This window comes from Pseudomonas sp. UMAB-40 (assembly GCF_900095275.1).
Classification (GTDB): Bacteria; Pseudomonadota; Gammaproteobacteria; order Pseudomonadales; family Pseudomonadaceae; genus Aquipseudomonas; species Aquipseudomonas mandelii_B.
In genome coordinates this window covers 158,266-204,811 of record NZ_LT607557.1, presented here as the reverse complement: position 1 = coordinate 204,811, position 46,546 = coordinate 158,266, and the positions used below count along the sequence as shown (strand labels likewise).

The 46,546-nt window shown below is 58.7% G+C and carries 49 protein-coding genes, 1 tRNA gene and 1 riboswitch (1 of these 51 cut by a window edge); of the genes, 28 read left to right on the top strand and 22 right to left on the bottom strand.

All coding sequences use genetic code 11. The features are described 5' to 3' along the window. The 6 genes from K0F88_RS32350 to K0F88_RS12180 all read right to left on the bottom strand — a co-directional run. Positions 1-1,486, bottom strand: a 1,486-nt coding sequence (locus tag K0F88_RS32350) for a biotin carboxylase N-terminal domain-containing protein (protein ID WP_374039714.1), incomplete at its 3' end; no start/stop codon positions are given. 280 nt (positions 1,487-1,766) lie between these two features. Then, complete coding sequence (locus K0F88_RS12200; RefSeq protein ID WP_219095217.1) at positions 1,767-2,408, bottom strand: urea amidolyase associated protein UAAP2; 642 nt, start codon at positions 2,406-2,408, stop codon at positions 1,767-1,769. 11 nt (positions 2,409-2,419) lie between these two features. After that, on the bottom strand, positions 2,420-3,145 hold the full coding sequence (locus K0F88_RS12195) for an urea amidolyase associated protein UAAP1 (protein WP_219095216.1): 726 nt from the start codon (positions 3,143-3,145) through the stop codon (positions 2,420-2,422). A gap of 12 nt (positions 3,146-3,157) precedes the next feature. Continuing rightward, a complete protein-coding gene (locus K0F88_RS12190; protein WP_219095215.1) occupies positions 3,158-3,946 on the bottom strand; it encodes an ABC transporter ATP-binding protein in 789 nt (262 codons plus the stop codon). Next, on the bottom strand, positions 3,943-4,758 hold the full coding sequence (locus K0F88_RS12185; protein ID WP_077749608.1) for an ABC transporter permease: 816 nt from the start codon (positions 4,756-4,758) through the stop codon (positions 3,943-3,945). Before K0F88_RS12185 ends, K0F88_RS12190 begins: the two co-directional genes overlap by 4 nt. A gap of 15 nt (positions 4,759-4,773) precedes the next feature. After that, the gene (locus K0F88_RS12180) at positions 4,774-5,841 is read right to left on the bottom strand and encodes a putative urea ABC transporter substrate-binding protein (RefSeq protein WP_219095214.1); all 1,068 of its coding nucleotides are present in this window, start codon (positions 5,839-5,841) and stop codon (positions 4,774-4,776) included. A gap of 62 nt (positions 5,842-5,903) precedes the next feature. Next, positions 5,904-6,004: riboswitch (guanidine-I (ykkC/yxkD leader) on the bottom strand. 277 nt (positions 6,005-6,281) lie between these two features. On the opposite strand from K0F88_RS12180, the gene K0F88_RS12175 reads away from it, so the two are divergent. Then, entirely contained in the window at positions 6,282-6,524 is a 243-nt protein-coding gene (locus K0F88_RS12175; RefSeq protein ID WP_094468691.1) for a hypothetical protein, read from the top strand. A 167-nt stretch (positions 6,525-6,691) separates the two neighbouring features. Then, positions 6,692-7,132, top strand: a complete 441-nt coding sequence (locus K0F88_RS12170; RefSeq protein WP_094468690.1) for a hypothetical protein — start codon at positions 6,692-6,694, stop codon at positions 7,130-7,132. Positions 7,133-7,248: 116 nt separating this feature from the next. Here the strand turns inward: K0F88_RS12170 and K0F88_RS12165 are convergent, their stop codons facing one another. Further along, on the bottom strand, positions 7,249-8,361 hold the full coding sequence (locus tag K0F88_RS12165) for an enoyl-CoA hydratase/isomerase family protein (RefSeq protein WP_219095213.1): 1,113 nt from the start codon (positions 8,359-8,361) through the stop codon (positions 7,249-7,251). 132 nt (positions 8,362-8,493) lie between these two features. On the opposite strand from K0F88_RS12165, the gene ung reads away from it, so the two are divergent. After that, entirely contained in the window at positions 8,494-9,186 is a 693-nt protein-coding gene (gene ung, locus K0F88_RS12160; RefSeq protein WP_090453656.1) for a uracil-DNA glycosylase, read from the top strand. 84 nt (positions 9,187-9,270) lie between these two features. On the opposite strand, the gene K0F88_RS12155 is transcribed toward ung, so the two are convergent. The 4 genes from K0F88_RS12155 to K0F88_RS12140 are packed head-to-tail and all read right to left on the bottom strand — an operon-like array spanning position 9,271 to position 13,317. Continuing rightward, complete coding sequence (locus K0F88_RS12155; protein ID WP_219095212.1) at positions 9,271-10,314, bottom strand: AbrB family transcriptional regulator; 1,044 nt, start codon at positions 10,312-10,314, stop codon at positions 9,271-9,273. Continuing rightward, positions 10,307-11,821 carry a tripartite tricarboxylate transporter permease gene (locus K0F88_RS12150; protein WP_219095211.1) on the bottom strand — a complete coding sequence of 505 codons (1,515 nt, stop codon included), beginning with the start codon at positions 11,819-11,821 and terminating at the stop codon, positions 10,307-10,309. Before K0F88_RS12150 ends, K0F88_RS12155 begins: the two co-directional genes overlap by 8 nt. 1 nt (position 11,822) lies before the next feature. Beyond that, positions 11,823-12,281, bottom strand: a complete 459-nt coding sequence (locus tag K0F88_RS12145; protein ID WP_219095210.1) for a tripartite tricarboxylate transporter TctB family protein — start codon at positions 12,279-12,281, stop codon at positions 11,823-11,825. Positions 12,282-12,339: 58 nt separating this feature from the next. Next, positions 12,340-13,317: a tripartite tricarboxylate transporter substrate binding protein gene (locus tag K0F88_RS12140; RefSeq protein WP_219095209.1), complete on the bottom strand. Its 978-nt coding sequence runs from the start codon at positions 13,315-13,317 to the stop codon at positions 12,340-12,342. Positions 13,318-13,708: 391 nt separating this feature from the next. Here K0F88_RS12140 and K0F88_RS12135 point away from each other — a divergent pair, with 391 nt between their 5' ends. Both K0F88_RS12135 and K0F88_RS12130 read left to right on the top strand, forming a co-directional pair. Next, positions 13,709-14,380 carry a response regulator gene (locus tag K0F88_RS12135; RefSeq protein ID WP_007941432.1) on the top strand — a complete coding sequence of 224 codons (672 nt, stop codon included), beginning with the start codon at positions 13,709-13,711 and terminating at the stop codon, positions 14,378-14,380. Continuing rightward, a complete protein-coding gene (locus tag K0F88_RS12130) occupies positions 14,373-15,761 on the top strand; it encodes a sensor histidine kinase (RefSeq protein ID WP_219095208.1) in 1,389 nt (462 codons plus the stop codon). Before K0F88_RS12135 ends, K0F88_RS12130 begins: the two co-directional genes overlap by 8 nt. A gap of 45 nt (positions 15,762-15,806) precedes the next feature. Here K0F88_RS12130 and K0F88_RS12125 read toward each other — a convergent pair whose 3' ends face one another. Together K0F88_RS12125 and K0F88_RS12120 are read right to left on the bottom strand one after the other, a co-directional pair. After that, positions 15,807-16,628: an HDOD domain-containing protein gene (locus tag K0F88_RS12125; protein ID WP_219095207.1), complete on the bottom strand. Its 822-nt coding sequence runs from the start codon at positions 16,626-16,628 to the stop codon at positions 15,807-15,809. Between the two features lie 35 nt (positions 16,629-16,663). Then, positions 16,664-17,605 carry a folate-binding protein YgfZ gene (locus tag K0F88_RS12120; RefSeq protein WP_219095206.1) on the bottom strand — a complete coding sequence of 314 codons (942 nt, stop codon included), beginning with the start codon at positions 17,603-17,605 and terminating at the stop codon, positions 16,664-16,666. Between the two features lie 149 nt (positions 17,606-17,754). On the opposite strand from K0F88_RS12120, the gene K0F88_RS12115 reads away from it, so the two are divergent. Both K0F88_RS12115 and K0F88_RS12110 read left to right on the top strand, forming a co-directional pair. After that, positions 17,755-18,009, top strand: coding sequence for a succinate dehydrogenase assembly factor 2 (locus tag K0F88_RS12115; protein ID WP_007944081.1), 255 nt, complete (start codon positions 17,755-17,757; stop codon positions 18,007-18,009). Further along, positions 17,993-18,445: a protein YgfX gene (locus tag K0F88_RS12110; protein ID WP_219095205.1), complete on the top strand. Its 453-nt coding sequence runs from the start codon at positions 17,993-17,995 to the stop codon at positions 18,443-18,445. Before K0F88_RS12115 ends, K0F88_RS12110 begins: the two co-directional genes overlap by 17 nt. On the opposite strand, the gene nadB is transcribed toward K0F88_RS12110, so the two are convergent. Further along, the gene (nadB, locus tag K0F88_RS12105; protein ID WP_219095204.1) at positions 18,414-20,030 is read right to left on the bottom strand and encodes an L-aspartate oxidase; all 1,617 of its coding nucleotides are present in this window, start codon (positions 20,028-20,030) and stop codon (positions 18,414-18,416) included. The genes K0F88_RS12110 and nadB overlap by 32 nt on opposite strands. A gap of 557 nt (positions 20,031-20,587) precedes the next feature. Here nadB and rpoE point away from each other — a divergent pair. The 4 genes from rpoE to K0F88_RS12085 all read left to right on the top strand — a co-directional run bounded on the left by rpoE (position 20,588) and on the right by K0F88_RS12085 (position 24,359). Next, on the top strand, positions 20,588-21,169 hold the full coding sequence (gene rpoE / locus K0F88_RS12100; RefSeq protein ID WP_007944079.1) for an RNA polymerase sigma factor RpoE: 582 nt from the start codon (positions 20,588-20,590) through the stop codon (positions 21,167-21,169). 30 nt (positions 21,170-21,199) lie between these two features. Further along, entirely contained in the window at positions 21,200-21,787 is a 588-nt protein-coding gene (locus K0F88_RS12095; RefSeq protein ID WP_077749615.1) for a sigma-E factor negative regulatory protein, read from the top strand. 8 nt (positions 21,788-21,795) lie between these two features. Beyond that, positions 21,796-22,752: a MucB/RseB C-terminal domain-containing protein gene (locus K0F88_RS12090; RefSeq protein ID WP_094468671.1), complete on the top strand. Its 957-nt coding sequence runs from the start codon at positions 21,796-21,798 to the stop codon at positions 22,750-22,752. A 182-nt stretch (positions 22,753-22,934) separates the two neighbouring features. Beyond that, positions 22,935-24,359 (top strand): DegQ family serine endoprotease, encoded by a 1,425-nt coding sequence (locus tag K0F88_RS12085; protein WP_219095203.1) that lies wholly within the window; start codon positions 22,935-22,937, stop codon positions 24,357-24,359. A 75-nt stretch (positions 24,360-24,434) separates the two neighbouring features. On the opposite strand, the gene K0F88_RS12080 is transcribed toward K0F88_RS12085, so the two are convergent. Next, positions 24,435-25,868, bottom strand: coding sequence for a M48 family metalloprotease (locus tag K0F88_RS12080; RefSeq protein ID WP_219095202.1), 1,434 nt, complete (start codon positions 25,866-25,868; stop codon positions 24,435-24,437). A gap of 98 nt (positions 25,869-25,966) precedes the next feature. Between K0F88_RS12080 and K0F88_RS12075 the strand changes: the two genes are divergently transcribed. Next, entirely contained in the window at positions 25,967-26,206 is a 240-nt protein-coding gene (locus K0F88_RS12075; RefSeq protein WP_020300476.1) for a sulfurtransferase TusA family protein, read from the top strand. A 31-nt stretch (positions 26,207-26,237) separates the two neighbouring features. Further along, positions 26,238-27,308, top strand: coding sequence for an AI-2E family transporter (locus K0F88_RS12070; RefSeq protein WP_010462259.1), 1,071 nt, complete (start codon positions 26,238-26,240; stop codon positions 27,306-27,308). A 126-nt stretch (positions 27,309-27,434) separates the two neighbouring features. On the opposite strand, the gene K0F88_RS12065 is transcribed toward K0F88_RS12070, so the two are convergent. Beyond that, a complete protein-coding gene (locus tag K0F88_RS12065; protein ID WP_010462257.1) occupies positions 27,435-27,908 on the bottom strand; it encodes a peroxiredoxin in 474 nt (157 codons plus the stop codon). A 10-nt stretch (positions 27,909-27,918) separates the two neighbouring features. Continuing rightward, positions 27,919-28,479 carry a glycine cleavage system protein R gene (locus K0F88_RS12060; protein WP_109628402.1) on the bottom strand — a complete coding sequence of 187 codons (561 nt, stop codon included), beginning with the start codon at positions 28,477-28,479 and terminating at the stop codon, positions 27,919-27,921. Between the two features lie 328 nt (positions 28,480-28,807). Between K0F88_RS12060 and dapA the strand changes: the two genes are divergently transcribed. The 6 genes from dapA (at position 28,808) to K0F88_RS12030 (ending at position 33,849) form a co-directional block, all read left to right on the top strand. Then, entirely contained in the window at positions 28,808-29,686 is an 879-nt protein-coding gene (dapA, locus tag K0F88_RS12055; RefSeq protein WP_010462253.1) for a 4-hydroxy-tetrahydrodipicolinate synthase, read from the top strand. 17 nt (positions 29,687-29,703) lie between these two features. After that, complete coding sequence (gene bamC / locus K0F88_RS12050; RefSeq protein ID WP_219095201.1) at positions 29,704-30,819, top strand: outer membrane protein assembly factor BamC; 1,116 nt, start codon at positions 29,704-29,706, stop codon at positions 30,817-30,819. 4 nt (positions 30,820-30,823) lie between these two features. Continuing rightward, the gene (locus tag K0F88_RS12045) at positions 30,824-31,582 is read left to right on the top strand and encodes an MBL fold metallo-hydrolase (RefSeq protein WP_054046697.1); all 759 of its coding nucleotides are present in this window, start codon (positions 30,824-30,826) and stop codon (positions 31,580-31,582) included. Between the two features lie 28 nt (positions 31,583-31,610). Beyond that, positions 31,611-32,324, top strand: coding sequence for a phosphoribosylaminoimidazolesuccinocarboxamide synthase (gene purC, locus K0F88_RS12040; RefSeq protein ID WP_007898671.1), 714 nt, complete (start codon positions 31,611-31,613; stop codon positions 32,322-32,324). A gap of 83 nt (positions 32,325-32,407) precedes the next feature. Further along, positions 32,408-32,497 (top strand) — tRNA-Ser (locus tag K0F88_RS12035). Positions 32,498-32,709: 212 nt separating this feature from the next. After that, positions 32,710-33,849: a hypothetical protein gene (locus K0F88_RS12030; RefSeq protein ID WP_219095200.1), complete on the top strand. Its 1,140-nt coding sequence runs from the start codon at positions 32,710-32,712 to the stop codon at positions 33,847-33,849. A 134-nt stretch (positions 33,850-33,983) separates the two neighbouring features. On the opposite strand, the gene K0F88_RS12025 is transcribed toward K0F88_RS12030, so the two are convergent. The 3 genes from K0F88_RS12025 to K0F88_RS12015 all read right to left on the bottom strand — a co-directional run bounded on the left by K0F88_RS12025 (position 33,984) and on the right by K0F88_RS12015 (position 35,206). Next, the gene (locus tag K0F88_RS12025; RefSeq protein WP_219095199.1) at positions 33,984-34,397 is read right to left on the bottom strand and encodes a type II toxin-antitoxin system PemK/MazF family toxin; all 414 of its coding nucleotides are present in this window, start codon (positions 34,395-34,397) and stop codon (positions 33,984-33,986) included. 3 nt (positions 34,398-34,400) lie between these two features. Further along, positions 34,401-34,682 carry a hypothetical protein gene (locus K0F88_RS12020; RefSeq protein ID WP_131060378.1) on the bottom strand — a complete coding sequence of 94 codons (282 nt, stop codon included), beginning with the start codon at positions 34,680-34,682 and terminating at the stop codon, positions 34,401-34,403. 233 nt (positions 34,683-34,915) lie between these two features. Continuing rightward, a complete protein-coding gene (locus tag K0F88_RS12015) occupies positions 34,916-35,206 on the bottom strand; it encodes a DUF3077 domain-containing protein (protein ID WP_010462217.1) in 291 nt (96 codons plus the stop codon). A 563-nt stretch (positions 35,207-35,769) separates the two neighbouring features. Here K0F88_RS12015 and K0F88_RS12010 point away from each other — a divergent pair. The 3 genes from K0F88_RS12010 to K0F88_RS12000 all read left to right on the top strand — a co-directional run bounded on the left by K0F88_RS12010 (position 35,770) and on the right by K0F88_RS12000 (position 37,041). Continuing rightward, complete coding sequence (locus tag K0F88_RS12010) at positions 35,770-36,093, top strand: preprotein translocase subunit Sec61beta (protein ID WP_094468661.1); 324 nt, start codon at positions 35,770-35,772, stop codon at positions 36,091-36,093. Between the two features lie 245 nt (positions 36,094-36,338). Next, positions 36,339-36,704 carry a hypothetical protein gene (locus tag K0F88_RS12005; RefSeq protein WP_094468660.1) on the top strand — a complete coding sequence of 122 codons (366 nt, stop codon included), beginning with the start codon at positions 36,339-36,341 and terminating at the stop codon, positions 36,702-36,704. After that, a complete protein-coding gene (locus tag K0F88_RS12000) occupies positions 36,697-37,041 on the top strand; it encodes a hypothetical protein (RefSeq protein ID WP_217902005.1) in 345 nt (114 codons plus the stop codon). The genes K0F88_RS12005 and K0F88_RS12000 overlap by 8 nt, the downstream gene beginning before the upstream one ends. A gap of 95 nt (positions 37,042-37,136) precedes the next feature. Here K0F88_RS12000 and K0F88_RS11995 read toward each other — a convergent pair whose 3' ends face one another. Together K0F88_RS11995 and K0F88_RS11990 are read right to left on the bottom strand one after the other, a co-directional pair. Further along, positions 37,137-37,736, bottom strand: coding sequence for a cupin domain-containing protein (locus tag K0F88_RS11995; RefSeq protein WP_176457682.1), 600 nt, complete (start codon positions 37,734-37,736; stop codon positions 37,137-37,139). A gap of 67 nt (positions 37,737-37,803) precedes the next feature. Then, positions 37,804-39,765 (bottom strand): FAD-dependent oxidoreductase, encoded by a 1,962-nt coding sequence (locus K0F88_RS11990; protein ID WP_219095198.1) that lies wholly within the window; start codon positions 39,763-39,765, stop codon positions 37,804-37,806. 332 nt (positions 39,766-40,097) lie between these two features. Between K0F88_RS11990 and K0F88_RS11985 the strand changes: the two genes are divergently transcribed. From K0F88_RS11985 to K0F88_RS11960, 6 genes are all read left to right on the top strand, one after another. Continuing rightward, the gene (locus K0F88_RS11985) at positions 40,098-41,378 is read left to right on the top strand and encodes an OprD family outer membrane porin (RefSeq protein ID WP_219095197.1); all 1,281 of its coding nucleotides are present in this window, start codon (positions 40,098-40,100) and stop codon (positions 41,376-41,378) included. A 35-nt stretch (positions 41,379-41,413) separates the two neighbouring features. Then, a complete protein-coding gene (locus K0F88_RS11980) occupies positions 41,414-42,721 on the top strand; it encodes an amidohydrolase family protein (protein ID WP_257605245.1) in 1,308 nt (435 codons plus the stop codon). Positions 42,722-42,824: 103 nt separating this feature from the next. Continuing rightward, entirely contained in the window at positions 42,825-43,472 is a 648-nt protein-coding gene (locus K0F88_RS11975; protein WP_219095196.1) for a TetR family transcriptional regulator C-terminal domain-containing protein, read from the top strand. Between the two features lie 92 nt (positions 43,473-43,564). Beyond that, a complete protein-coding gene (locus K0F88_RS11970; RefSeq protein ID WP_094468654.1) occupies positions 43,565-44,281 on the top strand; it encodes a response regulator in 717 nt (238 codons plus the stop codon). A gap of 53 nt (positions 44,282-44,334) precedes the next feature. Beyond that, a complete protein-coding gene (locus K0F88_RS11965; RefSeq protein WP_094468676.1) occupies positions 44,335-45,060 on the top strand; it encodes an ABC transporter substrate-binding protein in 726 nt (241 codons plus the stop codon). Beyond that, positions 45,057-46,546 carry the 5' portion of an ATP-binding protein gene (locus K0F88_RS11960; protein ID WP_094468653.1) on the top strand. Its footprint extends 772 nt past the window's final position, so 1,490 of the gene's 2,262 nt are visible here — the first part of the coding sequence; the start codon lies at positions 45,057-45,059; its stop codon lies off the right edge, out of view. The genes K0F88_RS11965 and K0F88_RS11960 overlap by 4 nt, the downstream gene beginning before the upstream one ends.

Here is a 46,546-nt window from a genome sequence, read left to right as displayed (position 1 = left end):
GATTACCGAGCCGCAACGCTCGACTGTCCATTGGCCCTGACGGCGGCACGCCCACCGCCCAGTAACCGAGACGGCCGGGATAGTCCTGAACGCTGGTCTGAGTACCGGCGCTGAGCACTTCAAAGGTGTTGGCCTGATACACCAGGCCTTCCAGGCAACGGGTCCACGGCTGGCCGCTGGCGAACGGCGCATCGAGCAGAATTTGCCGCAGGTAATCGCGGTTGGTTTCCACGCCGTACAGCAGACTGTCGCCCAGCGCCTGATGCAGGTCGGCAGCGGCCTCTTCACGGGTCGGCGCCCAGCTGATGACCTTGGCGATCATCGGATCGAAGTACGGCGGGATCTCGCAACCGGCCTCGACCCAGGTGTCGATGCGCAGGTGTTTGCCATCGGCGGCAGGGAAGTTCACGGCCGTCAGCAAGCCTGGGCTCGGCTGGAAATCACGACCCGGATCTTCGGCATACAGCCGCGCCTGAATCGCATGACCGTCGGCTTTCAAACCCTGACTCAAGTCGCTCAATGGCGGTAAATCACCGGCCGCCAGTTCCACCATCCAGCGCACCAGGTCCACGCCCCACACTTGTTCGGTGACGCCGTGTTCCACCTGCAAACGGGTGTTCACTTCGAGAAAGTAGAAGCGCTGAGCCTCGCTGTCGAAGACGAATTCCACGGTGCCGGCGCTGCGGTAATTCACCGCTTTCGCCAGTTTGATCGCTGCCGCACACAACTCATCAGCCATCCCTTCAGGCAGGTTCGGCGCCGGGGTTTCTTCGAGGACTTTCTGGTTGCGGCGCTGCACCGAGCAGTCGCGCACGCCGAGGGCGATGACTTCGCCGCGACCGTCGCCGAACACCTGGACTTCCAGATGACGAGCGCGCTGGATGTACTTCTCGATGAACACGCCAGCGTCGCTGAAATTGTTCTGGCCGAGGCGTTTGACCGCTTCGAAGGATTCGCTCAACTCGGTCGCGCTGCGGCACACGCGCATGCCGATGCCGCCACCGCCCGCGGTGCTTTTGAGCATCACCGGGTAGCCAACCTGTTCACCGGCAATCAGCGCCGCGTCGAGGCTTGCGAGCAGTTCGGTGCCTTCGAGCATCGGCACGCCGTGTTGCTTGGCCAGGGCACGCGCGGTGTGTTTGAGGCCGAACACACGCAGTTGCTCCGGCGTCGGACCGATGAAGGCGATGTCGGCGGCTTCGCAGGCTTCGGCGAACGCAGCGTTTTCCGAGAGAAAACCGTAGCCGGGGTGAATCGCCGTGGCGCCGGTGGCTTTGGCGATGGCGAGGATTTTGTCGACCGCCAGATAGGTGCCGGCGGCTGCGCCTTCACCGAGGCTATGGGCTTCATCGGCTTGCAGGATGTGCAGGCTCGCGCCATCGGCTTGGGAGTAAACGGCAACGCCCTTGACCTGCACTTCACGCAGGGTGCGCAGGATGCGGCAGGCAATGGCGCCACGGTTGGCAATCAGGACTTTTTCGAACATGGCATAGACCCCGGAGGGGATGCGGGCCGTCCCGCAGTTTTTCGATGAGCGCCGGGGTCGTCCCCGACGGCAAAATCACAACTCTTCAGAACACCACCGAACCTGTGGGAGCGGGCTTGCCCGCGATGGGGCCGGCACTTTCAACATTGATGTCGACTGACATAACGCTATCGCGGGCAAGCCCGCTCCCACAGGGTTTAGTGGTGTTTTTGAGGTTTGAGGCACTGCCCGGAACGCGCCTGGCACAAGGCGAACAACCATCTACGCAATCGCGTGAATTTCAGTTCCATACCAGCAGCTCCGCAGGGGTCGGGTTGTAGGCGTTGCACGGGTTGTTCAGTTGCGGGCAGTTGGAGATCAGCACTATCACGTCCATCTCGGCCCGCAGGTCGACGTATTTGCCCGGCGCCGAAATCCCGTCTTCAAACGTCAGCCCGCCATCCGCCGTGACCGGTACGTTCATGAAGAAGTTGATGTTCGGTCCGATGTCGCCTTTGCCCAGTCGCCCGTCGTGGACGCAGGCCCGCAGGTAGTTGTCGCGGCAGCTGTGCATGTAGCGTTTCTCCAAGGCGTAGCGCACGGTGTTGCTCTCTTGCGCGCAAGCGCCGCCGAGGGTGTCGTGGCGGCCACAGGTGTCGGCGACGATGGTCAGCATCGGCTTGCCGAGGTTGGAATAAAGCACGCTGCCGGTGCTCAGGTAGACGCTGTTCTGCCGGCGCAAAGTGCGTTGCACGTCATAGCGCTCCTTCGGATTGGCGACGCTGTAGAACAAGGTGTCGACGGCCTGATTGCCTTCCAGGTCGAGGATGCGCAGGGTCTGGCCGGCCTTGACCTCCATCAGCCACGGTTCGCCGGCCGGGATGGTGGCGCGGTACACCGCGTTTTCAGGCTGCTGGTGTTTGGTTGCGATGGCGAGTGACATGGCAGCGATCCTCAGGCGAACAAACGGTCGGTGTTGATGAAGCCGCGCTCGTTTTCCGGGCGCGAGGTGCGGCAGTGTTCGGCGACGCTGGCGTCGGCGTTCATCCAGCTGAGCTTCAGGGGTTTGGGGGCATAGTCCGGCGACGGGTCCATCGGATGTTGCAGCGCGGTGAGTACCACCAGTGTGTCCATCGGCGCGTACAACTCGATGTAGTCGCCGGCCTTCGAGTTGCCTTCGACAAAGTGGAAACGTCCGGCCTCATCGACGTTGACGCGGCTGAACAAGTTGAGGGTCATCAGCAAATCCGACAGGCCCAAGCCCCACTTGCCCAATTCCACCAACAGGTTGTCGGTGCCGTTGCGGAAGAAGCCGTTGCGCAGTTCCTGATAACGGCCGGCGCCGTATTTTTCCGCGACTTCTTCAGCGCAGAGCACACCGCCGAGGCTGTCGCTCCAGCCGCAGGTGTCGGCGGTGATGGCGGCGAGCACGCGGCCCATGTCCGAGTAGAGGCAATGGCCGCTGGTGAGCTTGGCGGTGTGTTGGCATTTGAGGCTGTCGGGCAGGTTCAGGCGTTCGGTTTTTTCATTGGCATTAAGCAGCGTCAGGCTGACGTTGGCGCCGCCGCGCAGGTCGGTCAGGCGCAGCAATTGGCCGCGTTTCAACACGAAGGAACGATGGCCTCCGCCGGGAAGCATTTCTTCGGCGAAGGGCGGGAACAGTTGAGTCGAATCAGTCATTTCAAAATTCCTCTAAGCGATACGAAGCGTGCCCGCCAGCGCTGCCGGCAAGGCATCGACGGCGGCGCGGTTGACGCGGCGGTCGCTGTTCAAAGGGATGTCGTAGGTGATGCGCGCGCCATAGGCACCGGGGGCGTGCGGGTCGACGCGGACCTTGTCGAACACCAACAAGCGCGTGCCGAGGCTGAAACCTTCGGACAGGTCATGGGTGACCATGAACACCGTCAGTTGCGTCTCGCGCCACAGCTCCAGCAGCAAGGCGTGCATGTCTTTGCGGATGCCCGGATCGAGGGCGCCGAACGGTTCGTCGAGCAGCAACACGCGGGGTTTCATGATCAGCGCCTGAGCGATGGCCAGCCGTTGTTGCATGCCGCCGGACAGCTGCGCCGGGTACTTGTCCAGCGAATGGCCGAGGCCGACTTTGTGCAGCAGCCCCGAGGCCTGTTCGCGGGCTTCTTTTTTGGCGCTGCCGAACAGGCGCCCGAGCAAGGGCGAGCGCGGTAGTTCGAGGCCGAGGGCGACATTGTCCAGCACGGTCAGGTGCGGGAACACCGAGTAACGCTGGAACACCACGCCCCGGCTCGAATCCGGTTCGCCGGCCAGCGCCTGACCGTCCAGCAGAATCTCGCCGCGACTGGCGCGTTCCTGGCCGAGCAACAGGCGCAAGAAGGTCGACTTGCCGCAACCCGACGCACCGACCAAGGTGCAGAATTCACCTTCGTTGACGTTCAGGTTCAGGCCTTCGAGGACCACTTGATCGGCGTATTGCTGCCAGACGTTTTTGACGGTGATGAAGCTCATGCGCGGGCCCCCTCATACCAGGGAAAGGCGCGTTGGGTCAGGCGTTTCAGGCCCCAATCCATGAGCCAGGCGAGGAGGGTGATCCACACCACGTAAGGCAGAATCACATCCATCGCCAGGTAACGGCGCACCAGGAAAATCCGGTAGCCGAGGCCGTCGGTAGAAGCGATGGCTTCGGCGGCGATCAGGAACAGCCACGCCGAACCGAGCATCAACCGCAGCGAGATCAGCAGGCGCGGCAAAAGTTGTGGCAGCACCACGCGCAGCATCAATGTCCAGGTCGACGCGCCGAGGGTCTGGGCCTTGATCAGCAACTCGACCGGAATTTCCCGGGCGCGCTGTTCCAGATCACGGGCCAGGCACGGGGTGATACCGATCACGATCAGCATCACTTTCGACAATTCCCCCAGCCCGAAGACGATGAACAGAATCGGCAGGATCGCCAGCGGCGGTACCATCGACAGCACCGTCAGCAACGGCGACAACGGCGCGCCGAACAGCGGCAAGGTGCCGGCGGCGATGCCCAGGCACAGCCCGGCTAGCGCACTGATGCCCAGACCGATGGCCAGGCGGCGCAGGCTTGATGCGGTGTCTTGCCACAACAGGTATTCACCGGTGCGGGTGTCGGCAGTGAACGCCAGGCGTTTCACCGCGTCGGTCATCTGCACGGCGCTCGGCAACAGCTTGTCGTTGGGGTTGTCCGTCAGCCGCTCGGCCGAGCCCATGAAGTAGGCGAACAGCACCAGAGCGAACGGCAGGATCACCAACAGCAGGCGACTCGGGCGATCCGGGTGGCGATTGATCAGGCGCATGGCCAGTCCTCCGGTTTACAGCTTGGCGTCAGCGGCCATCTGCACGTAGGTCGGGTCGAAGCGCAGCTTGAGGTTGGTCTTGTCGCCGCTGGTCACGCCATTGGCGAAGGCCATGCCGACGGCGCTGGTGTCCTTGGCGCCTTCACCCAGCAAGCCGTGCTGGAACGAAAACTCGGCGACCTTGCGCATGGTTTCCGGCAGCTGCTTGCTGGTGGAGAAGTCCAGGGCTTCCTTGGGCGTGGCGAACAATTTGGTGGTGTCGAGTTGCGACTGGAAACCGGCCAGGTCGGTGCCCGAGGCTTTGGCCATGTGTTCGAGTGCGACCTTGCTGGCGGCGTTTTTCGCGTTCATCAACTCGACCACTTCGAACCAGGCACCCGTCAGCGCTTTGCCCAGGGCCGGGTTGTCTTTGAGGGTGGCGCTGTTGACCACCATCATGTCCATGATTTCTCCGGGGATCTGGCTGGAGTTGAAGACCTCGGTCACTGCAGGCTTGGCCTTGATGTCTGAAAGCATCGGGTTCCAGGTGGTGACGGCGTTGACCTGATCGGTGTTGAAGGCGGCCGAGATGTCGGCGTCGGAAGTGTTGACCACTTTCAGGTCTTTCTCGGTGAGGTCGACCGAATCCAGCGCGCGGGCCAGCAGGTAGTGGGACACCGACAGTTCGACCAGATTGACGTCCATGCCCTTGAGGTCGGTGACTTTCTTGCCGTCGCCTTTGAGCACGATGCCGTCGTTACCATTGGAGAAGTCGCTGACGATCAGCGCGGTGCTGTCGACGCCACCGGCCGCCGGAATGGTCAGCGCGTCCATGTTGGTCATGGTGCAGCCGTCGAACTGGCCGGCGGTGTACTGGTTGATGGATTCGACGTAATCGTTGAGCTGCACCACATCGATCTTGATGCCGTACTTCTTCGCCCATTTGTCGACGATGCCTTGGCTGCCGGCGTATTCCCAGGGCCTCCAGCCGGCGTAGATGGTCCAGCAGACGCTGAAGTGGTCTTTTTGAGCAGCGTGGGACGGGAGGCTCACGAGGGCTGCGAAAGCAGCGGCGAGCAGGGCGGGTAAACGAAGCTTGAGCATGGGTGGTTCTCCAGTTGATCAAGGGCGGGCAGGAGTCAACGCGGCACCGCGAACGGTGGCTTGTCTCCCGGGCTTTTGTCCCGCCGTGTAACCTCAACTGGAGGTCGCCAACTCTCGGACCAGCCACTCGCCTTAGCGAGCCGGAACCCTAGTCAGCCATTGCAAATTGTGGTGCCGCGAACCTTGTGATGACTCCTGCACGGGTTTGCTAAAGCGAGAGCCGTGCCAAGTTGGTTTGAGGGCTCTAGGGTAGGGGATTGCGCGATGAGCGCTTGGGGCAGGGGAGGCGGTGTTGCCTTGTGATGGTGCGTGGGTGCACCGCAATGGATCGGGCTGGCCGCTGATCTGAAGGTCCGGGCCGCTCGGCACTCAGCTTGGGATTGCCAGTCAAAAGTGGTGTCAGCCGGCCTGTTCCGGTTGTGGTCTTTCAGGAGGCCGCCATGTTTCGTCGACTGTTGTTCGGTGTGGTTTTCGGTCTTGGGTTGTCCGGCTGCTATTACTACGCCGGTGGCTACGATGTTTATTCCGCGCCTTATTACTACCCCGGCTATTCACCCTATTCCTACTATTACGGACCGCGCTACTACTACGGCCCGCGCTTTTATGGCGGTTATCGCTATTACTATTGGGGTGGACACGGGCCACGTCATTACGGCGGTGGATATCGCGGTGGCCACCATTAATCAGCGGGTGAATAGATGAAAAACCTTTCATCGGCGACTTGTTTCAATCTGTTTCAGGAACGCACCAGATTTGGAAAACGATGTCTGATCTTTCGACAGTCACCGAATAATTGACTGTCGCCTGCCAGCGTCGCTGGTATGGCTCACTCGCGGTCCAGGAGGCCGCCATGCTCTGTCGAAAACAGCTCCGCCGAATTCTTCTGATTGCAGTAGTGGGATTGTCTCTTGGTGCGTGCGTGCCCTATTCCGATGGAGGAGGCAGCTACTACAGTTCCGAGGTCTATACCTCGCCAGCGCCCGCCTATTATTCCGGTGGCGGACCTTACTATTCAGGTGGCGGCGGTTATTACACGCCGCCACGCCGGTACTACGCGCCACCGGCGCGGTATTACCAGCCAACGCCGCGGTATTACCATCAGCCGCGGGTTTATCAACCGGCACCCCGTTATTACCAGTCGCAACGGGGCGAATACCGGGCCCATGGTTGGGACGGCCGTAACCGCGGCGGTTGGAGCAACGATGACCGTGGCAATGGCGGGCGCAATCACGGCGGACGAGGCGACCATAACGGTCGCGGCGATCACGATGGCCGGGGTGGCCGTCGTTAACCTGATCAGTTAGACGCACTACTGTGGGAGCGAGCCTGCTCGCGATGGTGGACTGTCAATCAACTTAATGTTGGATGACAAACCGCTATCGCGAGCAGACTCGCTCCCACATTTTTTTAGTATTCCGACAGATCCGCCAGCGGATGCCGACCTTCCCAGACCTTGTGAAAGTGCGCTTCCACCACCGCATCCGGCACCGTATTGATGTCCTGCCAATGCCAGTGCGGTTTCTGATCCTTGTCGATCAACCGTGCCCGCACCCCCTCGCTGAACTCCGGATGTCGGCAGCAGTTGAGGCTTATCGTGTATTCCATCTGGAAGACCTCGGCCAGCGACATGTGCCGGGCGCGGGCGATCTGTTCCCACACCAGATGCGCGGTCAGGGGCGAGCCTTCGGTCATGGTCTTCGCCGCTCGACTTAACAGCAGGTCCGTATGGTCACGCAGAGGGCTGATGGCTTTCCAGGCGCAACGCACATCGCTGACATCCAGCAGTTCATCGATTTGCTGGCGTCGAGGCAGCCACTGCGCGGCGGGCATTTGCGCGACGGCTTCCTGCTGCAAGGCCTTGAGCAGACTGTTGAGCTGCATTGGCGTCTGTTCCTGCCAATTCAATTGCAGTAAGCCTTCGATCAGCTCTTCTTGCTGTTCATCGAGCAGGAAACGGTCGGCCAGGTCCAGGTCGATCGCATCGCGACCGTTCATGTGTGCGCCGGTCAGCCCCAGGAACAAGCCGAGCTTGCCGGGCAGCCGTGACAGGAACCAGCTGGCGCCGACATCCGGGTACAAACCGATGCTGATTTCCGGCATCGCCAGGCGGCTGCTCGGCGTGACAATCCGGATGCTTGCCCCTTGCAGCAACCCCATGCCACCGCCCAGCACATAACCATGGCCCCAGCAGATCAGCGGTTTGGGGTAGGTGTGCAGATTGAAGTCGAGGCGATATTCCGCTGCAAAGAAGTGCGCGGCCAAGGGCGGGACTTCTCCCGGATGAGCGCGGCAGGCTTCGACCAGGCTGCGCACTTCGCCGCCGGCGCAGAAGGCTTTGGCGCCGTTACCGCGCAGCAGAACGCAGACAATTTGCGGATCTTTGGCCCAGGCGTCCATTTGATCGCGCAGGGCGCTGATCATGGGCAAGGAGAGGGCGTTGAGCGATTTTTCGGCATCCAGACTGGCAATGCCGATGCGTGCGCCGTCGGTGCCGGTGAGTTCTTCGAAGTGCAGATTCATCGTGACCTCGATAGGGAAATTGAGCGTTCAGTATGATCGCTATGTAGGAAAGTGCCGGATCTGCGTCAGATCAATTGACAAGCATGGTCAGCTTTCCTAGGGTTCGCCCCATTGTTTTTGCCGGATGTAACCATGACTGCTGATGACCGTATCAAACTCGAACCGGGCTGGAAGGAGGCGCTACGTGCCGAATTCGACCAGCCTTACATGGCAGAGTTGCGCAACTTCCTGCAACAGGAGCGCGCGGCGGGCAAGGAAATCTATCCTCCGGGACCCATGATTTTCAACGCACTTAACTCCACGCCGCTGGACAAGGTCAAGGTCGTCATCCTCGGCCAGGACCCGTATCACGGCCCGGGACAGGCCCACGGGCTGTGCTTCTCGGTGCAACCGGGCGTGCCGGCGCCGCCATCGCTGGTGAACATCTATAAAGAGTTGAAACGCGATCTGAACATCGACATTCCCAATCACGGCTACCTGCAGAGCTGGGCCGAGCAGGGCGTGTTGATGCTCAACACCACGATGACGGTGGAGCGGGCCAATGCCAATGCGCACAAAGACAAGGGCTGGCAGTTTTTCACGGATCGAATCATTGAAGTGGTCAGCCAGCAGCAACCGCATCTGGTGTTCATGCTGTGGGGCGCGCATGCACAGAGCAAACAGAAACTGATCGATGCGACCAAGCACCTGGTGCTGACGTCGGTGCATCCGTCACCGCTGTCCGCTTATCGCGGCTTTCTCGGTTGCGGGCACTTCAGCCGAACCAACAAGTTTCTGGAGCAGAACGGTGAAACGCCGATTGAGTGGCGGTTGCCGCCAGTCTAAAAGCTTCGCGGGCAAGCCTCGCTCCTACCGGACTTGCACTGGACCTGTAGGAGCGAGGCTTGCCCGCGAAGGCTCCAATTCGGTCTACCGGTCTGGTTCCGGCTCGCGATTCCAATACCTGAACAACGGTTCCGCCAAAAACAGCACAAACAACAGCCGCATCACCTGCATCGCCGTCACCAGCGGCACCGACAATTGCAGGGTCTCCGCCGTCAGGCTCATCTCAGCAATGCCGCCGGGCATCATGCCCAACGTCAGCGAACGCAAATCCAGATGCGTCAGCGCACTCAATCCCAATGCCGCCGCCGTTGCGATCAACATGGTCAACACCGTCCCGATCAAGGTCCTGCCCATAAAGGAAGGCGCCCGCCGGAAAAACTGTCGATTGAAATGACAACCCAAACCGCTGCCGATCAGCCATTGACCAATCTGACTGCCACCATTGGGCAAACCGATGTGCAAATCCCAACCAATGCTCACCGCCGCACTCACCAGCAACGGCCCGAACAGCCACGGATTGGGTTGACGAAGACGTTCCCAGAGCCAGGCCGCCAGCGCACCTGCCGGGAATAGAAGGGCCAGCCACCACCAATTGACGGTGCTTGGGTGCAAGACCGGTGCGCCGTAACCCAGCAAGTATTTGAAGGCCGCCGGCACGCACAGCACCACCACCAACACTCGCAAACTTTGCCCCGCCGCCACGCGACTGAGCACCGCGCCATTGCGTGCGCCGAGGTTGACCATCTCGCCGGAGCCGCCCGGCATGCTGGAAAAGAACGCGGTGGCGCGATCCTCCCCGGTGCGCCGCATTAACCAGACCCCGACGACGGCGGACAGGCTGGTGATCAACGCACCGAAGAAGATCAGGCCGAAGTGACTCAACACCTGCTCCATCACCACCGGAGTGAAGTGCAGGCCGATGCCGATCCCGACGACCCACTGGCCGCACTTGCGCCCGCCAAGGATTTCCGCCAATTGCCAGGGTGTCAGGCAGCGCACCAGGATGATCGCCAGCAACGAGCCGACCATCCACGGCAGCGGCCAGCCAACCAGACTGGCGAGGTAACCGCCCAGCGCGCCGACCAGCGGCGTACCCCACCAGGCTTTGAAGGGTGTTCGATCAGACATCGGCGACAACGCGCCGGGCAACCGAGCGTTTGCGCCAGATCCGCAGGATCGGCACCAGCAACATCACCGCGATCAACGCCCAGACACCCAGGGTGATCCCGCTCGACCAGAGTATTTCCAGCGAACCGTTGGAGATCGACAAGGCGCGGCGCAGATTCTGTTCCATCAAACCTCCGAGGATGAAGCCCAGCAGAACGGGCGACAGCGGAAAGTCGAGCTTGCGCAGAATGTAGCCGAAGATACCGATGCCGATCATCAGGAACAGATCGAAGGTGGTGGCATGCACCGCGAAAACGCCGATGGCGGTAATGATCGCGATCATCGGCACCAGCGCCCAGTTCGGCACGGCGAGGATGCGGGTGAAGATGCGGATCATCGGGATGTTGAGGATCACCAGCATGATGTTGGCGATGAACAACGACGCGATCAGGCCCCAGACGATGTCCGGTTGCTGTTGAAACAGCAACGGGCCCGGCGTGATGTTGTACAGCGACAGCGCGCCGATCATCACCGCCGTGGTGCCTGACCCTGGAACACCCAGTGTCAGCATCGGCACCAGCGCACCGCACGCTTCGGCACCGATGGCGGTTTCCGGGGCGGCGAGACCACGTTTGTCGCCTTGTCCGAATTTTCCGCTTGGGCCAGCGATACGTTTCTCGGTCATGTAGGCCACGGCACTGGCCAGTGTCGCACCGGCACCCGGCAGCACGCCCATGATGAACCCGAGCACACCGCAACGCATGTTCACCCAGAACACCGAAGCCGCTTCCTTGAAGTTGAACATCATGCGACCGGTGGCTTTGAACGCTTCCTGGCCCCGGTGGGTTTTTTCCAGCAGCAAGAGGATTTCGCTGATGGAGAACAGGCCCAGTACCAGCACCACAAACTGAATGCCGTCGGTCAGGTGAATGTTGTCGCCGGTAAAGCGATAGACACCGCTGTTGGCATCGATGCCGACGGTGGACAGGAACAGACCGATCAACGCCGCGATAAACGTTTTCAGCGGTCGATCGCCGGCCATGCCGCCGAGGCAGACGATTGCGAATACCATCAGCACGAAGTATTCCGCCGGACCGAAGGCAATCGCCCATTTCGCCAGGATCGGCGCGAAGATCACCATCCCGCAGGTGGCGATGAAGGCGCCGATGAATGAGCTCCAGGCCGACAGCGACAGCGCCACGCCCGCCATGCCTTGACGGGCCATCGGGTAGCCGTCGAGGGTGGTCATCACGGTGGAGGCCTCCCCTGGGATGTTCAGCAGGATCGAACTGATCCGGCCGCCGTACTCACAACCCAGGTAGACCGCTGCCAGCAGGATCAACGCCGATTCCGGCGGCAGACCGAGGGCGAAGGCGATCGGGATCAACAACGCGACGCCGTTGATCGGGCCCAGCCCCGGCAGCAGGCCGACGACGGTGCCGATCAGCGTGCCACACAGTGCGGTCACCAGGTTGTAAGGGGTCAACGCGACGCCGAAGCCGTGACTCAAATAACCAAGCGTATCCATATCAGTTCTCCAGAACGTCGAGCAGGCCCAGGGGCAGTGGCACGTCCATGACTTTGTCGAACAGCAGGTACAGCCCGATACTCATCAGGCTGATAATCACCGCGCTCGGCAACCAGCGTCCGCCGTACAGGCGGGCCATCGGAATACCAATCAGCATGCTGCTGAGGATGAAGCCCAAGGGTTCGAACAGCCCGGCGAAGATCAGGAGCAACACCACGCAAACACCGATCTTGGTCAGGGTTTCGCGATCCATCGGCGGATCTTCATCGGTGTGTTTGATCGGCGAGGGGCGATACACCATGTAAACCAGACCCAGGCCCATCAGCCCCAGCATCAGCAGGGGGAAGGCGCGTGGTCCGATTGGTTCGTAGGAAAAAGGCGCCTGGTAGGGCCAGGCCATCAGCACCAGGCTGAGACAGGCCAGCAACAGCACCGAAGCAAAAATGCGTTGTAAGAGCATGGGAAACTCCTGTGCCACGGCCCCGCAAAACGGGACCGCAGCCGCTAGACAGAGGCGATCACTGGATCAGGCCGAACTCTTTGGCCAGCACTTTGTAGTCCGCAACCTGCTTCTTCACGTAGGTGTCCAGCTCCGGGCCGGTCATGGCGAACGGGAAGAGCTCACGCTGATCGCGCAGCTTGGCGAAGTCTTCGGACGCCAGCAGTTTGTCGAAGGCCTCTTTCCACCAGGCGTAGTCTTCGTCGCTGACCTTTGGCCCGAGGTAGAAACCGCGAACCACTGGCCAGACGATGTCGTAGCCTTGCTCTTTGGCGGTCGGGATGTCTTTCATTTCCGGCTCGTCCAGACGCTTCTCGGAGAACACGGCGAGCAAGCGCATATCACCGCTCTGGATGTGCGGCATGGAGTCGGAGATGTCGGTGCTGCCGACCTGGATGTGGCCGCCGAGCAGGGCGGTGGCGATTTCACCACCACCTTCAAGGGCGACGTAACGCAGGTCGCGCGGGTTGATACCGGCGGCCTTGGCGATCAGCGCGGTCTGCATCCAGTCCTGGCTGCCGACGGTGCCGCCGGAGCCGATCACCACTTTGCTTGGATCTTTCTTCAGTGCTTGCACGAGATCGTCGAGGGACTTGTAGGGCGAATCGCTTTTCACAGCGATGGCGCCATAGCTGGTGCCGACGGCGGCCAGCCAGCGAACGTTGGTTTCATCGAAACGACCGAACTTGCCCTGGGCCAGGTTCAGCAGCGAACCGCTGGACCACGCCACCAATGTGCCGGCATCGGCCGGACGTTGAGCAACCACTGCGTTGTACGCCACCGCGCCGACACCGCCGGGCATGTAGGTCACGCGCATCGGTTTGCTCAGCAGCTTTTCGTTCACCAGCGCGCTTTGCGCCAGTTTGCAGGTCAGGTCGAAACCGCCGCCGGGCGAGGCCGGGGCAATGCATTCCGGGCGTTTTGGCTCGGCCATCAGTTGGCCGGCGAACAGCATGCAGCTGGCAGCGAGGGCGAAACGGCGCAGTGATCGATTCATTATTGTCTCCACGGGAGTTTTTGTTTTTGGGGATGTTTCAGGTGCGGCGGTTTCGCGCCGTGCAGCCGGTAGGGGCGCTGACAAGCGTGAACGAGGGGGATTGAAAAAACGGGTGGGACGGGCAAACCTGAAGCTGTCTGGCCAGCATGGTGCAGTACCTCGTTATTGTTCTTATTGGCGAAAATGCATCAAGGCATTTTTCGGGAGCTACATTTCAAAGCACGATTGGGTGGTCCGCAGTCGAAACCATCCGTGGGGCGACTCTAACGGGCCAACCTTTCACTAACCTTTCAGTTGGCTTTCACAGTTTTCAGGCTTCACAGCGGCGGATGCGGCTGTAAACTCCGCGCCAAAGAATGGCGTCGACCATCCCTGAATGAGGTAAAGATCCATGCGTGTCCTGCTCGTCGAAGACCATCTGCAGCTCGCCGAAAGTGTCGCCCAGGCGCTCAAGAGCACCGGGCTGACCGTGGATGTGCTGCACGACGGTGTGGCGGCCGACCTGGCCTTGAGCAGCGAGGAGTACGCGATGGCGATCCTCGATGTCGGCCTGCCGCGCATGGATGGTTTCGAAGTGCTGGCGCGCCTGCGGGCCCGGGGCAAAAACCTGCCGGTGCTGATGCTGACCGCACGCAGCGACGTCAAGGACCGGGTGCACGGGCTCAACCTTGGCGCCGACGATTACCTGGCCAAACCTTTCGAACTGACCGAGCTCGAAGCCCGGGTCAAAGCCCTGTTGCGGCGCAGTGTGCTGGGCGGTGAGCGTCAGCAGCGCTGCGGCGTGCTGGCCTATGACCTGGACACTCGGCGCTTCACCCTCGGTGAAGAATTACTGACCCTGACCTCGCGCGAGCAGGCGGTCCTTGAAGCATTGATCGCCCGGCCAGGTCGGGTGATGAGCAAGGAACAACTGGCCGCTCAGGTATTTGGCCTCGATGAAGAAGCCAGTCCGGATGCGATCGAAATCTACGTCCACCGTTTGCGCAAGAAGCTCGACGGCCAACCGGTCGCCATCGTGACCTTCCGCGGCCTCGGCTATTTGCTGGAAAGCCGCGATGCATAAGCCCAGCAGCCTGCGCTGGCGGTTGTTATGGAACCTCGCGCTGTTGTTGGTGGTGTTAATGCTGGCCAGTGGTTTGAGCGCGTACTGGAATGGTCGCGAAGCCGCCGACACGGCTTATGACCGGACCCTGCTGGCGTCGGCGCGGACCATCGCCGCCGGCGTGTCCCAGCGCGATGGCAGCCTCAGCGCCGACGTGCCTTACGTGGCCCTCGATACCTTCGCCTACGACAGCGCCGGGCGGATTTTCTACCTGGTCAACGACATCAATCAGAAGCTGATTTCCGGTTACGAAAACCTCCCGCCGCCGCCCCCAGGGACGCCGCGTACCGATGACTATCCGGCCCTGGCACGCTTCTATAACGCCCAATACCGTGGGCAGAACGTACGCGTGGTGAGCCTGCTCAAGCCGGTGAGCGAGCCGAACATGAACGGCATGGCGGAAATCCGTGTTGCAGAAACCGACGAGGCTCGGGTCGCGATGGCTCGCAGTCTGGCGGCGGACACGTTGCTGCGTTTGGGCATGTTGGCCATCGGCGCGTTGCTGATGGTGTGGTTTGCGGTCAGCGCGGCGTTGCGTCCGCTGGAGCGCTTGCGCACGGCGGTGGAAGAGCGTCAATCGGATGATTTGCGGCCGTTGCCACTGGTGGAAGTGCAGCATGAATTGTGGCCGCTGGTGCGCGCGCTCAATCACTTTACCGAGCGACTGCGCGGGCAGTTCGAGCGGCAGGCGCAGTTTATTGCCGATGCCGCCCATGAACTGCGCACGCCGTTGGCGGCGCTCAAGGCGCGACTCGAACTGGGCCTGCGTTCAAACGAACCGCAAACCTGGCGCAGCACCCTGGAAACCGCTGCCCAAGGCACGGATCGCCTGACGCACCTGGCCAATCAATTGCTTTCACTGGCGCGGGTCGAGAACGGGGCCCGGGCGATTGCCGAGGGCGGCGCGCAGTTGTTGGACCTGAGTCAGTTGGCGCGCGAGCTGGGCATGGCCATGGCGCCGTTGGCCCATGCCCGCGGCGTCGCTCTGGCGCTGGAGGCGGACGAGCCGGTGTGGCTGCGCGGCGAACCGACGCTGTTGAACGAACTGCTGAGTAATCTGGTGGACAACGCCCTTGCTCACACGCCGCCGGGGGGCAATGTGATTCTTCGGGTTACGGCGCCGGCGGTGCTGGAGGTCGAGGACGACGGGCCGGGGATTCCCGTTGATGAGCGCGATCGGGTGTTCGAGCGCTTTTATCGGCGCAACCAGCAAGTGGCCGGGTCCGGGCTGGGGTTGGCGATTGTCGGTGAGATTTGTCGCGCGCACCTGGCGCAGATCAGCCTGCACGATGGTGAGTCGGCGGGGTTGAAGGTGCGGGTGAGTTTTATCGCGGGGGAGTGAAACACCTTACCTGTGGCGATCCGACAAGCCCCCTCGCCACAATGATCAATAAAACATCGACCGCGATTCTTCCAGTTCCCGGCACATCGCTTCATTCTCCGGGTCGATCCCCAGTTTCTTGAACGCCGGCACGCTGAACGCATCGATACGGGCCAGCGGGTGGTCGGTGTCCTTGTGGCAATACAGGCTGGCCACCTGAACCAGGTCGACATAATCGACTCGCTCGGACTGGCGCTTGAAATCCAGGTACAACCCCGGCAACTGCACCAGCATTTCCGGAAACTCCCAGACCCGGAGCAGTTTGTCGCCGATCAAGGGATGAATGCGATCGATGACATGGTTGAGGCTGACCGGGTCAGACAGCAATTCGTAATGGTCTTCGGCGTAGGTCAGGATCGGCAGCACGCCAATCTGATGCACCAGCCCGCCAAGGGCTGCCTGATCTGGTTTGAGTTGCGTGTAACTGCGGCACAGCGCATAGCTGACGCCAGCGATTTCCAGGCTTTTACGCCAGACATCGCGCATTTTTTGAGCCACCACCTCAGAGCGGGCGTGGAAAATCTGTTCCATCACCAGGCCGATCGCCAGATTACTGCTGTAGTTGACGCCCAACCGTGTGATCGCCGTGTGCAGGTCAGTCACTTCCTGAGTCGCGCGCAGCAGCGGGCTATTGACCACTTTGATCAGGCGCGCCGACAACGCCGTATCACGGCCGATCACTTTACTCAGGGCGCTGACACTGACTTCCGGGTCTTCAGCGGCCTTGCGAATCTGCAGGGCCACTTCCGGTAACGTTGGCAGAACCAGGTCATCGTTATCGATGGCCTCAACCAAATCCTGTTGGACCTTATCCGCCAGCTCGCTCATTTCTTTTCTCTAGGGTGTTACAACAAATGCTGCGGTTAACGCTGGATTTCGCGATCGCGATCCAGTTGATAAGGCAGGTCGAGCAGGTGCAGGGCTGGCCCTTCGAGGGTGCCCAAATGAATGTCGCCACCTTCTGCTGCTTCGGCTTGGAGCACGGCCAGGAGTTCAATGTTTTGCCCGGCGTTGGCGGCCAGCACCACTTCGCCGATAGAACTGCCATGGGACGGGGAAAACAGTTGTGTGCCGGGCTCGGGCAATTCGCTGGCATCCAGTGTCAGGCGATACAAGCGACGCTTGAGTTTGCCCAGGTACTGCATGCGCGCGACGATTTCCTGGCCGGTGTAGCAACCCTTTTTGAAGCTCACGCCACCGACGGCTTGCAGGTTGAGCATCTGCGGGATGAACAGCTCGCGGGTGCTCGGCATGACCTGGCCGATCCCTGCGCGGATCTGGCCCAGCAGCCATTGATTCAGAGAGCCTTCGGTCAACAGGGCGGACAGCTTGCCTTTGGTGACGTCGGCCTGATCGGCAGCGACCCACAGTTCAGCGCGGCCCGGCGAGACACGAATGGCGATCAGACCTTCATGACGCACGACGCTGTCGGTGTCTGCCGGCAGCTCAAGACCCAGGCTGCTCAGTGCGGCATCGCCATGATCGAGGCCGAAGCGGACCCAAGCGGCGCTTTCATCGGTCAGTTTGGATTTGGAGAACACAGCGTACTTTTTCAGGTCCGCCAACTGTGGCTCGAGCAGTTCGGTGGCCATCGCCATCAGCACGCCGTCACCTTCCAGCACGATGCGGAAACTCGATTGCATCCGGCCTTTCTGCGTGCAGCGGGCGCCAAGACTGGCCTGGGTATCGCTCAGATAATTGAGGTTGCAGGTCAATTGGCCTTGCAGGAATTTGCTGGCGTCCGCGCCGCGGACTGCAAGAACGCCTTCATGGGACAGGGTGCAGAAAAAAGCAGAATCGGCCATGGGTCATCGCAGGGTAAAGAGTCTGGGGGACATCATAAGGGGGCGCTCTCGAAATGGGTAGTTCACAAAGGATCGATGGCGCCCGACCAAAGCCGAGTGTTCGACCGGGCCTGGGCCTGTATACTTGCCGCCTATTTGAGGAGCGCTCCATGGTCGAAGATGTTGAACTGAATCGCCTCTATTGGCACAGCCGCCGCGGCATGCTCGAGCTTGACGTATTGCTGGTGCCGTTCGTGAAGGAAGTCTACCCGCACCTCAACGACGTCGACCGCGATTGCTACCGCAAGCTGCTAGAATGCGAAGATCAGGACATGTTCGGCTGGTTCATGGAACGCGCCGAATCGGAAGATCCGGAGCTTCAGCGCATGGTCCGCATGATCCTGGATCGTGTCCAGCCCAAGTAACGCGTTCGAATGCCGCTGGCATGCCTCGCGGCAGTTGCTGGCGGCGTATCTTGTGGCCCAGCTGTTCGCGCTGGGCTCTTTGTTTGTTCTTTCCATACCGCTCTGGGCCAGTCTGCTCGGTATAACGCTGTGTGTGGTTCATGGCGTCTGGCTGCTGCCGCGCCAGATTTTGCTGACACATACACAGGCATTTCGCGGCTTGCGTCGCGATGCCGATGGCTGGCAGTTGTGGAATCAGGCTTCAGGTTGGCAGCCCGTGCAACTGCGACCGGACAGCCTGGCGTTGCCAATGATGGTGGTCCTGCGTTTTCGACTGCGAGACGAACGACGGGTTAGATCGATCTGCGTTCCCCGCGATTCGCAGGCGGCGGATGTGCACCGACGCCTGCGGGTTCGGCTCACATTCAGTCGACGTAGGTGGGCGGCACCAGAATAGTGTCCAGTGCGACGGGCAGCATGTTCGGGTAGTCGAGGGTGTAATGCAGGCCACGACTTTCCTTGCGCTCCATGGCTGACCGGATCATCAGCTCCGCCACCTGGGCCAGGTTGCGCAACTCGATCAAGTCCCGACTGACCTTATAGTTGCTGTAGAACTCGTCGATCTCGTCCAGCAACAACCGCACGCGATGCTGCGCGCGTTGCAAGCGCTTGTTGGTGCGCACGATGCCCACGTAGTCCCACATGAATCGCCGCAGTTCATCCCAGTTGTGCGCAATGATCACGTCTTCGTCGGAATCGGTGACCTGACTGGCATCCCAGACGGGCAGGGCGATCGGAATCGAAACCTGCGGCAACTGTTCCAGAATGTCCGCCGCTGCCGAACGGGCGTAGACGAAACACTCCAGCAGCGAGTTGCTGGCCATGCGGTTGGCGCCGTGCAGGCCAGTGAAACTGGTTTCGCCAATCGCATACAACCCCGGCACGTCGGTGCGACCATTCTGATCGACCATCACGCCGCCGCAGGTATAGTGCGCCGCCGGAACCACGGGAATCGGTTGCTTGGTGATGTCGATGGAGAACTCAAGGCAGCGTTCATACACCGTCGGGAAGTGGGTCTTGATGAACGCTTCGGGCTTGTGGCTGATGTCCAGATAGACGCAGTCGACACCCAGGCGCTTCATCTCATGGTCGATAGCGCGGGCGACGATGTCCCGGGGCGCGAGTTCGGCACGCGGGTCGAAACGCTGCATGAAACGTTCGCCGTTGGGCAGCTTCAGGTGCGCCCCTTCGCCGCGCAGGGCTTCAGTGATCAGGAAACTCTTGGCTTGCGGGTGATAAAGGCAGGTCGGGTGGAACTGGTTGAACTCCAGGTTGGCCACCCGGCAGCCGGAACGCCACGCCATGGCGATACCATCACCGCAGGCGCCGTCGGGGTTGCTGGTATAGAGGTAGACCTTGGCTGCGCCGCCGGATGCCAGGATCACGAATCGTGCGCCGTAGGTGTCGACTTCGCCGGTGCCGCGATTCAGCACGTAAGCGCCCAGGCAGCGATCGCCTTCGAGACCGAGGCGCTTTTCGGTGATCAGGTCGATCGCGACCCGCTGCTCCAGCAATTCGATATTGGGTCTCAGTCTGGCCTGGGCGAGCAGGGTTCTGAAAATCGCCGCGCCTGTGGCATCGGCCGCATGAATGATGCGCCGATGACTGTGACCGCCTTCGCGGGTGAGGTGAAACTCAAATCCACCGTCTTCAGTGCCGGATTGTTCATCGCGGGTAAACGGCACGCCTTGGTCGATCAGCCATTGGATGGCTTCTTTACTGTGCTCGACGGTAAAGCGCACGGCGTCTTCGTGGCAGAGGCCACCGCCGGCATTGAGGGTGTCATCGACGTGGGATTCGACAGTATCGGTGTCATCCAGAACGGCTGCGACGCCGCCCTGGGCCCAGAAAGTCGAGCCGTTGGCGAGGTCGCCTTTGCTCAGTACGGCGATGCGCAAATGATCGGGCAAGGTCAGCGCAAGGCTCAAACCGGCAGCGCCGCTGCCAATGACCAGAACATCGTGTTGAAACTGTTGGCTCATTTCAGGATTCCGCTCAAAGCGACCCGGGTTGGGGTTGGCGCAAGACTCCTGGAACGGCGAGTCAAGGCAGCCACACAGCCCACTAGTATATAGAGGGGGGGAGCGGCACAATACCCGAGCGCATATGGCATTGTGAAACTACTGTGACGGAAAATACCTGACGCTTCGTCGGATGGTTTTTCGGCCGGTTCGGCGACAAGGGGACTGTATCAACGATTTAACAGTCTTTTTCTGTTCAGGGTTGCACTATGTCGCTTTCGCCCGTCTATAAATATTTGGAACTTTTGCCAAAGGCTCAAGATCAATAGACGGTGCCTGAAAAGAAGGACGTGTCGGTTTCAGGGTGGGACTTGTGGTTTGGTCCTGGCCAGTGATTCCGATGACAAGATTATTCGCGCAGCCGGGTCATGCCGAGCTGCGCTTTTCGTGCGTGCCAAATCAGAGCCCGCAGGAAACTTGCTTGGAGGGGGAGAACTTTTGCGAAAAGCCCGAGTCTATGTTTGCAAGTCTGGTCGTTTAGTTATGCAAGCTTCCTCCGAGCTTATCGAGGAGTGTTCATGCTAACCCAGGAAGAGGATCAGCAGCTCGTCGAGCGCGTTCAACGCGGCGACAAGCGAGCTTTCGATCTGCTAGTGCTGAAATACCAGCACAAAATTCTCGGGTTGATCGTGCGTTTCGTGCACGACACCCATGAAGCCCAGGATGTGGCACAGGAAGCCTTTATCAAGGCCTACCGCGCACTTGGAAACTTTCGCGGAGATAGCGCGTTTTATACGTGGCTTTACCGCATCGCCATCAACACGGCGAAGAATTATCTGGTTTCACGCGGCCGTCGGCCGCCGGATAGCGATGTCAGTTCCGAAGATGCAGAGTTCTACGATGGCGATCATGGCCTCAAGGATCTCGAGTCGCCAGAGCGTGCATTGCTGCGGGATGAGATCGAAGGCACCGTCCATCGAACCATTCAGCAACTGCCAGAAGATTTGCGTACAGCTTTAACTTTACGTGAATTCGATGGTCTGAGTTACGAGGACATTGCGGCGGTCATGCAATGTCCGGTGGGTACCGTGCGATCTCGGATTTTCCGCGCTCGGGAGGCCATCGATAAAGCCCTGCAGCCGTTGTTGCAGGAAAACTGAGACAGCGGCGATAGCCAAGAGAGGAACGCCATGAGTCGTGAAGCCCTGCAGGAATCGCTGTCCGCAGTGATGGATAACGAAGCGGACGAACTGGAATTGCGTCGGGTATTAAATGCCTTTGACGATGTTGAAACCCGTGAAACCTGGGCTCGTTATCAAATCGCTCGGGCAGTTATGCACAAGGATCTGCTGCTTCCACGTCTGGACATCGCCGCGGCAGTGTCTGCTGCTTTGGCCGACGAAGCCGTACCGGCAAAAGCCTCCCGTGGTCCATGGCGCAGCCTGGGTCGACTGGCTGTCGCTGCTTCGGTGACCGTTGCCGTACTGGCAGGTGTGCGTTTGTACAACCAGGACGAGATCGCGGGTGTCGAACTTGCTCAGCAATCCAGTCAACCGGGTCTTGCCGTTCCTCAGGTCAAGGGTCCAGCTGTATTGGCAGGCTACAATGAGAGTTCGGAAGCCACTGGCCCTATGGCCAACGGCGTATTGCAAGGTCAACCAGGCTGGCACGATCAGCGTCTGCCAGGCTACTTGCGCCAACATGCTCAACAGGCTGCACTGAAAGGTACTGAGAGCGCTCTGCCTTACGCTCGTGCAGCAAGCCTGGAAAACCGTTAAGGAGGATCATGCGCGCCATACCTCTACTTTCGCTTCTGCTCAGTGGCTGGTTCATTGTTCCAGCCCATGCCGATGAAGCCCAGGACTGGTTGACCCGTCTTGGTCAGGCCGAGCAACAGCAAAGCTTTAACGGCACATTCGTTTACGAGCGTAACGGTAGTTTTTCTACCCATAACATCTGGCACCGTGTCCAGGATGGCAAGGTCCGTGAGCGTTTACTCCAGCTCGACGGCTCAGCACAGGAAGTCGTGCGCATTGATGGGCATACTCAATGCGTCAGCGGCATCCTGATAGCAGGGCTTGGGGACTCTCCCAGCTCCGCTGCTCGTGCACTCGATCCACAAAAGTTGAAGAATTGGTATGAGCTTGCCGTCATTGGCAAGTCGCGTGTGGCTGGGCGTGCGGCAGTGATTGTTTCATTGAAGCCACGTGATCAGCATCGCTACGGTTTTGAGCTTCACCTTGATAAGGAAACCGGCTTGCCGTTGAAGTCATTGCTACTGAATGACAAAGGGCAGTTGCTGGAACGTTTCCAGTTCACCCAACTGGATACCGACAACGTGCCGTCTGACCGCGACTTGCAGGCAGGCGAGGATTGCAAGGCAGTCAACCTCGACAGTGACAAGGCCTCCGCCGTCAAGGCCACCCAGGTCTGGCATTCGGACTGGCTCCCGCCCGGTTTCGAGTTGACCAGCAGCAGCGCCCGCAAAGATCCAGAGACCAAAACCCAGGTCAACAGTCTGATGTACGACGATGGTCTGGCGCGGTTTTCGGTATTCCTTGAACCGTTGAACGGTGCCACCGTTACCGACACCCGCACCCAGTTAGGCCCAACCGTTGCTGTTTCTCGACGCTTGACGACCCCTCAAGGCGAGATGATGGTGACCGTGGTCGGTGAGATTCCGATAGGTACTGCTGAACGGATTGCGCTGTCCATGCGCTCCGATGCCACTGCAACCAAGTAGTGAGCTGATATAGAAATGTTTGGTGAGCATTTCAATTTGCAAACAAACCTGAATTTTTCTATAGGTCAGAGCCTCACGGCTCTGGCCTTGTTTTGTTGTTCCCGGAACAAAAATACCGGCGTATCTTTCCCGGTGTTCCTTGCTCCATATCGCTTAACCATGCTCGTCGTAACGGGAGCCGTATGTCGATACCACGTTTGAAGTCTTATCTTTCCATTGTTGCCACCGTGCTGGTACTCGGTCAGGCGGTCGCTGCTCAAGCAGTCGAACTGCCTGATTTCACCCAGCTGGTCGAGCAGGCCTCGCCCGCGGTGGTGAACATCAGTACCACGCAAAAGCTGCCGGACCGCAGGGTGTCCGACCAGATGCCCGACCTTGAAGGCTTGCCGCCAGCGCTGCGCGAATTCTTCGAGCGCGGCATGCCACAGCCACGCTCGCCTCGCGGTGATCGCCAGCGTGAAGCGCAGTCCCTGGGCTCGGGCTTTATCATCTCGCCCGACGGCTACATCCTGACCAACAACCACGTGATCGCCGATGCCGACGAAATTCTCGTTCGTCTCTCCGACCGCAGTGAGTTGAAAGCCAAGCTGGTAGGCACCGACCCACGTTCCGACGTGGCGCTGCTGAAAATCGAAGGCAAGGATCTGCCAGTCCTGAAACTGGGTAAATCCCAGGACCTGAAGGCTGGCCAATGGGTCGTAGCGATCGGCTCGCCGTTCGGCTTCGACCACACCGTGACCCAGGGCATCGTCAGCGCTGTCGGTCGTAGCCTGCCAAACGAAAACTATGTGCCGTTCATCCAGACCGACGTGCCCATCAACCCGGGTAACTCAGGTGGTCCGCTGTTCAACCTGGCCGGTGAAGTGGTTGGGATCAACTCACAGATCTACACCCGTTCCGGCGGCTTCATGGGCGTGTCGTTCGCGATCCCTATTGATGTGGCAATGGACGTTTCCAATCAGCTGAAAAGTGGCGGCAAAGTCAGCCGTGGCTGGTTGGGTGTCGTGATCCAGGAGGTGAACAAGGATCTGGCCGAGTCGTTCGGTCTTGAGAAGCCGGCCGGTGCGCTGGTAGCCCAGATCCAGGAAGATGGCCCGGCTGCCAAGGGTGATCTGCAAGTCGGCGACGTGATCCTGAGCATGAATGGTCAACCGATCGTCATGTCTGCCGATCTGCCGCACCTGGTGGGTGCGCTGAAAGAAGGCGCGAAGGCCAATCTTGAAGTGATTCGCGACGGCAAGCGCAAGAATGTCGAGCTGACGGTTGGTGCGATCCCTGACGAAGGTAAAGAGCTGGGCTCGAAACTCAAGTCTGGCGTTGAAACCAATAGCAATCGTCTGGGTGTTGCCGTCGCTGACCTGACCGCTGAGCAGAAGAAAACCTACGACCTCAAAGGTGGTGTGGTGATCAAGGAAGTTCAGGACGGTCCTGCATCGCTCATCGGCTTGCAGCCAAATGATGTGATCACTCACCTGAACAACCAAGCGATCAACGATAGCAAGGAGTTCGCTGAAATCGCCAAGGCACTGCCGAAGAATCGTTCGGTGTCCATGCGGGTTCTGCGTCAAGGTCGTGCCAGCTTCATCACCTTCAAACTGGCTGAATAAACCGGTTGTCGGCTGAATGAAAAACCGCCTCGAAAGAGGCGGTTTTTTTGTGTCTGCGTTTTATGTTCCTGCAGGTCAGCCCATCATGTCCTTGACCATACGTTCCTGCTCCATCAACTCACGTTGCCGGGCGTCGATACGCGACGACAACGGGAAGTTGGTGCCGGCCTTGCGCTTGGCGAAGTCCAGTTGCTGAATGGCCTGGCGATAGTCGCCCACCAGGGCGAAGTACTCTGCGCGAGCCTGATGCAGACCGATGATGTTGCCTGACAGGCCGCGAGTCTCGGCCACCTGATACCACACGTCCGGATCGTCCGGGCGCGACTTGAGCAACCCTTCAAGCGCCTTTTCAGCATCGGCGGCGCGGTTTTGTTTCAGCAACAGATCGACACGCACCTGATTCAACGGATAGTTGCCAGGGTACTGAGTGAGCATCCGGTCAACCCGTGTTTGAGCATCGGGCAGACGATTGTTGGTGATGTCCAGATCGACCTGCGCCAGGTTGTAGATGATCTCGTTCGGTGAATTGGCCAGCAGCAGCTTGAGGTTCTCGCGAGCTTCATTCAATTGGCCACCCTTGATCTGGGCGATTGCCAGGCCATAACGGGCGACGTCATTTTTCGGGTTCTCGTCGAGCTGCGCGCGGAAGCGCTTGGCGCCCAGGCCTGGGGTTTCTTCGTAAACCAGCTGAACGCGCGCACGAATCAGCTGATAACGCATGGTGTCTTCGATACCACCCGCTTTGGCCTGTTCGGCGCGGTTGCGGGTGTCGGCGATCCGCGATTCGGTCACCGGGTGAGTCAGCAGGAATTCTGGCGGCTTGGCGTCAAAGCGGTATTGACGCATCAACCGCTCGAACATGGTCGGCATTGACCGCGGGTCATATCCGGCCTTTTCCAGGTTGAGGATGCCGATGCGGTCGGCTTCCTGTTCGTTCTGGCGCGAGAAGCGTCGTTGCTCCTGAATCGCCGCCGCCTGAGTACCCGCAATCGCCGCGATCCCGGCGTCACCGGCACCGGCAGCCGCAATGACGATACCGGCCAGCAGAGCCGCCATCATCGGCACTTGCATGCGCTGTTGGGCTTCCACGCCTCGGGCAAAGTGGCGTTGCGACAAGTGAGCCAGTTCGTGTGCCAGTACTGACGCGTATTCGCCCTCAGTCTGCGCATTGAGGAACAGACCGCCGTTGACCCCGACAATCCCACCCGGCGCTGCAAAGGCGTTGAGTTGCGGGCTGTTGATCAGGATGAACTCCAGGCGCCGGTCATTGACCTGGCTGGTTTCCACCAGGCGGTAAACGCTGGATTCGACGTAATCCTTGAGCTGCGGATCGTTGAGCTGTGAGACCTGGCTGCGCAACAGCGCCAGCCACGCACGGCCCAGTTGGTATTCCTGTTGCGGCGAGACAATGGCAGAACTGGCGTCGCCGAGTGACGGCAGGTCGTCGGCGAAGCCCGGTGAGGCGAGCAGGCAAGCGAGCGTCAGCAGGGTAGGGCGCAAAAAAGTCATGCACAAAGCCTTAGTCGACAAAGACCTTACTGTAGCCGGACACTTGGCTTGGGACCAGATATTCTAGGCAACTCCACCACCTGACCCGGAGCGATGTAATGACCGACGCTGTAGCCCATGACGCCGAACTGGACGCCAGTGGCCTGAATTGCCCCTTGCCGTTGCTCAAGGCCAAGCTGGAGCTGAATCGACTGGCCAGTGGCGCGGTGCTCAAGGTCATCGCCACCGATGCGGGTTCCCAGCGCGACTTCCGCACCTTTGCCCGATTGGCCGGTCATACGCTGCTTCGCGAAGAAGATGAGGCGGGTGTTTACCGCTACTGGTTGAAAAAAGCCTGAAACCTGCTGCGTTCATTTCTAAGGATTTTTGATGTTCAAGGTGTTACGCGACTGGATTCAGCGCTACTTTTCCGATGAAGAAGCCGTGGTGCTGGCCGTGCTGCTGTTTCTGGCCTTTACCGCCGTGCTCACGTTGGGCGGCATGCTCGCGCCAGTACTGGCCGGGATGGTGCTGGCGTATCTGATGCAAGGCCTGGTCGTTACCCTCGAACGCCTGCGCATGCCCGGCGGGGTGGCGGTGGGGCTGGTTTTCGCCTTGTTCATGGGCGTTTTGCTGGTGTTCATTATTGTCGTGGTGCCGTTGCTCTGGCATCAGCTGATCACGCTGTTCAATGAGCTACCCGGCATGCTCGCCAAGTGGCAATCGCTGCTGTTGTTGCTGCCCGAACGCTATCCGCATCTGGTATCGGACGAGCAGGTGCTGCAGGCCATCGAAGTGGCGCGGGGCGAGATCGGCAAGTTCGGTCAGTGGGCGTTGACGTTCTCGCTGTCGAGCCTGCCGTTGCTGGTGAACATCATGATCTACCTCGTACTGGTACCGATCCTGGTGTTCTTCTTTCTCAAGGACCGGGAAATGATCGGCCAGTGGGTACGCGGCTACCTGCCGCGTGAACGGGCATTGATCACGCGTGTAGCCCATGAAATGAACCGGCAGATTGCCAACTACATTCGCGGCAAGGTCATTGAGATTTTCATTTGCGGCGGTGTGACCTACATCGGTTTCGTCGTGCTGGGGCTCAACTACGCAGCGCTGCTGGCATTGCTGGTGGGGGTGTCGGTGGTGGTGCCTTACGTCGGCGCAGTGGTGGTGACGGTGCCGGTCATGCTGATTGCGCTGTTCCAATGGGGCTGGAGCGATCAGTTCATTTACCTGATGGCGGTCTACGGGATTATCCAGACGCTGGACGGGAATGTGCTGGTGCCGCTGCTGTTTTCGGAGGCGGTGAATTTGCATCCGGTAGCGATTATCTGCGCGGTGTTGTTGTTTGGCGGGTTGTGGGGATTCTGGGGGGTGTTCTTTGCGATTCCGCTGGCGACGCTGTTCAAGGCTGTGCTGGATGCCTGGCCGCGGAAGGAGCCGGTGGTGGCGCCGCTGCTTTAACGGATAACCCTGATTTTTCAGTGAAGCTAAGGGCTTCATCGCGGGCAAGCCCGCTCCCACAGGGACTGCATCAATCCTGTGGGAGCAGGCTTGCCCGCGATGGCGTCAGTACTGACGCCAACACTATCAGGCCTTGTTCAACGCCTGTGCAGCCGCCAACACCGCATCCACATGCCCCGGCACCTTCACACCGCGCCATTCCTGACGCAGCACTCCGTCCTTATCAATCAGGAACGTGCTGCGATCAACGCCCATGTATTCCTTGCCATACAGCTTCTTAAGCTTGATCACATCGAACAACTGGCACAGCGCTTCTTCCTTGTCGCTGATCAGCTCGAAGGTGAACGCTTGCTTGGCCTTGAAGTTCTCGTGGGATTTCAGGCTGTCGCGTGAAACGCCAAACACTTCAGTGTTAGCTGCCTTAAAGGCATCAAGCTGATCGCGAAAGCCCTGGCCCTGAGTGGTGCAGCCCGGCGTGCTGTCCTTCGGATAGAAGTAGATCACCACTTGCTTGCCTTTAAGGCCCGCGAGGCTGACGGTCTGTCCATTGGTGGCGGGTGCTTCGAAGTCGGCAACCGGTTGGTCGATGGCAACGGCCATGAAAGCTTCCTTACATTGGGTTTTGTGGGCGCCACGGTTCGATCAGTGCATCCAGATTCAGCGCGTCGGCGAAATCCAGGAACTGATCACGCAACCAGCTGATCTGCACGCCGGCCGGCAAGGTGACGGTAAACGTGGCGTTGAGCATGGTGCCGCCGGTTTGCGGCGCCTGATACGTGTCGCAGGTCAGGTTTTCCAGCTCGACGTTGTGGTCCATGAAAAACTGGCACAGCTCGTTGATGATGTCCGAGCGATAGGCCGAGCTGACATAAGCGACGTAAGGCAAAGCCTGAGGACGATTCTCCAGCGCCGCGCTGCGCACCACGTTAACGGTGAATGCGTGCTTCTTGGCGAGGCCCGACAGGCTGCCTTCCAGGCGGGCCAGGGCGTCCCAACTGCCGGAGATCTCGAGGATCAACGCGCTGCACTCGCCATGACGGGTCAGGCGAGAAGTGACCACGGCGCAGCGGTTTTCATGGCTGGCGCGGCACAGGACGTTAGTCAGCTCCATGGGGTTGGCGCCGAGGGCACTGATGACAAGGAATTGTTCGCGAACTGTGGGGGTGGACATGCAGCATTCCTAAAGCGATGAGCGGTCGATACTTTTACGGGCTTTTACTACCGGGGGCGAGCCTGCGGATGCGAATTCAGAAAACCCGGGCCGAAGGTTGCAACGTGCTCCATCAAGGCAGGAGCGAGGGGTGGCAACGCTGGTTCGGGGCTTGTGATGCCGAAAATGGAGGCTGAAACCCGAGGTGCGAGCTTATCAGTACCGATCAAAGTCTGAAGGGTAGCGAAAAGCAGCGCCAAGGGGAATGGCAGCAGCGCAGTACTTTGCTTGTACAAGCATCTTGGCGCCAGTACCATTACCGCTCTCTTTTTCCGGCAGGAGCGGTTGCATGATTGCGGGCAGTATGGTGGCACTGGTCACACCCATGGATGCACAAGGTCGTCTCGACTGGGACAGCCTGAGCAAACTGGTGGACTTTCACCTGCAGAACGGCACCCACGCGATCGTGGCCGTCGGCACTACAGGTGAATCGGCCACCCTTGACGTGAACGAGCACATCGAAGTGATTCGTTACGTGGTGAAGCAGGTGGCAGGGCGCATTCCGGTGATCGCCGGTACCGGCGCCAACTCGACGCGCGAAGCGATCGAGCTGACCACCAATGCGAAGACCGCCGGCGCCGATGCTTGCCTGCTGGTGACGCCGTACTACAACAAGCCGACCCAGGAAGGCTTGTACCAGCACTTCAAGGCCATCGCCGAAGCCGTCGACATTCCGCAGATCCTGTACAACGTGCCGGGCCGTACCGCCTGCGACATGCTGACCGAAACCGTGATCCGCCTGTCGACGGTGAAAAACATCATCGGCATCAAGGAAGCCACCGGCGACCTGGCCCGCGCCAAAGCCATCATCGACGGCGTCAGCAAAGACTTCCTGGTGCTGTCCGGTGACGACGCCACCGCAGTCGAGCTGATCCTGCTCGGCGGCAAAGGCAACATCTCGGTCACCGCCAACGTCGCCCCGCGCGACATGAGCGACCTGTGCAACGCTGCCCTGAAAGGCGACGCCGTCACGGCCCGCGCGATTCACGAAAAGCTGATGCCGCTCAATAAAACCCTGTTTATCGAATCCAACCCTATCCCCGTGAAATGGGCGCTGCATGAAATGGGCTTGATGCCGGACGGTATCCGTCTGCCGCTCACCTGGCTCAGCGCTGCCTGTCACGAACCGCTGCGGCAGGCCATGCGCCAGTCCGGCGTACTGGTTTAATTGAGGAAGCACTACGCATGAAGCGATTGGCCGGACTTTCCGCACTTGCCTTGATTATCTCCAGCACCAGTGGCTGTGGATGGGTCTGGGGCCCGGAAGGTTATTTCCGTGACCGTGGTAGCGATTACCTGGAAGCGCAACAGACTGCACCTATGCAATTGCCAACGGATGTCAGCACCGCCAAGCGTCTGGATCCGCTGCTGCCGATCCCGCGCAACGTGGCTGATGACACCGCCAAAGGCGAATACATCGTGCCGCGTCCGCAGCCACTGTCGGCCTCGGCTGACGCCAGTGCCTACTCGCTGCAGAAGAGCGGTGATTCGCGTTCGATCCTGGCCCAGAATCCACCTGCCGAAGCCTGGCCAGTGGCTGTACAGTTCTTCCAGGACAACGGTTTCCGCCTGGACGAACAGAAGCCGCAAACCGGTGAATTCACCACCACCTGGCAGCGTTCCGACGAACTGTCGGCAGCGATGGCCAAGCGCCTGAGCGCCGCCGGCGTCAGCACCGACAGCGAAACCCGCGTTCGAGTGCGTATCGAGCCGGGCGTTCAGCGCAACACCAGCGAAATCTACGTGGTCAGCGCCGAGCGTCCTGCCGGCAGCACCGCCGACGTGGCCTTCACCAACCGTTCGGTCAACACTGGCCTGGACGCGGCACTGGTCGACGACATGCTCGCGAGCATGAGCCGCATCTCGGAGAAGGGCGGTTCGGTCTCCATGCTGGCTTCGCGTGATTTCGATACGCCGAGTCGCGTCAGCCTGAGCGAAGACGGCAGCGGCAACCCGGTTCTGAACGTCGGCAATGACCTGGATCGTGCCTGGTCGAGCGTCGGTCGTGCGCTGGAACAGGGCGAATGGCGCGTTGAAGACATCAACCGCAGCCTGGGCCTGTACTACATCAACCTCTCCGAAAAAGCCGAGAAGAAAGACGAGAAGCCTGGCTTCTTCAGCAGCCTGTTCGGCAGCGCGCCGAGCAAGGAAGAAGTTGAAGCCCGTGCCGAGCGTTATCAGGTTCGCCTGAGCAAGGTGGGCGACAACGTCCAGGTCACCGTCGAGAAAAACATCAACACCGTGGCGCCGGCAGAAGTGGCGCGCAAAGTGTTGAGCGTGATTCAGGACAACCTGGGCTGATCACATGCGTTTTGCCGTTCTCGGCAGCGGTAGCCAAGGGAACGGCACGCTGATAGCCAGCGCTGACACGTATGTGCTGGTGGATTGTGGTTTCTCCCTGCGGGAAACCGAAAAACGCCTGCTGCGCCTGGGTGTAAATCCGGCGCAGTTGAGCGCGATACTCGTGACCCACGAACATGCCGACCACGTGCATGGCGTGGGTTTGCTGTCTCGGCGCTACAATCTGCCTGTCTACCTCAGTCGCGGCACCCTGCGCGGGATGCGCAAACCGATTGAACCCGCGGGCTTCCTGGCCGGCGGCGAGCAACTGCAAGTTGGCGCCCTGAACATCGAAGTCATTGCCGTGGCCCACGATGCACAGGAACCGACGCAATACGTCTTCAATGACGGTGAGCGGCGCTTCGGCCTGCTGACCGACCTGGGCTCGTATTGCAACAAGGTGCTGGACGGCTATCGGGACCTCGATGCGTTGATGATCGAGTCCAACCATTGCCGTGACATGCTGGCTCGCGGTCACTACCCGTACTTCCTGAAGCAGCGGGTGGGCGGTGAACTGGGACATTTGAACAACCACCAGGCGGCATTCCTGGTGTCTGAGTTGGGCTGGCAAGGCCTGCAACACCTGGTCCTGGCCCATCTGAGCAGCAAGAACAACCTGCCGCAGCTGGCCCGGCAATGTTTTGTCGACACCCTCGGGTGCGACCCGGACTGGCTGCAACTGGCCGATCAAGATTCAGGGCTCGACTGGCGACACATCGCCTAGCCCACCTACTTAGCAAGCGGAGCCCATCATGGAAAAACGTGAAGAACTCTACCGCGGCAAAGCCAAATCGGTTTACAAGACCGACGACGCTGACCGCTTGATCCTGCTGTTTCGCAACGACACCTCGGCGTTCGACGGCAAGCGCATCGAGCAGCTCGACCGCAAAGGCATGGTGAACAACAAGTTCAACGCCTTCATCATGCAGAAACTCGAAGCCGCCGGCGTGCCGACCCAGTTCGACAAACTGCTGGGCGACAACGAATGCCTGGTGAAGAAGCTCGACATGATCCCGGTCGAGTGCGTCGTGCGTAACTACGCCGCCGGCAGCCTGGTCAAGCGCCTGGGCGTCGAAGAAGGCATGAAGCTCAACCCTTACACCTTCGAACTGTTCCTGAAGGACGACGCCAAGGGCGACCCGTTCATCAACGAATCCCACGTCGTGGCCTTCGGTTGGGGCACCGCTGAACAACTGGTTCGCATGAAAGAACTGTCGCTCAAGGTCAACGAAGTCCTGAGCAAACTGTTCGACGACGCCGGCTTGCTGCTGGTCGACTTCAAACTCGAATTCGGCGTGTTCTCCGACGGCTCCATCGTCCTGGGCGACGAATTCAGCCCGGACGGCTGCCGCCTGTGGGACAAGGCCACCGGCAAGAAAATGGACAAAGACCGCTTCCGCCAGGGCCTCGGTGACGTCATCGAAGCCTACGAAGAAGTCGCCAATCGTCTGGGCGTACCGCTTTAATCGACGCAAGCATCTGATAGCACAGAAATATTTCGCTTAGGGGGTTCGCTTCCGGCGAAAGTGTTGTTATGATGCGCGCCGTTGGAGAGATGCCAGAGTGGCCGAATGGGACGGATTCGAAATCCGTTGTACCTTCACCGGTACCTAGGGTTCGAATCCCTATCTCTCCGCCATTATTGAATAAGACTAAGCCCCTGAAATTGTTAAAGATTTCAGGGGCTTTTTCGTTTCTGGCGTTTGGTTTAGGGCATTTTTAGGGCAAAGCTGAATGCGCAAAAGCGTCATTCAGTGTCAGGTCGCGGATACATCTGAGCAGCCTAGTTGGATAGCAAAGCGCTATCCGCAAAGCTACCATCACTGTTTGAAATGCTCGTGGGACCACTCGGTGGACGATAAAAAGAAAATCAGCATCAAAGATCTCCTAAAGACAAACGTAAAAAAAGAAGTCCCTACTTCTTGTGGGCCCATGTACGTTCGACACCTGACGTATGGTGACTTCAGAAAGATTGCAGAGACGGGTGCGTTTGAAAGATCTGATGAGCACGAGATCGGTACTTTGGCGGTGCAAGCCTTCAGCTCGTCTACAAAAGATCCAGGAGAATGGGGTGGGTTGAGTAAGGAGGAGTTTTCTCAGCTTAATGAGACGGATATTGATGCGTTAGCGAAGGCTTGGTTCGAAGAGTCTGGGGTTGAGATCACAAGCGACGCATTGGCGTCGCTGGGTCAGAAGGTACTCGCCCAGCGTTCAGATATGCAGCAAATGAGTGAAAAAATATCTGATCAATTCCGGAGTAGCTACACGTTCCTGAAGCCGGGAGTTATTGAATCTCTCACATCCACCGTTGCGGCGATCGACAATTCTAATCAAAAATTTAGGGATTTGTTTTACAACAAAAGTGGAAGTATCGAAGAATCTCCTGGGATAGGAGCAATGGCACGACTTTTTGAAGCACCGCAGGGTTTGCAACGAGACGCTCAGGAGCTCGACTTGCGTCCACCTAAATTGAACTTGTCAAAGAGTCCTGAGGCGAGGGCTGCTAAGGCGGCCGAAAAAGCTGCCGAAACCTTAAGCAGCGTAGCGGTGCACATGGGGGAAATGCAGACTCATGTTGCTTCCCTTTCTACAAAGTTGGTACTTGACGTTATTCCACAATGGATGGATCAGCAGAGTCAAAACAAAATACAATCCGAAGCTTCGCTCGAGAGCGCTGCGAGTAGCTTGAGATGGACAAAATGGGCGGTAATTGCGAGCGTGGTAACTTCGATTGGAATCGCACTTGTTCAGTGGGGAATTTCGGCTAGGGATGGAAAGGAGGCATCTTTGCTTTCCTCCAAAAGACAAGCAGAGTGGCAAAAACAAGCAGATACGAATCAAGATCTTTTACGGCAACAAATTCTGGAAAGTCAGCGCTTACGTATGGAATTGAAAGAGCTTAACACTCGACTAAAAAAGACAGAGAATTCTGTTGCGCAGTCTTCAAGGCGAGTCTCAAAAATTAACAATAAAGCTCGAAAGCGGCTTTGAATCTTAAGGTCGAGTTTTTAAATATGAGGTTGGTACAGTGTTTTTACTTATTATGCTGACCTTCGCTTCTTGCCAACGAACCAACGGCATTATTAAAGAAGCCGGCATTGCTTCGGCTTGTTAAACACTCAATATTACTTTTTTATACGCTTGGCTTTCGCTTCCGCTGCCCTCTGTACGACAGGGTAATACTCAATGTCTAATCGCCCCATTTTGGGCAGAGGCGTGGAGGCATAGACGCTTTGATTCGGAGCAAACCAATCGGAATCAAAATAGACTTGGACTTCGTTGTTCAAGTCGAACTTCGTGCGCTGGGCCAGACCGCTCAATGCAAAGCCAGCGTCCGAAGGGTCTAAAACAAATTCGCCTGGGTACAGTTTTTCTGTTTTTCGCGTAGTGCCATAGGCAATTCTTACCGCATGGTCATCTTCGAAAACAGCGACTACCAATGCGGGGCGAGCTTTGGGGCCTGGGTTCCCGACGACTTCAGGGAAATGACACCAGACAAAGTCGCCTGGTGCAGGCAGTGGGCGAAAAGGTGTGGTCATTTTTCAATAGAGCCTTTTAGTAATGCGCTCCTCCGGAAGGTCCGTAGCAGGGCTAGCTGCACGAATTGCGGAGACTTGAGCCGGGGTTAGAGGTCCATCGTCTAGCTCGTACTTGGGCAAATAGCGGTCAGCAAATTGCCTCAAGGCGAGGTGGGCGACTTCGGTTTTACTCAAACCGGTCTGATTCATAAGCAACTCGATTGTCGAGATGCTTACCCCTGTTGGCGTGTCCTGTTTGCGTAATCGCAGCAGAAAGCTTTCAGATTTTTCAGTGGTGAGGGTCATGGGGTACTCCAAAGCGTATGTTTCTTGGTAGAGCGTCCGAGCTCTGACTATCCTTCAATCTAGAAGGTGATATAGATTCTATATCTCTCCAGTGAAAAAGCAATCACCCCAAGCCGTGGTACTCAGTCAGCGAGTGGGTGGCAGCATAGGCGCCATGGGAAAGTGACTAACATCACCCCCCATGGCGGTCTGTTACCCCGAATGTCCAGGGAACCTATCAGAAAGGCCAGCCGCTATTTTGCGGCTTTCTTGTCCTTCCGATCAGGTCTGGGTGTTACCGCCTTCACCACATCATCAAGCAGCGCTTTACCCATCGCCGTTAAATAGTGCGCGGCCCAGGCATGACGGTCGGTGTCTCTTACGTAGGCGGCGTCTTCCGTGAACGCCTTGGCCAGGAACAGAAAATCAGAGGCCTGTGCCAATGCATCACTCACAGGCACTCCAGCACTGACGTGGAACATCGCTTTGCCTGAACAGTAGATGGGGGTGAAGCCGATGGTTTTTGCTTCTGCTGATTCGGTCATTTGCCACCTCCAGTGACGGAGATGCAGCGGGATCGACAGTGAGAATTGAGGTGAGGGAAGCGCAGAAATTTGTACGGATTTACAGTGTGCATTGTCTACTCCTTGACGTTAGGAGCTGCCGTTTTCGTTACCAAGCGAATGGGTGGCAGCTGCGCGCAGGTTGGTAAACCGGGAGTCAAGGAGACCGGCACGCCCGAAGGCGTCCCACGCACAGCCGCCATAGCACAAGATTACTGGTGAAAAAACCAGCATTGTGATGGGGACGCTGTTGCGTAACTCGTCGGGTTACCAAGCCCGGTCGCTGAATGTGCAGCGACGTCTGGAGAGTATCCCGCCGAAGATATGGCCAACAAGGCGGCAACCTGCCCAAAAGCACAGCAAGCGTACCCCCTTACGCAACTCTCGGATTTTGCCTACAACTTCAGCGAGAGTCACCCGGATATTCTGGCGCCGACCCCACTCTGACAAAGAAGCGAAGCCCGACCAAGCGAGAAAAAAAGGCGCCTCCCGCTCATTAGCTATCATGCAATAAAGAGCGAAATCACCGGATAGCGGGGAAGAGCATGAATAGATGGCGGCGGCTTTGGTTGATTATCAAGCTGATTGCAGCCTTGGCGGCCTGTGTGGCCGTCGCTGTTCAGGCTTTTCTCTACATGCTGGACAGCTCCGACGCCGTGCAAATTCACCCCTTGAGCATTTTGGTTGTCGGGCTGATTTTTGGCTTTATTGTTTTTGGACTTCTCTCATTGATTGAAAGGGGTGTGTTGCGACTGGTGGCCCCGATCATTTCCAGACCTCAAGCAGAACCTGAAGGCGATGCCAGTGCAATGCCGGAACGGCCACTGACCTTCTCAACCGAAGACCCCACTCATCAGAGAAACCTGTGACCTTGCGCTGGCAGCTTTCGCAAGAGCCCCGTGGACGGATCTCACAGGCGTAATTCCGGGCTGACACAAACGAGAGAATCGTCCTACTTCGCACGCGGATACGTCCGAGATTGATCGAAGGTATATTCGTTTTTCAGCGAAGGCATCCGTAATGACTTCGCGGTCGAGCAGGTGGCTGGACGTTACGCACCATCTTCTGGTTGATCGGTTAATCGATGATTTATTCCCTCAAGGAGGAGGTAGCGATGTACAGCAGCAGTGAAGAAGGTTTTCAGAGTGATGATCAGACCGGGGTGACACGAGGCAAGCCAATATCCAGTGTTCTTCATCTGGATACCGGGCGGTTGGCCAACATTTTCAAAGCGCGGATAAAGAATACCGGGTGCCCGTTCTGTGAGCATGATGAGTGGGAGTTGCCACTTCAGGCCGGGGCGACGGGCGTAGGGTTGCCCTGGTCGTATGGCAAAGAGTACTTACGCTCCGGCACACCGGCGGTGATGCTTAATTGCAAGTACTGCGGATTTATTCGCCTGCATTCGCTCAATGTGCTGGCAGATATCATCGTCGAAGACAGCAGCAAAACCGTAGCGCTGGAGGTCTGCGATGAGTGAACCTTTTGTGCTGGTAAACCTTGATGAGCATTACCCCGACCGCTTCCCGAGCAACAAACGAAGTGGCACTGACGAGAATGGACGAAGACCACCAGGTCCTCCAGGAGAAAACCCATTGGAACCGCGAGTATCCAAACTTGAGACGCATATCGAATACGTCCGACGTGACATCGGTGACCTTCGCGTGGAGTTTCGTGACCACCGTCAAGAGTCTCGAACGGATTTTCGGGAGCATCGCAAAGAAGCTCGAACGGATTTTCGTTTACTGTTCGGCGCGTTGATCACCACGGCGCTGGGCTTGGCAGCCATGATGGGAAAAGGGTTCGGTTGGTTGTAAATGAGTGAGTAAAAAGAAAAACCGGCTAAACGCCGGTTTTTTCGTGCAATTTGCCGACACCCTGATTTTGTCTCCGCTCTGAGGTCGCCAGCCCCTCAGAACGAAGGCGGCGTAATCACCCAGATCACCACCGCGTCCACCTCCCCAGGATTGCCATACCGATGCGGCTCCTGGCTCGAAAAGCTGAAACTGTCCCCTTCATTCAGCTGGAAATAACGCTCCCCCACCCACAACTCAAAACTCCCCGACAGCAAATACCCGGCTTCTTCGCCTTCATGGCTGTAACTCTGCTGACTGTAGGTCCCGGGCGGAAACCGTGAGTGCAGCATCTCCAATTGTCGATTCGGCTGCGGCGTCAGCAGCTGATCCACAATCCCATCCTCATAATGCACGCTCATCCGAGTGTTCTTGCGTACCACAACGCCGGCATCTTCAGGCGCGGTATTGCCCTCGCTGGCAAAGAACCATTGAATGGTCACACCCAAACTACGCGCGATGTTGAACAGCGCAGGAATGGACGGGTAAGCCAGATTCCGTTCCAGTTGGCTGATATACCCCGCCGTCAGCTCGCTCATCTGCGCCAGTTCCGCCAGGGTCATGCCCCGACGTTTACGCAACCCACGAATCCGTGTGCCGAGAAAATGCGGCTCTGCCGTGGCGCTGTCCTGTGTGAGCGCGCTGCTGGCAGGCGGCATCTTGCTGCTGTTGCTCATGGCGTGCTCCAAACCGGGGTGTGTAAAAGCCCCGGAGTATAAAACAGCCTCAAAGCGCCCAGGCGACTTTCAAACCTTCGTAGATGGCTTCTTCGGCGGTGCGCGGGGCGAGGCAATCGCCGATGCGACGAAATTCCACCAGGCCTTGCAGTTCAGCGCCGAGGGTATCGACGGGTTGATGGCCCTGGCAGAGCACCAGTGTGTCGATGTTTTCGAAGAGCATCGGTTCGCCGCTGGCGGTGTGTTGCAGGTAGACGGTATTGTCGTCGCAGCCGTAGAGGCGGGCGTAGGGGGTGATCGGGATGCCGAGTTTGTGCAGTTCGCCGGCCAGTTGATCGCGCACGTACAGCGGCAGGTTTTCCCCGCAATGGGTGCCGTTGACGGCGAGTTGCACCTGGTGTCCGGCGCGTACCAGACGTTCGGCGATGCCGGGACCGATCCAGTCGGCACGCCAATCGACGACCACCACGGAACGACCGATTTGCACTTCCTCGCGCAGCACTTGCCAGGCGTCTACGACCTGCAATTCGCCGCCGCGCTCGAACGCCGGCCAATACGGTTCGGCGCCGGTAGCGACGATCACCATGTCCGGGCGTTCGCGTTCGACCAGCGCCCGGTCGACACGGGTGTTACGCACGACGCGCACCCCGGCCAGATCCATTTCGCGTTGCAGGTTGGTGCTGGTACCGCCGAATTCGGCGCGTCGAGGCAGCAGTTGCGCCAGCAAGACCTGGCCGCCGAGCTGCGAGCTGGCTTCGTAAAGGGTCACCTCATGTCCGCGCTGGGCGGCCACGGCGGCGGCTTTCATCCCGGCCGGTCCGCCGCCGGCGATCATGATGCGTTTGCGTTGAACGGCTGGCTGCCGTTGGCCGAAGATCAGTTCGCGGCCGGTTTCCGGGTGCTGAATGCAGGAAATCGGCAGGCCTTTGTGGAAGTGGCCGATGCACGCCTGGTTGCAGGCGATGCAGGCGCGCACGTCTTCGACGTGGCCGGTGTCGGTTTTGTTGGGCATTTGTGGGTCGCAGATCAGCGCGCGGGTCATGCCGCAGACATCGGCCTGGCCGCGGGCCAGAATCAGTTCGGCTTCTTGCGGCTGGTTGATGCGTCCGGTGACGAACAGCGGAATCGACAACCCGGCCTTGAACGTTCCAGCTTCCTTGGCCAGATAAGCGGCTTCGATCGCCATCGGCGGCACGATGTGCACGGCGCCGCCCAACGAAGCCGAGGTGCCGGCGACGATGTGCACGTAATCCAGAATCGGTTGCAGCGATTGTACGGCGGCCAGGGATTCGTCCTCGGTCAGCCCTTCAGGGTCGCGCTCATCGGCGGAAATGCGCAGGCCGATGATGAAATGCTCATCAGTGTTGGCGCGCACCGCAGCGATCACTTCACGCAGGAAACGCAGGCGCTGTTCCAGCTCGCCGTTGTAGTCATCGGTGCGACGGTTGACCCGGGGGTTGATGAATTGCGCCGGCAGGTAGCCATGGCTGGCGACCACTTCCACACCGTCGATTCCGGCCTGATACAGGCGTCGGGCCGCTGCGCCGTAACCGCCGACGATCTCGTCGATCATCGTTTGATCCAACGCACGCGGCATCACCCGAAACCGTTCGTTAGGCACCGCCGAAGGCGAGTAGGCGACGGCCAGCAAGCCATCGCTGGACTCCATGATTTCCCGACCCGGATGGAAGAGCTGCGACAGCACCACGGTGCCGTGCGCATGACAACGCTCAGCGATCGTTCGATAGCCCTCGATGCAAGCGTCGTCGGTGGCCATCAGCACGTGCGAGGTGTACCGCGCGCTGTCATGCACGCCGGCCACTTGCAACACGATTAGCCCGACGCCACCTTCGGCCCGCGCGGTGTGGTAGGCGATCAGTTGCTCGTTGACCAGGTTGTCGGTGGGCATCGAGGTGTCGTGACCGCTGGACATGATGCGGTTTTTCAGGCGTTTGCCACGCAGTTGCAACGGTTCGAACAGGTGCGCGAAGGCAGGGGTAGCGGTCGACATGGTGCGATTACTCCAGGCAGGCTGAAGCCGAAAGGCCGGTTTTCGGCATTATTATTTTTCTATAAGAATTTACCGCTAGTAAAAAATCAACTGATTTTTTTACTGATGTTCTCAGGCGATTCTTCTCTGCATGACTGCCGGGGGACGAGGCGGGGAATGCACGGCAGGGCCTTTGTTTTTTATGTGTCGGCGACGTTACATGCTGTTACTCGGCTTACAAATGATCGTCAACTCTATACATTTCAATGCTGTTATTTACGGATAGGCTCTGACTACCATTGGGTTGTACAGGCGTTGCATAAAACAATAATAAACAAGCCCTGAGGCCTCCAATGAAGAAGCGTTCCCTGCTGGGTATGTTTTTAGTTTCAATGTCAGCAAGTTCACTGGAAGCGCAGGCTGCCGATCCCCAAGAAGGCTTTGTCGAGGGTGGGGCAGCCAAAGTATTGGCGCGCAATATGTACTTCAATCGAAATTCACTGTCCGATTATCCCGATGCGCGAGGTTGGGGGCAGGGCTTTTTGATGGACTATCAATCTGGTTTTACACAAGGTGAAATCGGATTCGGTATTGATGCAAGTGCCTATACCGCCTACAAACTGGATGGTGGCCGTGGCACGGTGGGGACTGGAATGTTTCCTGCCGAGGGTGAAGGTGAAAGAACAGAGTCATCGACACTCAATGGCTCTGTGAAAATGAAATGGTCAAACACAGTGATCAAGTATGGCGATCTGCGTCCCTACAATCCTGTGTTTGCAACACCCGACTTGCGCCTCATGCCAATGACGACCAGAGGCATACAGTTATTAAGCGATGATATCGACGAAGTCAGCATCGACATTGGGCACTTCTATTCCTCCAGGGGTTATACAAGCACGAACCATGATGGTGGTTTCAAGGCTGGTTACGCTGGCGTAGATAGCGGCGATGTCGATTATGCCGGTTTGACCTACCAGCCCGTCGAGGAGGGTGGTGTCGGCTTTTATGTGTCTCGTGCGGAAGACTTGTGGCGCCAGTATTATTTCAACGCCAACTACAGCTTTGCGCTGCCCCATGAACAAACACTCGGCTTTGACTTCAATATTTATCGTTCGCTGGATCAAGGGCAGGCTAATGCTGGTGATATAAATGTCACCGCGTGGTCCTTGGCAACGGCCTATGGGAATGGCCCACACACCGTTACGCTGACTTATCAAAAAGTGCATGGCAGTGAACCGTTTGATTATTTGATGTCGTCAGACGGCACTTATATGGACTCGATCTATTTGGCGAACTCTTCGCAGTATGGGGACTTCAATGGTCCCGGTGAACAGTCAGTCGGAATCGGCTATGAATATGATTTTGGCTCGACTGGTTATTTACGAACAACGCTGGGGCTTCGGTATGTATATGGATTTGATATCGACAATGAAAAAGTCGATCCGGACGGACTGTATGCTTATTTTGCCCGCGCGGATAAACAGATCGAACGTGATGTGGATATAAAAACCGTAGTCGAAAGTGGCGCCCTGAAAGATCTGTCCGTGCGAGTGCGCTACGCCGAACACGCCTTTACCGGTGACAGTGTGAAACAACTGCGGATTATTACCGAATACCCGCTCGATCTCTTCTGAGTCGTTTGCCCTGCGTCCAAAACAAGAGGTTCTACATGAAAAGCTTTCCAATAAAGTGTGTGGCATTGGCTATTACGCTGTCGTCGATGGCGTTGTCCGCACAAGCCGGCACGGTGTATATCCATGCCGGTCGCCTGGTGGATGTCGAGCGCGGCAAGGTGCTGACCGATCAACGCATCAAAATTGACGGTGAACGCATCGTTGCCGTGGAACCGTGGAGTGCTCCACCGGCTGACAGCAAAGTGATTGATTGGTCCGCCAAGACGGTCCTGCCGGGTCTGATCGATATGCACACGCATATCTCCGACTGGGACATGACCAACAACGTGGCTGAGCCGCTCCTGCATTCCCCTCAGGATGTCGCGCTCATGGGCGCAAAACACGCCTATCAAACGTTGCGTGCGGGTTTTACAACCGTGCATGACCTGGGCACTTATCGAGCCTTCACCGACGTCGCACTGCGTGATGCAATTAACGCGAATCGGGTGCTGGGGCCACGGATGAACGTCGTCGGGGCTTACATCACCGTCGCGGGCGGTGGTGGCGAAGTGACCGGATTTGCCCCCGGCGTTGAGATTCCGGCGGATATGCGCGTCGGTGTTTACCGGGATGCCAACGACGCCAAGTTGAAGACCCGTTATCTGTTCCAGCACGGCGTCGATACCATCAAGATGATGGGCACAGGTTCCGTGCTGGCCGAAGGTACCGAGCCGGGTCAAATGGAAATGACCGAAGAAGAAATGCGCGCCGTCGTACAGGAGGCCAAGGTTCATAAGAGCTATGCCACCGTTCATGCCCATGGTGCCGAAGGCATCAAGACGGCTATCCGCGCAGGTGTCAGATCCGTTGAACATGCTTCGCTACTGGATGATGAGGGCATCAAGTTGGCGAAAGACAACGGCACTTATCTGGTGATGGATATTTACAACGGTGATTACATCGATGAAGTGGGGCGCAAGGAAAACTGGCCTGAAAGTTACTTGCGCAAGAACACTGAAACAACCGACGTACAGCGCCAGGCATTTCGTAAAGCGGTCAAGGCCGGGGTGAAAATCGCCTACGGCACCGATGCGGGCGTTTATCCGATCGGGACCAATGCCAAACAGTTTGCCTACATGGTGAAGTATGGCATGACCCCGATGCAGGCCATCCAGTCCGCGACTGTCGTTGCCGCTGACCTGCTCAATTGGCAGGCGGACGTCGGTGCCGTCAGTTCGGGTCGATTCGCCGACATGATCGCCGTCGACGGTGATCCGCTCGCAGACATCTCGATCCTTGAAAAAACACCGGTCGTGATGAAGGGCGGTGCGATTGTTCCGCCTGATGTGCTGCCCGATATGTAAAAAGCTTCAACATCTGGAGTAGCCGAGGGTTGTTGCTGTACAGTCGTTCAGCTCGCGAATGGCTCATACAGAGCTCAACCCTCGCCTCCAGGAACGCCGCCCCATGACTCAGGAAGTCCGATTCTCCAGAATGACGCCGGAGCTGCGCAAAACCAATCTCATCGAGGCCACGCTCGTGTGCCTCAAGCGCGACGGCTTCCAAGGCGCATCAATACGCAAAATTTCCGCCGAGGCCGGTGTCTCGGTCGGTCTGATCAGTCATCACTATTCCGGCAAGGACGAACTGGTCGCCGAGGCCTACCTGGCAGTGACCGGACGGGTCATGGGATTGCTGCGCGCCGCCATGGAACAGGCGGCCCCCAATGCCCGCGAGCGTCTGTCGGCGTTCTTTCGCGGCTCGTTTTCCGCTGAATTGCTGGACCCGCAACTGCTCGACGCCTGGCTGGCGTTCTGGGGCGCGGTCAAGACGGCAGAGGCGATCAACCTCGCCCACGAACATTCCTATGGCGAGTATCGCGGCATTTTGCGCAAGGTGCTGACCGAACTGGCGCAGGAAGAGGGCTGGGAAAACTTCGACGCCGATCTGGCGGCCATCAGCCTCAGTGCTCTACTCGACGGTTTGTGGCTGGAGTCAGGGCTCAACCCCGGCACCTTTACCCCTGAACAGGGCATGCAGATCTGCGAAGCCTGGGTTGATGGTTTGCAGGCGGGTGGGCGTCAGCGTTTCTGTTTGCAGACGACGGGCTGTTGATCGATCGTTCAGCAATGGATACTCTCAGGCGTCGATGCAGGAAAAAACTCTAATAAGAAACACGCCTACGGGCACACGCAGGACACCATGCGATGACTCCTCGAGTATTGATCGTCGATGACGATCCGTTGATTCGCGAACTGCTGCAGGCTTACTTGAGCCAGGAAGGTTACGAGGTGCATTGCGCCGCCACCGCAGAGCTGGCCGAAACCTTCCTGGCGACCCAGACGGTCGATCTGGTGATGCTCGATATCCGCTTGCCCGGCAAGGACGGCCTGACCCTGACCCGGGAGCTGCGGGTCCGTTCGGAAGTCGGGATCATTCTGATCACCGGGCGCAACGATGAAATCGATCGTATCGTCGGCCTCGAGTGCGGCGCCGATGATTACGTGATCAAACCGCTCAATCCACGCGAACTGGTGTCCCGGGCGAAGAACCTGATACGCCGGGTGCGTCATGCCCATACGCCTAAATCGGTTGCAGCCATTTCTCGACCGGTCAAACAGTTTGCCGCCTGGGGCCTGGACACGGATCGCCGACGGTTGATCGACAACAGCGGCAGCGAAACCCTGCTGACCCACGGCGAGTATCAATTGCTCAGCGTGTTCTTGCGCAACAGCGGTCACACCCTGAGCCGCGATCAACTGATGGACCAGATTCGCAACCGCGAATGGGTGCCCAACGACCGCTCCATCGACGTGCTTGTCGGACGTCTGCGACGCAAGTTGCACGATGACCCGGCCGAGCCGCAATTGATCATCACCATCCACGGCGCCGGTTATCTGTTCACCGCCAGCGTGGCAGCCTGAACGCGGTGCTGCGACGTTTTAGCTTGCTGTTGGCGTTGCTCGCCGACAGCGCGATGGCGGCGGACAAAGTCCGCTATTGCGATTATCCGGTCTACCCCCCGATCTCCTGGAGTGACGGCAAACAGGTGCGCGGCGTAGCGCCCGGCGTGGTGAAAGCGCTTTTTGGACAGCTGGGCTATGAAGTGGAAATCGTCGAGCTGGACAACTGGAATCGCTGCGTGCGCGATGCCGCCGAAGGCCGGGTCGACGTGGTGCTGATGTATAGCACCGCGGAGCGTGAGCAGAGCATGGTCTTTTCCACAGTCCCGGTATTGCGCGAAGAAGTCGCCGTGTTCATCAATCGTCAGCATCCGGTGACAATCGAGCGGCTGGAGGACCTGGCCAATTACCGCGGCGGATTGTTGTTCGGTGAAAGTTACGGCGTGGTGTTCGACCGCTTCGTCGCCGAGCATCAGAACATCGAAATGGTCTCTGACAGCAGTCAAAACTTCGGAAAACTGATTCGCGGACGCATCGACTTCATCGTCTCGGAGCGGCGTACCGGGCAGATGCGGGTCGAGACCCTGCCAGGGGCGCAAGACATCGTCGCTTTGCCCAATTCCTTTGGCGTGGATTACTTGCGGGTGGCCGTGTCGCGCCGTTCTGCGCTGGCCGGTCGCATGCCTGAAATCGATGCGCAGTTGAAGCGCATGGTCGACTCGGGGGAGGTCGACCGTTTACTTCACGAAAGTCAGGTCACCTACCGCGACATGATCAAACTGCCGGCCGATAAGCAATGATTCGAGCCCGGCCCGGTGGACTGCTGCGGCGTCTGCTGCTGTTCATTCTGCTATTCAGCCTGTGCTTCACCGTGGTGGCTAGCAGCGTGCAGTTGTACTTCGAATACCGCCGCGAGATGCGCGAGATCGATTCGCGCATGGCGTTGATTCGGGCCGGTTATCTGGCCAGTCTGGAGCGCAGCCTCTGGGATTTGAACCAGGAACAACTGAATGTGCAATTGCGCGGACTGGTGGATTTTTCCGACGTGACGCGGGTTCGCCTGACCAGCCCGGATTTCGACTTGCTGCAAGGCAATCCAGCGCCGATCGGGCCGCTGCGCATCGAGCGTTTTCAACTGGACTATCAACCGCCGTCCGGGCCGAAGCGGCATCTCGGGCAACTGGAAGTCAGCACCGATCTGGGCGCCGTGCATCAGCGTTTGTATGCCACCGGCTTGACCAGTTTGCTGTGGATGAGCGTGTTTCTGTGTGGGCTGGCGGTCGCGCTATCGTGGTTGTTTTACCGCCTGGTGACCCGGCACCTGAAAGTCATGGCCGAGTTCGCACGACGCATCGCCGCCGGTGACTGGTACGAACCGATGCATCTGGACAAGCGGCGCAGCGTCCACCCGGATGAGATCGACACCGTGGCCTATGCGCTGGACGACATGCGCCGGGCGATCGTCAGTGACATTGACCGCCGGGAAACCGATCGGCTGGCGCTGCAAGACAACCGCGATGAACTGTTCCGAATGGTCGAGCGCCGCACTGCCAGTCTGATGCGTGCCAAGGACGAAGCCGAGGCGGCCAACCTCGCCAAGTCACGTTTTCTGGCGACCATGAGCCACGAACTGCGCACCCCGCTCAACGGCATCCTCGGCATGGCGGAGCTGCTGCGCGGCGCACGTCTGGATGAGCGCGATGGCAAGCGCCTGGATGCGTTGTACAAGGCGGGCGAAGGGTTGCTGTCGATTCTCAATGAAGTGCTGTATTTCGCTCGGTTGGAGGAAGGTGTCAGTCACCCGGAAGCGGTGGATTTTTCACTCCGACAGTTGCTGGATGAGGTGCTCACGCTGCTGGAACCGCGCGCGTTGAGCAACGACACGACGCTGCACTGCCGGATGGATCCGCAAGTGGCTGATCGGCACCACGGCGCCGAACAATTCTTGCGTCAGGTATTGAGCAACTTGCTGGCCAACGCGATCAAGTTCACCGAGGGTGGAGAGGTCAGAGTCGAGGTTGTGCTGTTGGCTCCCAACCCGCAACAGACCGGGCAACGGCTGCGCGTGAGCGTGACGGACAACGGCATCGGCATTGCGCCGGCGGTGCAGGAAAAGATTTTCGAGCGCTTCACTCAGGCCAGCGAGGAGGTGGCGCAGCGCTTCGGCGGAACCGGTCTCGGATTGGCCATATGCAAACATCTGGTGGAGCAGTTGGGTGGGCAGATCGGTGTTGAAAGTCAGGTCGGGCAGGGCAGCTGTTTCTGGTTTGAATTGACGTTGCAACC

What these genes read in the sequence shown, in the direction of transcription:
- K0F88_RS12200 (WP_219095217.1), bottom strand. Translation starts at nt 2,408, where the DNA reads ATGTCACTCGCCATCGCAACCAAACACCAGCAGCCTGAAAACGCGGTG.
- K0F88_RS12195 (WP_219095216.1), bottom strand. Translation starts at nt 3,145, where the DNA reads ATGACTGATTCGACTCAACTGTTCCCGCCCTTCGCCGAAGAAATGCTT.
- K0F88_RS12190 (WP_219095215.1), bottom strand. Translation starts at nt 3,946, where the DNA reads ATGAGCTTCATCACCGTCAAAAACGTCTGGCAGCAATACGCCGATCAA.
- K0F88_RS12185 (WP_077749608.1), bottom strand. Translation starts at nt 4,758, where the DNA reads ATGCGCCTGATCAATCGCCACCCGGATCGCCCGAGTCGCCTGCTGTTG.
- K0F88_RS12180 (WP_219095214.1), bottom strand. Translation starts at nt 5,841, where the DNA reads ATGCTCAAGCTTCGTTTACCCGCCCTGCTCGCCGCTGCTTTCGCAGCC.
- K0F88_RS12175 (WP_094468691.1), top strand. Translation starts at nt 6,282, where the DNA reads ATGTTTCGTCGACTGTTGTTCGGTGTGGTTTTCGGTCTTGGGTTGTCC.
- K0F88_RS12170 (WP_094468690.1), top strand. Translation starts at nt 6,692, where the DNA reads ATGCTCTGTCGAAAACAGCTCCGCCGAATTCTTCTGATTGCAGTAGTG.
- K0F88_RS12165 (WP_219095213.1), bottom strand. Translation starts at nt 8,361, where the DNA reads ATGAATCTGCACTTCGAAGAACTCACCGGCACCGACGGCGCACGCATC.
- ung (WP_090453656.1), top strand. Translation starts at nt 8,494, where the DNA reads ATGACTGCTGATGACCGTATCAAACTCGAACCGGGCTGGAAGGAGGCG.
- K0F88_RS12155 (WP_219095212.1), bottom strand. Translation starts at nt 10,314, where the DNA reads ATGTCTGATCGAACACCCTTCAAAGCCTGGTGGGGTACGCCGCTGGTC.
- K0F88_RS12150 (WP_219095211.1), bottom strand. Translation starts at nt 11,821, where the DNA reads ATGGATACGCTTGGTTATTTGAGTCACGGCTTCGGCGTCGCGTTGACC.
- K0F88_RS12145 (WP_219095210.1), bottom strand. Translation starts at nt 12,281, where the DNA reads ATGCTCTTACAACGCATTTTTGCTTCGGTGCTGTTGCTGGCCTGTCTC.
- K0F88_RS12140 (WP_219095209.1), bottom strand. Translation starts at nt 13,317, where the DNA reads ATGAATCGATCACTGCGCCGTTTCGCCCTCGCTGCCAGCTGCATGCTG.
- K0F88_RS12135 (WP_007941432.1), top strand. Translation starts at nt 13,709, where the DNA reads ATGCGTGTCCTGCTCGTCGAAGACCATCTGCAGCTCGCCGAAAGTGTC.
- K0F88_RS12130 (WP_219095208.1), top strand. Translation starts at nt 14,373, where the DNA reads ATGCATAAGCCCAGCAGCCTGCGCTGGCGGTTGTTATGGAACCTCGCG.
- K0F88_RS12125 (WP_219095207.1), bottom strand. Translation starts at nt 16,628, where the DNA reads ATGAGCGAGCTGGCGGATAAGGTCCAACAGGATTTGGTTGAGGCCATC.
- K0F88_RS12120 (WP_219095206.1), bottom strand. Translation starts at nt 17,605, where the DNA reads ATGGCCGATTCTGCTTTTTTCTGCACCCTGTCCCATGAAGGCGTTCTT.
- K0F88_RS12115 (WP_007944081.1), top strand. Translation starts at nt 17,755, where the DNA reads ATGGTCGAAGATGTTGAACTGAATCGCCTCTATTGGCACAGCCGCCGC.
- nadB (WP_219095204.1), bottom strand. Translation starts at nt 20,030, where the DNA reads ATGAGCCAACAGTTTCAACACGATGTTCTGGTCATTGGCAGCGGCGCT.
- rpoE (WP_007944079.1), top strand. Translation starts at nt 20,588, where the DNA reads ATGCTAACCCAGGAAGAGGATCAGCAGCTCGTCGAGCGCGTTCAACGC.
- K0F88_RS12095 (WP_077749615.1), top strand. Translation starts at nt 21,200, where the DNA reads ATGAGTCGTGAAGCCCTGCAGGAATCGCTGTCCGCAGTGATGGATAAC.
- K0F88_RS12090 (WP_094468671.1), top strand. Translation starts at nt 21,796, where the DNA reads ATGCGCGCCATACCTCTACTTTCGCTTCTGCTCAGTGGCTGGTTCATT.
- K0F88_RS12085 (WP_219095203.1), top strand. Translation starts at nt 22,935, where the DNA reads ATGTCGATACCACGTTTGAAGTCTTATCTTTCCATTGTTGCCACCGTG.
- K0F88_RS12080 (WP_219095202.1), bottom strand. Translation starts at nt 25,868, where the DNA reads ATGACTTTTTTGCGCCCTACCCTGCTGACGCTCGCTTGCCTGCTCGCC.
- K0F88_RS12075 (WP_020300476.1), top strand. Translation starts at nt 25,967, where the DNA reads ATGACCGACGCTGTAGCCCATGACGCCGAACTGGACGCCAGTGGCCTG.
- K0F88_RS12070 (WP_010462259.1), top strand. Translation starts at nt 26,238, where the DNA reads ATGTTCAAGGTGTTACGCGACTGGATTCAGCGCTACTTTTCCGATGAA.
- K0F88_RS12065 (WP_010462257.1), bottom strand. Translation starts at nt 27,908, where the DNA reads ATGGCCGTTGCCATCGACCAACCGGTTGCCGACTTCGAAGCACCCGCC.
- K0F88_RS12060 (WP_109628402.1), bottom strand. Translation starts at nt 28,479, where the DNA reads ATGTCCACCCCCACAGTTCGCGAACAATTCCTTGTCATCAGTGCCCTC.
- dapA (WP_010462253.1), top strand. Translation starts at nt 28,808, where the DNA reads ATGATTGCGGGCAGTATGGTGGCACTGGTCACACCCATGGATGCACAA.
- bamC (WP_219095201.1), top strand. Translation starts at nt 29,704, where the DNA reads ATGAAGCGATTGGCCGGACTTTCCGCACTTGCCTTGATTATCTCCAGC.
- K0F88_RS12045 (WP_054046697.1), top strand. Translation starts at nt 30,824, where the DNA reads ATGCGTTTTGCCGTTCTCGGCAGCGGTAGCCAAGGGAACGGCACGCTG.
- purC (WP_007898671.1), top strand. Translation starts at nt 31,611, where the DNA reads ATGGAAAAACGTGAAGAACTCTACCGCGGCAAAGCCAAATCGGTTTAC.
- K0F88_RS12025 (WP_219095199.1), bottom strand. Translation starts at nt 34,397, where the DNA reads ATGACCACACCTTTTCGCCCACTGCCTGCACCAGGCGACTTTGTCTGG.
- K0F88_RS12020 (WP_131060378.1), bottom strand. Translation starts at nt 34,682, where the DNA reads ATGACCCTCACCACTGAAAAATCTGAAAGCTTTCTGCTGCGATTACGC.
- K0F88_RS12015 (WP_010462217.1), bottom strand. Translation starts at nt 35,206, where the DNA reads ATGACCGAATCAGCAGAAGCAAAAACCATCGGCTTCACCCCCATCTAC.
- K0F88_RS12010 (WP_094468661.1), top strand. Translation starts at nt 35,770, where the DNA reads ATGAATAGATGGCGGCGGCTTTGGTTGATTATCAAGCTGATTGCAGCC.
- K0F88_RS12005 (WP_094468660.1), top strand. Translation starts at nt 36,339, where the DNA reads ATGTACAGCAGCAGTGAAGAAGGTTTTCAGAGTGATGATCAGACCGGG.
- K0F88_RS12000 (WP_217902005.1), top strand. Translation starts at nt 36,697, where the DNA reads ATGAGTGAACCTTTTGTGCTGGTAAACCTTGATGAGCATTACCCCGAC.
- K0F88_RS11995 (WP_176457682.1), bottom strand. Translation starts at nt 37,736, where the DNA reads ATGCCGCCTGCCAGCAGCGCGCTCACACAGGACAGCGCCACGGCAGAG.
- K0F88_RS11990 (WP_219095198.1), bottom strand. Translation starts at nt 39,765, where the DNA reads ATGTCGACCGCTACCCCTGCCTTCGCGCACCTGTTCGAACCGTTGCAA.
- K0F88_RS11985 (WP_219095197.1), top strand. Translation starts at nt 40,098, where the DNA reads ATGAAGAAGCGTTCCCTGCTGGGTATGTTTTTAGTTTCAATGTCAGCA.
- K0F88_RS11980 (WP_257605245.1), top strand. Translation starts at nt 41,414, where the DNA reads ATGAAAAGCTTTCCAATAAAGTGTGTGGCATTGGCTATTACGCTGTCG.
- K0F88_RS11975 (WP_219095196.1), top strand. Translation starts at nt 42,825, where the DNA reads ATGACTCAGGAAGTCCGATTCTCCAGAATGACGCCGGAGCTGCGCAAA.
- K0F88_RS11970 (WP_094468654.1), top strand. Translation starts at nt 43,565, where the DNA reads ATGACTCCTCGAGTATTGATCGTCGATGACGATCCGTTGATTCGCGAA.
- K0F88_RS11965 (WP_094468676.1), top strand. Translation starts at nt 44,335, where the DNA reads ATGGCGGCGGACAAAGTCCGCTATTGCGATTATCCGGTCTACCCCCCG.